This window comes from Pseudomonas sp. lyk4-TYG-107 (genome assembly GCF_030209055.1).
In the GTDB taxonomy this organism is placed as follows: Bacteria; Pseudomonadota; Gammaproteobacteria; order Pseudomonadales; family Pseudomonadaceae; genus Aquipseudomonas; species Aquipseudomonas putida_A.
In genome coordinates this window covers 171,500-226,297 of the sequence record NZ_JARVST010000027.1, presented here as the reverse complement: position 1 = coordinate 226,297, position 54,798 = coordinate 171,500, and the positions used below count along the sequence as shown (strand labels likewise).

General features: G+C 59.8%; 61 protein-coding genes (2 of these 61 only partly in view). 33 read left to right on the top strand and 28 right to left on the bottom strand.

What is annotated here, in order from left to right; genetic code table 11:
* On the top strand, positions 1-747 hold the 3' portion of the coding sequence (gene tldD, locus QRN61_RS22510; RefSeq protein WP_007961588.1) for a metalloprotease TldD. Its footprint begins 696 nt before the window's first position; only the last 747 of its 1,443 coding nucleotides appear in the window; its start codon lies beyond the left edge, outside the window; the stop codon is at positions 745-747.
* Between the two features lie 51 nt (positions 748-798).
* Here tldD and yjgA read toward each other — a convergent pair whose 3' ends face one another.
* Positions 799-1,323, bottom strand: coding sequence for a ribosome biogenesis factor YjgA (gene yjgA / locus QRN61_RS22505; RefSeq protein ID WP_007961589.1), 525 nt, complete (start codon positions 1,321-1,323; stop codon positions 799-801).
* Positions 1,324-1,431: 108 nt separating this feature from the next.
* On the opposite strand from yjgA, the gene pmbA reads away from it, so the two are divergent.
* The 6 genes from pmbA to QRN61_RS22475 all read left to right on the top strand — a co-directional run bounded on the left by pmbA (position 1,432) and on the right by QRN61_RS22475 (position 6,799).
* Positions 1,432-2,778, top strand: coding sequence for a metalloprotease PmbA (pmbA, locus tag QRN61_RS22500; protein ID WP_027610838.1), 1,347 nt, complete (start codon positions 1,432-1,434; stop codon positions 2,776-2,778).
* Between the two features lie 251 nt (positions 2,779-3,029).
* Positions 3,030-3,437, top strand: a complete 408-nt coding sequence (locus QRN61_RS22495) for a hypothetical protein (protein WP_007967195.1) — start codon at positions 3,030-3,032, stop codon at positions 3,435-3,437.
* Positions 3,418-4,794, top strand: a complete 1,377-nt coding sequence (locus QRN61_RS22490) for a class II fumarate hydratase (RefSeq protein ID WP_204896128.1) — start codon at positions 3,418-3,420, stop codon at positions 4,792-4,794. Before QRN61_RS22495 ends, QRN61_RS22490 begins: the two co-directional genes overlap by 20 nt.
* Before the next feature lie 27 nt (positions 4,795-4,821).
* Entirely contained in the window at positions 4,822-5,262 is a 441-nt protein-coding gene (locus QRN61_RS22485) for a DUF2753 family protein (protein WP_096795353.1), read from the top strand.
* Position 5,263: 1 nt separating this feature from the next.
* The gene (locus QRN61_RS22480) at positions 5,264-5,875 is read left to right on the top strand and encodes a superoxide dismutase (protein ID WP_103369140.1); all 612 of its coding nucleotides are present in this window, start codon (positions 5,264-5,266) and stop codon (positions 5,873-5,875) included.
* Between the two features lie 30 nt (positions 5,876-5,905).
* A complete protein-coding gene (locus tag QRN61_RS22475; protein WP_285375546.1) occupies positions 5,906-6,799 on the top strand; it encodes a ZIP family metal transporter in 894 nt (297 codons plus the stop codon).
* A gap of 62 nt (positions 6,800-6,861) precedes the next feature.
* On the opposite strand, the gene QRN61_RS22470 is transcribed toward QRN61_RS22475, so the two are convergent.
* From QRN61_RS22470 to QRN61_RS22425, 10 genes are all read right to left on the bottom strand, one after another.
* On the bottom strand, positions 6,862-7,137 hold the full coding sequence (locus tag QRN61_RS22470; RefSeq protein WP_027610843.1) for an HPr family phosphocarrier protein: 276 nt from the start codon (positions 7,135-7,137) through the stop codon (positions 6,862-6,864).
* A gap of 15 nt (positions 7,138-7,152) precedes the next feature.
* On the bottom strand, positions 7,153-8,010 hold the full coding sequence (gene rapZ, locus QRN61_RS22465) for an RNase adapter RapZ (RefSeq protein WP_285375545.1): 858 nt from the start codon (positions 8,008-8,010) through the stop codon (positions 7,153-7,155).
* A gap of 2 nt (positions 8,011-8,012) precedes the next feature.
* The gene (ptsN, locus tag QRN61_RS22460) at positions 8,013-8,477 is read right to left on the bottom strand and encodes a PTS IIA-like nitrogen regulatory protein PtsN (protein ID WP_027610845.1); all 465 of its coding nucleotides are present in this window, start codon (positions 8,475-8,477) and stop codon (positions 8,013-8,015) included.
* Positions 8,478-8,489: 12 nt separating this feature from the next.
* A complete protein-coding gene (hpf, locus tag QRN61_RS22455; protein WP_025109458.1) occupies positions 8,490-8,798 on the bottom strand; it encodes a ribosome hibernation-promoting factor, HPF/YfiA family in 309 nt (102 codons plus the stop codon).
* A 73-nt stretch (positions 8,799-8,871) separates the two neighbouring features.
* Complete coding sequence (locus tag QRN61_RS22450) at positions 8,872-10,365, bottom strand: RNA polymerase factor sigma-54 (RefSeq protein ID WP_027610846.1); 1,494 nt, start codon at positions 10,363-10,365, stop codon at positions 8,872-8,874.
* A 276-nt stretch (positions 10,366-10,641) separates the two neighbouring features.
* Positions 10,642-11,367 carry an LPS export ABC transporter ATP-binding protein gene (lptB, locus tag QRN61_RS22445; protein WP_007967211.1) on the bottom strand — a complete coding sequence of 242 codons (726 nt, stop codon included), beginning with the start codon at positions 11,365-11,367 and terminating at the stop codon, positions 10,642-10,644.
* On the bottom strand, positions 11,367-11,912 hold the full coding sequence (gene lptA / locus QRN61_RS22440; RefSeq protein WP_096795357.1) for a lipopolysaccharide transport periplasmic protein LptA: 546 nt from the start codon (positions 11,910-11,912) through the stop codon (positions 11,367-11,369). The genes lptB and lptA overlap by 1 nt, the downstream gene beginning before the upstream one ends.
* Positions 11,899-12,471: an LPS export ABC transporter periplasmic protein LptC gene (gene lptC, locus QRN61_RS22435; protein ID WP_027610848.1), complete on the bottom strand. Its 573-nt coding sequence runs from the start codon at positions 12,469-12,471 to the stop codon at positions 11,899-11,901. The genes lptA and lptC overlap by 14 nt, the downstream gene beginning before the upstream one ends.
* Positions 12,472-12,479: 8 nt before the next feature.
* Entirely contained in the window at positions 12,480-13,004 is a 525-nt protein-coding gene (locus QRN61_RS22430; protein WP_007967216.1) for a KdsC family phosphatase, read from the bottom strand.
* Positions 13,004-13,978, bottom strand: a complete 975-nt coding sequence (locus QRN61_RS22425; protein ID WP_027610849.1) for a KpsF/GutQ family sugar-phosphate isomerase — start codon at positions 13,976-13,978, stop codon at positions 13,004-13,006. The genes QRN61_RS22430 and QRN61_RS22425 overlap by 1 nt, the downstream gene beginning before the upstream one ends.
* Positions 13,979-14,252: 274 nt before the next feature.
* Between QRN61_RS22425 and QRN61_RS22420 the strand changes: the two genes are divergently transcribed.
* The 10 genes from QRN61_RS22420 (at position 14,253) to hisC (ending at position 22,206) form a co-directional block, all read left to right on the top strand.
* On the top strand, positions 14,253-15,062 hold the full coding sequence (locus QRN61_RS22420) for an ATP-binding cassette domain-containing protein (RefSeq protein WP_003221703.1): 810 nt from the start codon (positions 14,253-14,255) through the stop codon (positions 15,060-15,062).
* Complete coding sequence (gene mlaE, locus QRN61_RS22415; protein WP_003221704.1) at positions 15,062-15,859, top strand: lipid asymmetry maintenance ABC transporter permease subunit MlaE; 798 nt, start codon at positions 15,062-15,064, stop codon at positions 15,857-15,859. Before QRN61_RS22420 ends, mlaE begins: the two co-directional genes overlap by 1 nt.
* Positions 15,859-16,326, top strand: coding sequence for an outer membrane lipid asymmetry maintenance protein MlaD (gene mlaD / locus QRN61_RS22410; protein ID WP_007967220.1), 468 nt, complete (start codon positions 15,859-15,861; stop codon positions 16,324-16,326). Before mlaE ends, mlaD begins: the two co-directional genes overlap by 1 nt.
* An 11-nt stretch (positions 16,327-16,337) precedes the next feature.
* On the top strand, positions 16,338-16,991 hold the full coding sequence (locus tag QRN61_RS22405) for an MlaC/ttg2D family ABC transporter substrate-binding protein (RefSeq protein ID WP_027610852.1): 654 nt from the start codon (positions 16,338-16,340) through the stop codon (positions 16,989-16,991).
* Entirely contained in the window at positions 16,988-17,293 is a 306-nt protein-coding gene (locus tag QRN61_RS22400; RefSeq protein WP_183784637.1) for an STAS domain-containing protein, read from the top strand. The genes QRN61_RS22405 and QRN61_RS22400 overlap by 4 nt, the downstream gene beginning before the upstream one ends.
* Before the next feature lie 116 nt (positions 17,294-17,409).
* A complete protein-coding gene (locus QRN61_RS22395) occupies positions 17,410-17,649 on the top strand; it encodes a BolA family protein (RefSeq protein WP_007953556.1) in 240 nt (79 codons plus the stop codon).
* 22 nt (positions 17,650-17,671) lie between these two features.
* Entirely contained in the window at positions 17,672-18,937 is a 1,266-nt protein-coding gene (gene murA / locus QRN61_RS22390; protein ID WP_027610854.1) for a UDP-N-acetylglucosamine 1-carboxyvinyltransferase, read from the top strand.
* A 127-nt stretch (positions 18,938-19,064) separates the two neighbouring features.
* Positions 19,065-19,700: an ATP phosphoribosyltransferase gene (hisG, locus tag QRN61_RS22385; RefSeq protein WP_007967226.1), complete on the top strand. Its 636-nt coding sequence runs from the start codon at positions 19,065-19,067 to the stop codon at positions 19,698-19,700.
* A gap of 125 nt (positions 19,701-19,825) precedes the next feature.
* A complete protein-coding gene (gene hisD, locus QRN61_RS22380; RefSeq protein ID WP_027610855.1) occupies positions 19,826-21,151 on the top strand; it encodes a histidinol dehydrogenase in 1,326 nt (441 codons plus the stop codon).
* Positions 21,152-21,153: 2 nt separating this feature from the next.
* Positions 21,154-22,206 carry a histidinol-phosphate transaminase gene (gene hisC / locus QRN61_RS22375; protein WP_285375544.1) on the top strand — a complete coding sequence of 351 codons (1,053 nt, stop codon included), beginning with the start codon at positions 21,154-21,156 and terminating at the stop codon, positions 22,204-22,206.
* 119 nt (positions 22,207-22,325) lie between these two features.
* Here the strand turns inward: hisC and QRN61_RS22370 are convergent, their stop codons facing one another.
* From QRN61_RS22370 to algW, 3 genes are all read right to left on the bottom strand, one after another.
* A complete protein-coding gene (locus tag QRN61_RS22370; RefSeq protein WP_096795363.1) occupies positions 22,326-23,045 on the bottom strand; it encodes a DUF4198 domain-containing protein in 720 nt (239 codons plus the stop codon).
* 12 nt (positions 23,046-23,057) lie between these two features.
* Positions 23,058-25,163, bottom strand: a complete 2,106-nt coding sequence (locus QRN61_RS22365; protein ID WP_150370282.1) for a TonB-dependent siderophore receptor — start codon at positions 25,161-25,163, stop codon at positions 23,058-23,060.
* 87 nt (positions 25,164-25,250) lie between these two features.
* The gene (gene algW, locus QRN61_RS22360; protein ID WP_096795365.1) at positions 25,251-26,405 is read right to left on the bottom strand and encodes a Do family serine endopeptidase AlgW; all 1,155 of its coding nucleotides are present in this window, start codon (positions 26,403-26,405) and stop codon (positions 25,251-25,253) included.
* A gap of 103 nt (positions 26,406-26,508) precedes the next feature.
* On the opposite strand from algW, the gene QRN61_RS22355 reads away from it, so the two are divergent.
* The 3 genes from QRN61_RS22355 to cysN all read left to right on the top strand — a co-directional run bounded on the left by QRN61_RS22355 (position 26,509) and on the right by cysN (position 30,345).
* Complete coding sequence (locus tag QRN61_RS22355; protein ID WP_096795366.1) at positions 26,509-27,267, top strand: Nif3-like dinuclear metal center hexameric protein; 759 nt, start codon at positions 26,509-26,511, stop codon at positions 27,265-27,267.
* Between the two features lie 252 nt (positions 27,268-27,519).
* Entirely contained in the window at positions 27,520-28,437 is a 918-nt protein-coding gene (gene cysD / locus QRN61_RS22350) for a sulfate adenylyltransferase subunit CysD (RefSeq protein WP_003221715.1), read from the top strand.
* A 9-nt stretch (positions 28,438-28,446) separates the two neighbouring features.
* The gene (gene cysN, locus QRN61_RS22345; protein WP_027610861.1) at positions 28,447-30,345 is read left to right on the top strand and encodes a sulfate adenylyltransferase subunit CysN; all 1,899 of its coding nucleotides are present in this window, start codon (positions 28,447-28,449) and stop codon (positions 30,343-30,345) included.
* A 786-nt stretch (positions 30,346-31,131) separates the two neighbouring features.
* Here the strand turns inward: cysN and yihG are convergent.
* The 3 genes from yihG to QRN61_RS22330 are packed head-to-tail and all read right to left on the bottom strand — an operon-like array spanning position 31,132 to position 34,524.
* Positions 31,132-32,037 (bottom strand): 1-acylglycerol-3-phosphate O-acyltransferase, YihG family, encoded by a 906-nt coding sequence (gene yihG, locus QRN61_RS22340; protein ID WP_285375543.1) that lies wholly within the window; start codon positions 32,035-32,037, stop codon positions 31,132-31,134.
* Positions 32,038-34,137 (bottom strand): phosphate acetyltransferase, encoded by a 2,100-nt coding sequence (gene pta, locus QRN61_RS22335; protein ID WP_095139509.1) that lies wholly within the window; start codon positions 34,135-34,137, stop codon positions 32,038-32,040.
* A gap of 60 nt (positions 34,138-34,197) precedes the next feature.
* Positions 34,198-34,524 (bottom strand): DUF3565 domain-containing protein, encoded by a 327-nt coding sequence (locus QRN61_RS22330; protein ID WP_096795392.1) that lies wholly within the window; start codon positions 34,522-34,524, stop codon positions 34,198-34,200.
* On the opposite strand from QRN61_RS22330, the gene QRN61_RS22325 reads away from it, so the two are divergent.
* The 3 genes from QRN61_RS22325 to QRN61_RS22315 all read left to right on the top strand — a co-directional run bounded on the left by QRN61_RS22325 (position 34,493) and on the right by QRN61_RS22315 (position 36,828).
* Positions 34,493-34,978, top strand: a complete 486-nt coding sequence (locus tag QRN61_RS22325; protein WP_007968032.1) for an FKBP-type peptidyl-prolyl cis-trans isomerase — start codon at positions 34,493-34,495, stop codon at positions 34,976-34,978. The two genes, QRN61_RS22330 and QRN61_RS22325, sit on opposite strands and share 32 nt — an antisense overlap.
* A gap of 122 nt (positions 34,979-35,100) precedes the next feature.
* Positions 35,101-35,583, top strand: a complete 483-nt coding sequence (locus QRN61_RS22320) for a glutathione peroxidase (RefSeq protein WP_027610864.1) — start codon at positions 35,101-35,103, stop codon at positions 35,581-35,583.
* Positions 35,584-35,724: 141 nt separating this feature from the next.
* Entirely contained in the window at positions 35,725-36,828 is a 1,104-nt protein-coding gene (locus QRN61_RS22315; protein WP_003221722.1) for an NADH:flavin oxidoreductase, read from the top strand.
* A 135-nt stretch (positions 36,829-36,963) separates the two neighbouring features.
* Here QRN61_RS22315 and QRN61_RS22310 read toward each other — a convergent pair whose 3' ends face one another.
* Positions 36,964-38,163: a glycosyltransferase family 4 protein gene (locus QRN61_RS22310; RefSeq protein WP_285375570.1), complete on the bottom strand. Its 1,200-nt coding sequence runs from the start codon at positions 38,161-38,163 to the stop codon at positions 36,964-36,966.
* Positions 38,164-38,277: 114 nt separating this feature from the next.
* Here QRN61_RS22310 and QRN61_RS22305 point away from each other — a divergent pair, with 114 nt between their 5' ends.
* Positions 38,278-38,853: a hypothetical protein gene (locus QRN61_RS22305; RefSeq protein ID WP_143520542.1), complete on the top strand. Its 576-nt coding sequence runs from the start codon at positions 38,278-38,280 to the stop codon at positions 38,851-38,853.
* A gap of 28 nt (positions 38,854-38,881) precedes the next feature.
* Here the strand turns inward: QRN61_RS22305 and cysZ are convergent, their stop codons facing one another.
* Positions 38,882-39,637: a sulfate transporter CysZ gene (cysZ, locus tag QRN61_RS22300; protein WP_027610866.1), complete on the bottom strand. Its 756-nt coding sequence runs from the start codon at positions 39,635-39,637 to the stop codon at positions 38,882-38,884.
* A gap of 311 nt (positions 39,638-39,948) precedes the next feature.
* Here cysZ and trxB point away from each other — a divergent pair, with 311 nt between their 5' ends.
* Positions 39,949-40,911 (top strand): thioredoxin-disulfide reductase, encoded by a 963-nt coding sequence (gene trxB, locus QRN61_RS22295; protein WP_003221727.1) that lies wholly within the window; start codon positions 39,949-39,951, stop codon positions 40,909-40,911.
* A gap of 182 nt (positions 40,912-41,093) precedes the next feature.
* Here the strand turns inward: trxB and QRN61_RS22290 are convergent, their stop codons facing one another.
* The 6 genes from QRN61_RS22290 to QRN61_RS22265 all read right to left on the bottom strand — a co-directional run bounded on the left by QRN61_RS22290 (position 41,094) and on the right by QRN61_RS22265 (position 44,227).
* Positions 41,094-41,432, bottom strand: a complete 339-nt coding sequence (locus QRN61_RS22290; protein WP_027610867.1) for a HopJ type III effector protein — start codon at positions 41,430-41,432, stop codon at positions 41,094-41,096.
* Complete coding sequence (locus QRN61_RS22285; RefSeq protein WP_007968038.1) at positions 41,425-41,721, bottom strand: DUF1244 domain-containing protein; 297 nt, start codon at positions 41,719-41,721, stop codon at positions 41,425-41,427. The genes QRN61_RS22290 and QRN61_RS22285 overlap by 8 nt, the downstream gene beginning before the upstream one ends.
* A gap of 96 nt (positions 41,722-41,817) precedes the next feature.
* The gene (folX, locus tag QRN61_RS22280; protein WP_007968040.1) at positions 41,818-42,189 is read right to left on the bottom strand and encodes a dihydroneopterin triphosphate 2'-epimerase; all 372 of its coding nucleotides are present in this window, start codon (positions 42,187-42,189) and stop codon (positions 41,818-41,820) included.
* Entirely contained in the window at positions 42,190-42,750 is a 561-nt protein-coding gene (gene folE, locus QRN61_RS22275) for a GTP cyclohydrolase I FolE (protein WP_103369128.1), read from the bottom strand.
* 21 nt (positions 42,751-42,771) lie between these two features.
* Positions 42,772-43,482, bottom strand: coding sequence for a dihydromonapterin reductase (gene folM, locus QRN61_RS22270; protein ID WP_285375536.1), 711 nt, complete (start codon positions 43,480-43,482; stop codon positions 42,772-42,774).
* Between the two features lie 175 nt (positions 43,483-43,657).
* A complete protein-coding gene (locus tag QRN61_RS22265) occupies positions 43,658-44,227 on the bottom strand; it encodes an antibiotic biosynthesis monooxygenase (RefSeq protein WP_096795374.1) in 570 nt (189 codons plus the stop codon).
* A 212-nt stretch (positions 44,228-44,439) separates the two neighbouring features.
* Here QRN61_RS22265 and QRN61_RS22260 point away from each other — a divergent pair, with 212 nt between their 5' ends.
* A complete protein-coding gene (locus tag QRN61_RS22260) occupies positions 44,440-45,399 on the top strand; it encodes a MerR family transcriptional regulator (protein ID WP_096795375.1) in 960 nt (319 codons plus the stop codon).
* A gap of 3 nt (positions 45,400-45,402) precedes the next feature.
* Here QRN61_RS22260 and QRN61_RS22255 read toward each other — a convergent pair whose 3' ends face one another.
* Positions 45,403-46,008, bottom strand: a complete 606-nt coding sequence (locus tag QRN61_RS22255) for a hypothetical protein (protein WP_027610872.1) — start codon at positions 46,006-46,008, stop codon at positions 45,403-45,405.
* 55 nt (positions 46,009-46,063) lie between these two features.
* Complete coding sequence (locus tag QRN61_RS22250; protein WP_027610873.1) at positions 46,064-46,540, bottom strand: PAS domain-containing protein; 477 nt, start codon at positions 46,538-46,540, stop codon at positions 46,064-46,066.
* A gap of 152 nt (positions 46,541-46,692) precedes the next feature.
* Between QRN61_RS22250 and QRN61_RS22245 the strand changes: the two genes are divergently transcribed.
* Positions 46,693-47,148 (top strand): flavodoxin, encoded by a 456-nt coding sequence (locus tag QRN61_RS22245; protein WP_285375531.1) that lies wholly within the window; start codon positions 46,693-46,695, stop codon positions 47,146-47,148.
* Here the strand turns inward: QRN61_RS22245 and QRN61_RS22240 are convergent.
* The gene (locus QRN61_RS22240) at positions 47,138-48,025 is read right to left on the bottom strand and encodes a LysR family transcriptional regulator (protein ID WP_285375529.1); all 888 of its coding nucleotides are present in this window, start codon (positions 48,023-48,025) and stop codon (positions 47,138-47,140) included. The two genes, QRN61_RS22245 and QRN61_RS22240, sit on opposite strands and share 11 nt — an antisense overlap.
* A gap of 94 nt (positions 48,026-48,119) precedes the next feature.
* Here QRN61_RS22240 and QRN61_RS22235 point away from each other — a divergent pair, with 94 nt between their 5' ends.
* The 6 genes from QRN61_RS22235 to QRN61_RS22210 form a co-directional block, all read left to right on the top strand.
* Complete coding sequence (locus QRN61_RS22235; protein WP_027610876.1) at positions 48,120-48,506, top strand: CidA/LrgA family protein; 387 nt, start codon at positions 48,120-48,122, stop codon at positions 48,504-48,506.
* On the top strand, positions 48,496-49,182 hold the full coding sequence (locus QRN61_RS22230; RefSeq protein ID WP_103369127.1) for an LrgB family protein: 687 nt from the start codon (positions 48,496-48,498) through the stop codon (positions 49,180-49,182). Before QRN61_RS22235 ends, QRN61_RS22230 begins: the two co-directional genes overlap by 11 nt.
* Positions 49,183-49,313: 131 nt before the next feature.
* Positions 49,314-50,096 (top strand): class II aldolase/adducin family protein, encoded by a 783-nt coding sequence (locus QRN61_RS22225; RefSeq protein ID WP_097090406.1) that lies wholly within the window; start codon positions 49,314-49,316, stop codon positions 50,094-50,096.
* Positions 50,096-50,998: an alpha/beta fold hydrolase gene (locus tag QRN61_RS22220; protein ID WP_103369126.1), complete on the top strand. Its 903-nt coding sequence runs from the start codon at positions 50,096-50,098 to the stop codon at positions 50,996-50,998. The genes QRN61_RS22225 and QRN61_RS22220 overlap by 1 nt, the downstream gene beginning before the upstream one ends.
* A gap of 201 nt (positions 50,999-51,199) precedes the next feature.
* Entirely contained in the window at positions 51,200-52,111 is a 912-nt protein-coding gene (locus QRN61_RS22215) for an SDR family oxidoreductase (protein WP_007968066.1), read from the top strand.
* A gap of 602 nt (positions 52,112-52,713) precedes the next feature.
* Positions 52,714-54,798, top strand: the 5' portion of a protein-coding gene (locus tag QRN61_RS22210; RefSeq protein ID WP_285375524.1) for a dermonecrotic toxin domain-containing protein. It continues 1,398 nt past the right edge of the window; only the first 2,085 of its 3,483 coding nucleotides appear in the window; it begins with the start codon at positions 52,714-52,716; its stop codon lies off the right edge, out of view.

Sequence of the window (54,798 nt, the reverse complement as noted above, 5' to 3'; positions counted from 1 at the left end):
CTGGTGAATCTGGAAGCGATTCCGGCACCGGCCGGCACCTTGCCTGTCGTCCTCGGTTCGGGCTGGTCCGGTGTGCTCCTGCACGAAGCGGTCGGTCACGGTCTGGAAGGCGACTTCAACCGCAAGGGCAGTTCGGCCTATAGCGGGCGCATGGGCGAAATGGTTGCCTCCAAGCTCTGCACCATTGTCGATGACGGCACGTTGAGCGGTCGTCGCGGCTCGCTGAGCGTCGACGACGAAGGCACTCCGACCGAGTGCACCACGCTGATCGAAAACGGCGTGCTCAAGGGCTACATGCAGGACAAGCTCAATGCGCGTCTGATGGGCGTGGCCCGTACCGGCAACGGTCGTCGCGAGTCCTACGCGCATCTGCCGATGCCGCGCATGACCAACACCTACATGCTCGGAGGCGAGAGCGATCCGGCGGAAATCATCGCGTCGGTGAAGAAGGGCATCTACTGCGCCAACCTTGGCGGCGGTCAGGTCGACATCACCAGCGGCAAGTTCGTGTTCTCCACCAGTGAGGCGTACCTGATCGAGGACGGCAAGATCACCGCGCCGGTCAAGGGCGCGACGTTGATCGGCAACGGCCCCGAGGCGATGAGCCGGGTGTCGATGGTCGGTAACGATCTGGCGCTGGACAGCGGTGTGGGCACGTGCGGCAAGGACGGGCAGTCGGTGCCGGTGGGTGTCGGTCAGCCGACGCTGAAGATCGATGCGATTACCGTGGGTGGCACGGGCGCATAAACAGAGGTGGAGCTGCGGGTGGCGCGCAGGGCGGCCACCCGATGGCGAGTATCAACGCAGGCCGCGTTGGGTATCGTCCAGCTCACGGATGTACTTGAAGATCTTGCGGCTGGAAGCAGGAGGTTTGTTGTGTGCAACCTCGTGCTGAGCCTGACGGATCAGGGAACGCAGTTGCTGGCGATCGGCGTCGGGGTATTCGACGACGAATTTCTCCAGCACGGCATCGTCACCAGCGATCAGGCGGTCACGCCAGCGTTCGAGGTTGTGGAAACGCTCGTTGTACTGACGGGTGGAGGCATCGAGTTGATCGAGCAGGACCAGAATCGCGTCAGTGTCCTGATCGCGCATCAGTTTGCCGATGAACTGCAGGTGCCGTTTACGCGCGATGTTCGCGGTGTGCTTCGGCGCATCAGCCAGGGCCCGGCGCAAGGCGTCGGTCAATGGCAGTTTTGCCTGCAAGTCGGGCTTGAGTGTTGTAAGGCGCTCGCCAAGGTCAACCAGAGCATGCAGCTCGCGTTTGACCTGAGATTTGCTTTTTTCTCCCGTATCGAGGGAGTCGTCGTAAGAATCAACCATGGTGGCAGTCCGCAAAGAAACGCCGCCATGATAACCAGTCGGGGGCCGCTTGTCCGGCCCGGTCGCTCGATGACCCCAGCCGAAAGCAGAATTTGAGTGGAGATGAGCATGAGTGCAGTTCAAAGCGTCGGCCCGCAAGCATTGCCGGCACTGCAGGAACAGGTCGAGCAGATCATCGCCGAAGCCAAGCGTCAGGGAGCCAGTGCCTGCGAAGTCGCGGTGTCGCTGGAGCAGGGTTTATCGACGTCGGTGCGTCAGCGTGAGGTCGAGACGGTCGAATTCAATCGCGACCAGGGCTTTGGCATCACCCTGTACGTCGGCCAGCGCAAAGGCTCGGCCAGCACGTCCGCCACCGGGCCGGACGCGATTCGTGAAACCGTTGCCGCTGCACTGGCGATCGCCAAACATACCTCTGAAGACGAAGCCTCGGGCCTCGCCGATGCCGCGCTGATGGCCAGGGATGTGCAGGATTTCGACCTGTTCCACGAATGGGACATCACCCCGGAGCAGGCCATCGAGAAGGCGTTGCTCTGTGAAGCCGCCGCGTTCGACGCCGATGCGCGAATCAAGAACGCTGACGGCACCACCCTCAGCACCCATCAGGGCTGCCGTGTATATGGCAACAGCCACGGTTTCATCGGTGGTTACGCGTCGACCCGGCACAGCCTGAGCTGCGTGATGATCGCCGAAGCCGACGGCCAGATGCAGCGCGATTACTGGTATGACGTCAATCGTCAGGGCAGCTTGCTGGCGGATCCGGTGAGCATCGGCCAGCGTGCCGCGCAACGTGCCGCGAGCCGTCTGGGCGCGCGTCCGGTACCGACCTGCGAAGTGCCGGTGCTGTTTTCCGCTGAACTGGCGGGCGGCTTGTTCGGCAGCTTCCTGTCGGCGGTGTCTGGCGGCAGTCTGTATCGCAAATCATCGTTCCTCGAAGGCACGCTGGGGCAGAAGCTGTTTCCGGAATGGCTGACCATCGATGAGCGTCCGCATCTGATGCGCGCCATGGGCAGTGCGTCCTACGACGGCGATGGTCTGGCCACCTACGCCAAACCGTTCGTTGAGAAGGGCGAGCTGGTGTCGTACATCCTCGGCACATACTCCGGGCGCAAACTCGGCATGCCGAGCACTGCCAATGCGGGAGGCGTACACAACCTGTTCGTCACTCACGGTGATGAAGATCAGGCGGCGCTGTTGAAGCGCATGGGCCGTGGCTTGTTGGTTACCGAGTTGATGGGCCATGGCTTGAACATGGTCACCGGCGACTATTCGCGTGGGGCGGCGGGGTTCTGGGTCGAGAACGGCGAAATCCAGTTCGCGGTGCAGGAAGTGACCATCGCCGGCAACATGCGCGACATGTTCAAGCAGATCGTCGCAGTCGGTAATGATCTGGAGCTGCGCAGCAATATTCGTACGGGCTCGGTGCTGATCGAGCGGATGACTGTCGCGGGCAGCTAAGCCCCAGCGGTCAGACAAGAAAGGCGCGCCACCTCATCGGGTGGCGCGCCTTTTTTCTTGGCTCCACACAAAACCTTGTGGGAGCGAGCCTGCTCGCGAAAGCGATTTAACAGCCGACCGCAGCGGTGACTGACACGACGCCTTCGCGAGCAGGCTCGCTGCCCCCAATGAAGTCTGTGTAACCAGGCGCTCTTGTTTTGGTTCTCATTATCATCTAATAATAAATCTCATCTCCGAACGAGTCCCGGATCATGAGTTCTGCCTTGCACGAGCAGCCGTACCTCGAAAGCTGGCGCTGGATGAGTCGCCAGATCCGTTGCGCGATGGATCCTGACGAACCACGCCTGATCGAACATTACCTGGCCGAAGGCCGTTATCTGGCCTGCTGTACGGCGACTTCCCCGTGGACCATCGCTGAAACCTCCTTCCGTTTGTTGATCGACACGGCCACCGATATCGCCTTGCCGTGGCACTGGCGCAGCCTGTGTCTCGATCAAGCCTGGCGGCCGTTGCGTGAAATGGAGCGCCTGTCGCTGTGCAACTGCCGGCTCCAGCGCTGGCAGCGCTACACCTGGCAACTGGCGACCTGCGAGTTGCTTCCCTCGATTCCTCTCATTGAATTAGTCCAAGGATTTACCGATGACCAAGACACGTATTGAGCGCGACAGCATGGGCGAATTGCAGGTGCCGGTGGACGCTCTCTACGGCGCGCAGACCCAGCGCGCAGTGGATAACTTCCCGATCAGCGGCAAGCCGATGCCAACGCAATTCATCCGTGCGCTGATCCTCGCCAAAGCCGCCGCCGCGCGGGCCAACGTCGAGCTCAACCAGCTCAGCGCCGGCCAGGGCAAAGCTATCAGCGATGCCGCGCAAGGCCTGCTCGAAGGCGATTTCATGCAGCATTTCCCGGTGGATATCTTCCAGACCGGCTCCGGCACCAGCTCCAACATGAACGCCAACGAAGTGATCGCGACCCTCGCCAGCCGCCTGCTCGGCGAGCCGGTCAACCCGAACGATCACGTCAACTGCGGCCAGAGCAGCAACGACATCATTCCGACCACCATCCACGTCAGCGCCGCCCTGGCGTTGCACGAACAACTGCTGCCGGCGCTGTTGCATTTGGTGCAGGTCATCGAAAACAAAGCCGAACAGGTGCACCACCACGTCAAAACCGGCCGCACGCACTTGATGGACGCGATGCCGGTGCGCATGAGTCAGGTGCTCAATGGCTGGGCGCAGCAGCTCAAGGCCAACATCGGTCATCTGCAGGACTTGCTGCCGAGCCTGCAATCGCTGGCGCAGGGCGGTACGGCGGTCGGCACCGGGATCAATGCGCATCCGGAATTCGCCGCGCGTTTCAGCCGCCAGCTCAGCCAACTGACGAATGTGCAATTCACTCCGGGCAAGGATCTGTTCGCCCTGATCGGCTCGCAGGACACCGCCGTCGCCGTCTCCGGTCAGCTCAAGGCCACCGCCGTATCGCTGATGAAAATCGCCAATGACCTGCGCTGGATGAACTCTGGTCCGCTCGCCGGCCTTGGCGAGATCGAGCTGGAAGCCCTGCAACCGGGTTCGTCGATCATGCCGGGCAAGGTTAATCCGGTGATTCCGGAAGCTACTGCGATGGTCGCTGCGCAAGTGATCGGCAACGACTCGGTGATCACCATCGCCGGCCAGTCGGGCAATTTCGAACTGAACGTGATGCTGCCGATCATCGCCCAGAACCTGCTGAGCAGCATCGAACTGCTGGCCAATGCCAGTCGTCTGCTCGGCGACAAGGCCATCGCCAGCTTCAAGGTCAATGAGTCGCGGCTCAAGGAAGCGCTGTCGCGCAACCCGATTCTGGTCACCGCGCTCAACCCGATCATCGGCTACCAGAAAGCCGCCGAAATCGCCAAGCAGGCCTACAAGCAGGGCCGCCCGGTGATCGACGTCGCGCTGGAGCACACCGACCTGTCGCGCAGCCAACTGGAAGAGTTGCTCAACCCCGAGAAACTCACCGCTGGCGGCGTGTAAATACCGCAACCGCTTTGGAGGTTCACCATGGAGCACTGGAAACGCACGATCGAACGGGCCAATCGCTGCTTCATGCTCGGCGAGCTGATCGACGCCCGCGAGGCTTACCTGCAAGCCCTGGCCCTGGCGCAAGTGCTATTCGAACGCTGGGCCGATGCCGACGAAGCGGTGGCGGCCTGCGTCATCTCCCACCACAACCTGGCGGATCTGCACCTGCGCCTGAATCAGCCGGAGGAGAGCGCCGAGTACCTCTGCGCGATTCATCAACGGCTGTTGCAGACCATGCAGGACGAGCGCCTGCGCCCGGCCCTGCGTGAAGCGGCGTTGCGCCAGAGCAGCAAGACCTACGTCGAACTGCTGAATTTCATCAGCGAACACGGCGAATACCCGCGCACCCAGCGCCTGCTGCACCCGGACACCGGCAATGCACGCCGCGCCTCAGTCTCACATCACCATGGAGTCCACTGAAATGGCTTTTACCTTGCCTGCCTTGCCGTACGCCTACGATGCCCTGGAACCGCACATCGATGCGCAAACCATGGAGATCCACTACACCAAGCACCACCAGACCTACATCAACAACCTCAATGCCGCCGTCGAAGGCACTGAGTACGCCGAATGGCCGGTGGAAAAACTGGTCGCCAGCGTTCAGCAGTTGCCGGAAAAACTCCGCGCGGCCGTGATCAATCAGGGTGGCGGGCATGCCAACCATTCGCTGTTCTGGGAAGTCATGGTGCCCAACGGCGGTGGCAAGCCGGACGGCGCGCTGGCCAAGGCGATTGACGACCAACTGGGCGGTCTCGACAGCTTCAAGGACGCCTTTACCAAAGCCGCGTTGACCCGTTTCGGCAGCGGCTGGGCCTGGCTCAGCGTGACCCCGGAGAAAAAACTGGTCGTGGAAAGTAGCGGCAATCAGGACAGCCCGTTGATGAACGGCAACACGCCGATTCTCGGTCTGGATGTTTGGGAACACGCCTACTACCTGCGTTACCAAAACCGTCGCCCGGAATACATCAACGCGTTCTACAACGTGATCAACTGGCCGGAAGTTGCTGCGCGCTACCAGGCTGCACTGGTTTAAGTCTTCTATAAAAACAATCCCGGGCTGACTATGGGCACTGAAACACTGGCGATTGGCGGTGGGCGCATGTTTCGTTACGCGGTCGGGTCGCTGTTGCTGCTGGCGGGCATGACCCTGCTGGCCGTGCACGGGCTGGAATGGCTGGATCTGCAGCCGCGATTGTCACGCGCATTGCAGGGCGGCGCGATCTGCGCCCTCGGCACGGCGCTCGGCGCGGTGCCGGTGCTGGTGATCCGGCGTATGCCGCAGAGGCTCAGCGATACGCTACTGGGTTTCGGCGCCGGTGTGATGCTGGCGGCGACCGCGTTTTCGCTGATCGTGCCGGGTATCGCTGCTGCCGAAAGTCTGGGCCTGACACCGTGGGCCGCCAGCGGGTTGATCTGCTTCGGCATCATGCTCGGTGCGTTCGCTCTGTATCTGGTGGATCTGAAACTGTCCGGCGCCTCACCGGAAATGCTCGTCGGTACCCCCGAGCACCCGGTGATTCCGCCGCGCATCTGGCTGTTCGTCTTCGCCATCATTGCTCACAACATCCCGGAAGGCATGGCGGTGGGGGTGTCTGCTGGCGGCGGCATGCCGGATGCCGACAGTCTGGCGATGGGCATCGCCTTGCAGGATGTGCCAGAGGGATTGGTGATTGCGCTGGTACTGGCGGGGGCGGGAATGTCGCGGGTCAAGGCATTCTTGATCGGCGCGGCGTCAGGACTGGTCGAGCCGGTGTTTGCACTGCTCTGTGCGTGGCTGGTCAGTCTGGCGGAGCTGTTATTGCCGTTGGGGCTGGCGCTGGCGGCGGGGGCGATGTTGCTGGTGGTGACGCACGAAGTCATTCCGGAATCGCGCCGCAATGGTCATGACATGCTGGCCAGTCTTGGCTTGCTGATCGGGTTTTGTCTGATGATGGTGATGGATACGGCGTTGGGTTGAATACCAAAAGATCGCAGCCTGCGGCAGCTGTTGCCAAGGCTGCGATCTTCGGTGCTGGGCTGTCAGCCCCCTTCATCGAAGTAGTTGTTGATCAGCTCCACCAAAGCAACCATGGCCTCCTCAGCCTGTTCGCCTTCGGTGCTCAAATGGATCTTGGTGCCCTTGCCGGCCGCGAGCATCATCATCGCCATGATGCTTTTGCCGTCTACTGCTGTCTCGGGTGTGCGACCGACTCTTATCGTGGTCTCCGGAAACTTGCCGGCCACGCCGACGAATTTGGCCGATGCCCGGGCATGCAGACCCAATTTGTTGATGATTTCGATTTCACGAGCAGGCATCGCGGTGTGAATCCTTTAAGTGAGGTCGCGGTGGCGAACCTGGACGTTCTTCAGGGTTTTCTGCAGGGCCTGACCCAGACGTTCAGTCAGGTAAACGGAACGGTGATGCCCGCCGGTGCAGCCAATGGCAATGGTGACATAGGCGCGGTTACTCGCAGCAAAGCGTGGCAGCCATTTGTTCAAGTAGCCGAAGATGTCCTGGAACATCTCCTCAACCTCCGGTTGTGCAGCCAGGTACTCGGCGACAGGTGCGTCTAGACCCGATTGTGCACGCAGTTCCGGTTTCCAGTAAGGATTGGGCAGGCAGCGCACATCGAACACCAGATCCGCGTCCACCGGCATGCCGCGCTTGAAGCCGAACGACTCGACCAGAAACGCCGTGCCCGGCTCCGGCTGGTTCAACAGTCGCAGCTTGATGGTGTCACGCAACTGGTACAGATTGAGATTGGTGGTGTTGACCTTGAGGTCGGCCAGATCGGCGATCGGGCCGAGCAGGGCGGTTTCATCTTCGATCGCTTCGGCCAGCGAGCGGTTGGCAGTGCTCAATGGATGGCGCCGGCGGGTTTCCGAGAAGCGCTTGAGCAGGGTTTCTTCGTCGGCATCCAGATACAGCACATCGCACTGGATGTGCCGGGCACGGACTTCTTCAAGCAGTTCGGGGAAACGCGACAGGTGGCTCGGCAGATTGCGTGCATCGATCGACACGGCCACCAGCGGCTGGGCCAGTTCGGTGTGAATCAGGGCGCGTTCGGCGAGTTCCGGCAGCAGACCGGCCGGCAGGTTGTCGATGCAGTAGTAGCCGTTGTCCTCAAGGACATTCAGGGCGGTACTTTTACCCGAGCCGGAGCGGCCGCTGACGATGATCAAGCGCATGATTAATGACCGTTCTGCTCGCTCAGGACGACCTGATACAAGGCTTCGTTGCTCGGTGCGCTGCGCAGTTTTTCGCGCACTTCCTTGCGATCGAGCATGCTGGCGATCTGGCGCAGTAATTCCAGGTGGGCATCGGTGGCCGCTTCCGGGACCAGCAGTACAAACAGCAGGTCGACCGGTGCGCCGTCGATGGCATCGAAATCGATGGGGGCATCAAGGTGCATCAACGCGCTGATAGGCGCTTCGCAGCCTTTGAGGCGACAGTGGGGAATGGCGATGCCGTTGCCGAAACCGGTGGATCCGAGTTTCTCACGGGCTACCAGGCTCTCGAAAACATCCTGCATGGCCAGATCCGGCACTTCTTTATGGATGAGGTTGGCAATCTGTTCGAGGGCTTTCTTTTTACTGCCGCCCGGCACGTTCACCAGGGAACGGCCGGGGGTCAGGATACTTTCAAGTCGGATCATGGGTTGGGAGTGTTAACGACCTGTCGCGCCCTGGAGGAGGCTCTGGGTCTTTTCCTTATGCTTTTTGAGTTGGCGATCCAGCTTGTCGGTCAGTGAGTCGATCGCAGCGTACATGTCGGTATCTTCTGCGTTGGCGACCACTTCGCTGCCGGGTATATGCAAGGTGGCTTCGATTTTCTGCTTGAGCTTTTCGACGCACATCGTGACTTGCACGTTGGTGATCTTGTCGAAATGGCGCTCCAATCGTTCGAGTTTCTCGTTGATGTAGGTGCGCAGAGGTTCGGTCACTTCCAGTTGGTGTCCACTGATGTTGACTTGCATACAGCTTCTCCTTCGTTGCCAGTGCATAAAGCGGCAGGCCGAAGAGCCTGCCACTGGAACGCTGTAACGTGGCTTACATCAACCGCTTGCGTTCGCTCGAAGGCGCGATCCCGAGGGATTCGCGGTACTTGGCGACGGTGCGGCGAGCCACCTGAATGCCTTGTGCCTCCAGTAAACCAGCGATCTTGCTGTCACTCAACGGCTTTTTCTGATTTTCCGCCGCAACCAGTTTTTTGATGATCGCGCGGATCGCCGTGGACGAGCATTCACCGCCTTCGGAGGTGCTGACGTGGCTTGAGAAAAAGTATTTCAGTTCATAAATACCGCGCGGGGTATGCATGAATTTCTGCGTGGTGACCCGGGAAATCGTCGATTCGTGCATGCCGACCGCCTCGGCGATGTCATGCAGGACCAACGGCTTCATGGCTTCATCGCCATACTCCAGGAAGCCGCGCTGATGCTCGACGATCTGGGTGGCCACCTTCATCAGGGTTTCGTTGCGGCTTTGCAGGCTCTTGATGAACCAGCGTGCCTCTTGCAACTGGTTGCGCATGAAGGTGTTGTCGGCGCTGGTGTCGGCGCGACGGACGAAACCGGCGTACTGCGCGTTAACCCGCAGACGGGGCACTGACTCCTGATTCAGCTCGACCAGCCAGCGTTCGTTATCCTTGCGCACAATGACGTCGGGCACCACGTACTCGGCTTCGGTCGATTCGATCTGCGAGCCCGGACGCGGATTGAGGCTTTGCACCAGTTCGATGACCTGACGCAACTCGTCTTCCTTGAGCTTCATACGCCGCATCAACTGGCTGTAGTCGCGACTGCCGAGCAGATCGATGTAATCGCTGACCAGACGTTTGGCTTCGTTGAGCCACGGGGTCTTGGCCGGGAGCTGACGCAGTTGCAGCAGCAGGCATTCGCCGAGGTTGCGCGCCCCGATACCGGCCGGTTCGAACTGCTGAATGCGGTGCAGAACGGCTTCGATCTCGTCCAGCTCGATGTCGAGCTCCGGATCAAAGGCGTCGAGAATTTCTTCGAGGGTTTCGTCGAGGTAGCCCTGATTGTTGATGCAATCGATCAGGGTCACGGCGATCAGGCGGTCGGTGTCGGACATCGGCGCCAGGTTCAATTGCCACAGCAGATGGCTTTGCAGGCTTTCGCCGGCGGACGTGCGGGTGGTGAAGTCCCACTCGTCGTCATCGCTGCTGGGCAGGCTGCTGGCGCTGGTCTGGTAGACGTCTTCCCAGGCGGTATCAACGGGCAGTTCGTTAGGAATGCGCTCGTTCCATTCGCCATCTTCCAGATTGTCCACCGTCGGGGCGGCTTCCTGATAGGACGGTTCCTGAATGTCGGTGTTGGGTTTTTGTTCGGCGTTGTCGGCCAAAGGATCGGTATTGTCGAAGTCGTCGCCTTCTTCCTGGCGTTCGAGCATCGGATTGGATTCCAGGGCCTCCTGGATTTCCTGTTGCAGGTCCAGGGTCGACAATTGGAGCAGGCGGATGGCCTGTTGCAGCTGCGGTGTCATCGTCAGCTGCTGGCCCATTCTCAAGACTAGCGATGGTTTCATGGCAGGGGCTTAACACCTTATTCGCCGGCGCGCATGCGCCATCCACTACAGGGCGCCGGAGCGCCAAACTTAAGCAAATTATATGCCTGAAACTGTCGTGTTTGCCTAGAGCGCTGTAACAATAAAAGCGTATAAAACTTTGTTGACGCATCGCGTCGAGGCGCGGTGAACATCTTTGAGGCGTCGTGTCTGCCCAGAGCGCTGTAACAATAAAAGCGTATAAAAATCAGCTTCAACGTTACAGCGCCCAAACGGCTGGCCGAATGCGATCGCGCTTCAGAGGCGGAATTCGTGGCCCAGGTACACTTCCTTCACCAGATCGTTGGCGAGGATGGTCGCCGCATCGCCTTCCGCGATCAGTTGACCGTCGTTGACGATGTAGGCGGTCTCGCAGATATCCAGGGTCTCACGCACGTTGTGGTCGGTGATCAGTACACCGATGCCCTTGGCCTTGAGGTGGTGGATGATCTGCTTGATGTCGCCGACCGAGATCGGGTCGACACCGGCGAACGGTTCGTCGAGCAGGATGAATTTCGGTGCGGTCGCCAGGGCGCGGGCAATTTCCACCCGGCGGCGTTCACCACCGGACAGGCTCATGCCGAGGTTGTCGCGGATGTGGCTGATGTGGAATTCCTGCAGCAGGCTTTCCAGTTCCTTGCGACGACCGGCCTTGTCGAGTTCCGTGCGGGTTTCGAGGATGGCCATGATGTTATCGGCCACCGACAATTTGCGGAAGATCGACGCTTCTTGCGGCAGATAGCCGATACCGGCCTTGGCACGGCCGTGCATCGGCTGATGGCTGACGTCCAGATCATCGATCAGTACGCGACCCTGATCGGCCTGCACCAGACCGACGATCATGTAGAAGCAGGTGGTCTTGCCGGCGCCGTTCGGGCCGAGCAGGCCAACGATCTGGCCGCTGTCGATCGACAGGCTGACGTCGCGCACAACCTGGCGGCTTTTATAGGCCTTGGCCAGGTGTTGAGCTTTCAGAGTTGCCATTACTGGGTTTTCTCGTCGGTTTTCTTCTTCGGCTGGATCACCATGTCGATACGCGGACGTGCTTCGGTGACTTTGCTGCCGGTAGCGCGACCGGCACTGGCCAGTTTCTTCACCGTGTCATAGACGATTTTCTCGCCCTGAGTGGTGTTGTTGTCCTTGTCGACAACCTTGGCCTTGTCGATCAGCACGACGCGGTTTTGCGCGGCGTGGTACTGAATCGTCACGCCCCAGCCCTGAACAGGCTTGGCGTCACCCTGGGTTTGCAGTTGCTCGAAGTAGGCAAGGTTGCCCACCGAGGTCACCACGTCGATATCGCCGGTCGGAGTACGGGTGATGGTCACCGTATTGCCCTTAACGATCATCGAGCCCTGGGTGATGATCACATCACCTTTATAGGTGGCGATGCCGTTCTTGTCGTCCAGCTGGGCGTCGTCGGCCTGAATGCGGATAGGTTGCTGCTGATCGTTCGGCAGAGCCCAGGCGCTCACGCTTCCCAGTGCTGCGCCCAGACTGAGCAAAATAGGGAGGGTTTTAACGAGCCTCATACTGTCCTCTTACGTTCGATTGCAGGTGTATCCTGCTTTCCTTCAAGTACGCCTTCATTCCCACGCCAGTCGATACACCGCCAGCGCCGTCGATTCTAACGGGTTGCTCGGTCTGCGCATATTGCTGCTGAGGGAACACCGTCATGCGTGTGCTGGTGATCAGGGTGTCGCGTTTCTTTTCATCGGTGCGCTTGATGCGTACCGAGTCGATCAATTCTACCTGCGTTCCGTCTGGATTCACTTCGCCTCGCTCGCTGGTCACGTGCCACGGAAACTCGGTGCCGCGATACATGTTGAGGTCGGGTTTGGTAACCAGAGTCACATCCGTCGCTTTCAGGTGTTCGGCCTTGTCCGACGTCATTTCGTACTGCACTTTGCCGTCCGGCAGATATTGCAGGGTATGCGTATTGGTGGCGTACCAGTCGATGGCAGTGTCTTCGACCTTGGCCACAGGCTTGTCGAGGAAACGTTCCGGACTGATGTTCCAGTAGCCGACCGCCGCAAACATCGCAGCGATGCAGCCGAACAGCAGGAAGTTGCGAAATTTTTTGCTAAACATGATTTGGCTCACAGGTACGCGGCGTTGGCCGCATCGAGGCGGCCCTGGGCGCGCAGGATCAATTCGCAGAATTCACGGGCGGCACCTTCGCCACCGCGGGCCCGAGTGACGCCATGGGCGTGTTCGCGCACGAAGTCGGCAGCATTGGCAACAGCCATGCCCAGGCCTACGCGGCGGATCACCGGAAGGTCAGGCAGGTCGTCACCCAGGTAGGCGACCTGTTCATAGCTTAGGCCCAGTTGCGCCAGCAGGCCGTCCAGAACCACCAATTTGTCTTCGCGGCCCTGAAACAGGTGCGGGATGCCGAGGTTCTTCGCCCGGCGTTCAACCACCGGGGTCTTGCGGCCACTGATGATGGCGGTCTCGACACCGGCATTCATCAGCATCTTGATGCCCTGGCCATCGAGGGTGTTGAAGGTCTTGAATTCGCTGCCGTCTTCGAGGAAGTACAGGCGCCCGTCGGTGAGGACGCCGTCGACGTCGAACACCGCCAGTTTGATCGCTTTGCCGCGTTGCAGCAGATCGGTGGTCATTACATCACTCCTGCACGCAGCAGATCGGAGAGGTTGAAGGCGCCGATCGGGCGATCTTCTTCGTCCACGACAACCAGTGCGTTGATTCGGTGGTCTTCCATGATTTTCAGGGCTTCGGCGGCGAGCATCTCGGGCCGTGCGGTCTTGCCGTGTGCGGTCATGACCTGGTCGATGGTGGCGCTGCGGATGTCGATGCTGCGGTCCAGCGTGCGGCGCAAATCGCCGTCGGTGAAGATTCCGGCCAGTTTGCCATCGGCTTCAACGATCGCGGTCATGCCCAGACCCTTGCGGGTCATTTCCATGAGCGCGTCCTTGAGCAGGGTGCCGCGCTGCACTTGCGGCAGCTCTTGCCCGGCATGCATGACGTTTTCCACTTTCAGCAGCAGGCGTCGACCCAGAGCGCCGCCCGGGTGTGAAAAGGCAAAATCTTCGGCGGTGAAACCCCGCGCTTCCAGCAGCGCCACGGCCAGGGCATCGCCCATTACCAGCGCGGCGGTGGTCGAGGAAGTCGGTGCCAGGTTCAGCGGGCAGGCTTCGTGTTCGACATGAACGTTGAGGTTGACTTCGGCAGCTTTGGCCAGCGGCGACTGCGGATTGCCGGTGAGGCTGATCAACTGGATGCCGAGGCGCTTGATCAATGGCAGCAGGGTGACGATTTCGTTGGTCGAGCCGGAGTTGGAGAGGGCGAGGATCACGTCGTCGCGGGTGATCATGCCCATGTCGCCATGGCTGGCTTCGGCCGGGTGGACGAAAAATGCCGGGGTGCCGGTGCTGGCCAGGGTCGCGGCAATCTTGTTGCCGACGTGCCCGGATTTGCCCATGCCGACCACGACCACACGGCCTTTGCTGGCCAGAATCATCTCGCAAGCGCGTACGAAATCGGCGTCGATATGGGGCAACAAGCCTTGTACGGCTTCCACTTCGAGGCGAATGGTGCGTTGTGCCGATTGAATCAGGTCGCTGGATTGGCTCATGTCAGAAATCGTATAGCCCGATGAAAAGGCGGCGATTATAGCGGTTATGTTGAAAAGCCTCACGCAAGTTCGTCGTGCTTTGTCATTCCGCGTCAGCAAAACCCCGAAAAAGTGCCATCAGGCCTGTCATATCGTTGAACGCGGAGGGGCGGGGCCTTGGGCGCTTGGCGTTTGCAGTGATATAGTTCGCCGCCAGTTCGGCCTGCCCGGGAGGTATGTGCTTTCTGCGGAAAGCCAGGCGTCCGAGTGAGAGGCTGCATCGCAAGGAGTTTAGATGAGTGCCGATAACGCCTACGCGGTCGAGCTGAAGGGAGTCTCCTTCAAGCGCGGTGCGCGCAGCATTTTCAATAACGTCGATATTCGCATCCCGCGTGGCAAGGTTACCGGCATCATGGGACCTTCCGGGTGCGGCAAGACCACTTTGTTGCGCTTGATGGGTGCGCAGTTGCGTCCATCCAGCGGCGAAGTCTGGGTCAACGGCCAGAACCTGCCGACGCTGTCGCGCAGTGATCTGTTCGATGCGCGCAAGCACATGGGCGTGCTGTTTCAAAGCGGCGCGCTGTTCACCGATCTCGATGTCTTCGAGAACGTCGCTTTCCCCCTGCGCGTTCATACCCAATTGCCGGATGAAATGATCCGCGACATCGTCCTGCTCAAATTGCAGGCGGTCGGTTTGCGCGGTGCCATCGAGCTGATGCCCGACGAGCTGTCCGGCGGCATGAAGCGTCGGGTCGCCCTGGCCCGGGCGATTGCGCTCGATCCGCAGATTCTCATGTATGACGAGCCTTTCGTCGGCCAGGATCCGATCGCCATGGGCGTGCTGGTACGCCTGATCCGTCTGCTCAACGATGCGCTGGGGATCACCAGTATCGTGGTCTCCCACGATCTGGCCGAAACCGCGAGCATCGCCGACTACATCTATGTAGTGGGTGATGGTCAGGTGCTGGGGCAGGGCACGCCGGACGAATTGATGAACTCGGATGAACCGCGTATTCGCCAGTTCATGACCGGCAACCCCGATGGCCCGGTGCCGTATCATTTTCCAGCGACGGATTACCGCGCAGATCTTCTGGGGAAGCGCTGATGCGCAGAATTTCATTGATAGAACGCGTACGCCGGTTCGGCGAGGCCGCGATCGACGCCGTCGCGGTGTTTGGCCGCGCGACCCTGTTCCTGTTTCACGCCCTGCTCGGTCGTGGCGGCATCAGCGGCGGTTTCGGCCTGCTGGTCAAGCAACTGCATTCGGTCGGCGTGATGTCGCTGGTGATCATCGTCGTGTCGGGGATTTTCATCGGCATGGTGCTGGCGCTGCAGGGCTTCAGTATTCTGTCGAGCTACGGTTCGGAGCAGGCGGTGGGGCAGATGGTGGCCCTGACGTTGCTGCGTGAACTGGGGCCTGTCGTGACGGCGTTGCTGTTTGCCGGGCGTGCCGGTTCGGCGCTGACCGCAGAAATTGGCAACATGAAGTCCACCGAACAGCTTTCCAGCCTGGAAATGATCGGTGTCGATCCGCTCAAATACATTATTGCCCCGCGTCTGTGGGCCGGTTTCATTTCCCTGCCGGTGCTGGCGATGATTTTCAGCGTGGTGGGAATCTGGGGCGGTTCGTGGGTGGCTGTCGACTGGCTTGGCGTGTATGAAGGCTCCTACTGGGCGAACATGCAGAACAGCGTGAACTTCACCAGCGATGTGCTCAACGGCGTCATCAAAAGTATCGTTTTCGCCTTCGTCGTGACCTGGATCGCCGTTTTCCAAGGCTATGACTGTGAGCCCACTTCCGAGGGCATCAGTCGCGCCACCACCAAGACCGTGGTATTCGCCTCGCTGGCGGTACTGGGCCTGGACTTTATTCTGACCGCTTTGATGTTTGGAGATTTCTGATGCAAAACCGCACCCTGGAAATCGGTGTCGGCCTGTTCCTGCTGGCAGGGATCCTGGCTTTGTTGCTACTGGCTCTGCGGGTCAGTGGCCTGTCTCCGACTTCGACCACCGACACCTATAAACTGTATGCCTACTTCGACAATATCGCCGGTTTGACGGTCAGAGCCAAAGTGACCATGGCTGGCGTAACCATCGGCAAGGTCACGGCCATCGATCTGGATCGCGACAGCTTCACCGGTCGGGTAACCCTGCAAGTGGATAAAAAGGTCGACAACCTGCCGACCGACTCCACAGCGTCTATCCTGACCGCTGGCCTGTTGGGCGAGAAGTACATCGGTATCAGCGTGGGCGGCGAAGACACCCGTCTGAAGGATGGTGGAACCATCCACGACACCCAGTCGTCTCTGGTACTGGAAGACCTGATCGGTAAATTCCTGCTCAATACCGTTAGCAAAGACGCCAAATGAGGAGCTTTTGAATGATCTCTACCTTGCGACGTGGCCTGTTGGTGTTGCTTGCGGCACTGCCGATGCTGGCTAGCGCTGCGCCCGGACAGTCGGCGCACGACCTGATTCAGGACACCACGAACCGGATGCTGGCCGACTTGTCGGCCAATAAAGAGAAGTACAAGAAGGATCCGCAGGACTTCTACACGGCGCTGAACACCATCGTCGGACCTGTGGTGGATGCCGAAGGCATTTCCAAGAGCATCATGACGGTCAAGTATTCGCGCAAGGCCACGCCGGCGCAGATGCAGACCTTCCAGGAGAACTTCAAGCGCGGTCTGTTCCAGTTCTATGGCAACGCTTTGCTCGAATACAACAACCAGGGCATCACGGTTGATCCGGCCAAGGATGAGTCCGGCGATCGCACCAGCGTCGGCATGACCGTCAAGGGCAACAACGGCGCGATCTACCCTGTGCAGTACACGCTGGAGAAGATCAATGGCGAGTGGAAACTGCGCAATGTGATCATCAACGGCATCAACATCGGCAAGCTGTTCCGTGATCAGTTCGCCGACGCGATGCAGCGCAATGGCAACGATCTGGACAAGACCATCAACAATTGGGCTGGCGAAGTGGCCAAGGCCAAGGAAACCACCGAGAAAGCTGCCGAGAAGCCAGCGCAATGAATGAGGCGGCAGTTCGTATAAGTGATGTCGACGAGCTATTGCTCAGCGGAGTGCTGGACTATCGCACAGGTCCCGACCTGCGCAAGGAAGGCCAGGCGCTGATCAAGTCCAGCAAGGCGGCATCGCTGGTCATCGATTGCTCGGCAGTGAAGAAGTCCAGCAGCGTCGGCTTGTCCTTGCTGCTGTGCTTCATGCGCGATGCCCAGGCGGCCGGCAAAGTCGTCAGCATCCGTGCGATGCCGGAAGACATGCGCGAAATCGCTCAGGTCAGTGAACTGACCGAGTTGCTGGCGCACCCCTGAACCCGCATCGATAAACAAGCCCCCCGTCAGAGTCCTGCCAATGCGGGGTTCGCAGGCGCGGGGCTTTTTTGTATGATGTCCGACCCGTGCGCACAGGGCGCCGATTGAGGTTGAGCATGCAGGCCGTAGAAGTGAAGAGCTTCCTTGAAGGAAAGCTGCCAGGAACGCAGGTGGAAGTTGAAGGCGAAGGCTGCAACTTCCAGCTGAACGTGATTAGTGATGAACTGGCGGCGTTGAGCCCGGTCAAGCGTCAGCAAAGCATCTATGCCCATTTGAACCCTTGGATCGCCGATGGCAGCATCCACGCGGTCACTATGAAATTTTTCAGCAGCGCGGCCTGGGCCGAGCGCACCTGAGCCCTAGGGCGTCGAGATTCTTATGGATAAATTGATTATTACCGGTGGCGTTCGTCTTGATGGCGAAATCCGTATCTCCGGGGCGAAGAACTCCGCCCTGCCGATTCTGGCTGCCACCCTGCTGTGCGATGGCCCGGTGACCGTTGGCAACCTGCCGCACCTGCACGACATCACCACCATGATCGAGCTGTTCGGTCGCATGGGCATCGAGCCGGTGATCGACGAGAAACTCAGCGTCGAAATCGACCCACGCACCATCAAGACCCTGATCGCGCCGTACGAACTGGTGAAAACCATGCGTGCCTCGATCCTGGTACTGGGCCCGATGGTTGCGCGTTTCGGTGAAGCCGAAGTCGCCCTGCCTGGCGGTTGCGCGATCGGTTCGCGTCCGGTCGACCTGCACATTCGTGGCCTCGAAGCCATGGGCGCGGTGATCGATGTCGAAGGCGGCTACATCAAGGCCAAGGCGCCTGAAGGCGGTCTGCGCGGTGCGCACTTCTTCTTTGATACCGTCAGCGTGACCGGTACCGAAAACATCATGATGGCAGCTGCCCTGGCCAAGGGCCGCAGCGTCCTGCAGAACGCTGCGCGCGAGCCTGAAGTGGTTGACCTGGCGAACTTCCTCAACGCCATGGGCGCCAAGGTATCTGGCGCCGGTACCGACACCATCACCATCGATGGCGTCGAGCGTCTGGGTTCGTGCTTCTACAAAGTCATGCCTGACCGTATCGAAACCGGCACCTACCTGGTGGCAGCTGCGGTCACCGGTGGCCGCGTGAAGGTCAAGGACACTGATCCGACCATTCTTGAAGCGGTCCTGGAAAAGCTCCGTGAGTCCGGTGCGGAAATCACCTGCGGTGAAGACTGGATCGAGCTGAACATGCACGGCAAGCGCCCGAAAGCGGTCAACGTGCGTACCGCGCCGTACCCGGCGTTCCCGACTGACATGCAGGCACAGTTCATCTCGCTCAACGCCATTGCCGAAGGCACAGGCGCAGTGATCGAGACGATCTTCGAAAACCGTTTCATGCACGTGTACGAACTGCACCGCATGGGCGCCAGGATCCAGGTCGAAGGCAACACCGCGATCGTCACCGGTACTGAAGTTCTGAAGGGCGCGCCAGTGATGGCCACCGACCTGCGTGCTTCGGCCAGCCTGGTGATCTCGGCACTGGTGGCCGAAGGCGACACCCTGATCGACCGCATCTACCACATAGACCGTGGTTACGAGTGCATCGAAGAAAAACTGCAGATGCTGGGCGCCAAGATCCGTCGCGTTCCGGGCTGATTGCTGCATGCGGACACAGGGACGTGTCCACTGAATTTGTTTCGAGTCGAGCCGGTATCCGGCTCGATGTGTGTCCGGCGCCGATTGCGACCGGACATGAGTACCTTGATAAGGACTGACGTTTCCCATGTTGACCATCGCACTGTCCAAGGGCCGCATCCTTGACGACACCCTGCCGCTTCTCGCTGAAGCGGGCATCGTGCCGACCGAGAATCCGGACAAGAGCCGCAAGCTGATCATCCCCACCACTCAGGATGACGTACGTCTGTTGATCGTGCGTGCCACCGACGTGCCGACCTATGTCGAGCATGGCGCGGCCGACCTCGGCGTCGCCGGTAAAGACGTGCTGATGGAATACACCGGTCAGGGCCTTTACGAGCCGCTGGATCTGCAGATTGCCCAGTGCAAGCTGATGACCGCCGGCAAGATCGGCGCGGCCGAGCCCAAGGGCCGTCTGCGCGTGGCGACCAAGTTCGTCAACGTCGCCAAGCGTTACTACGCCGAACAGGGGCGTCAGGTCGACATCATCAAGCTCTACGGTTCGATGGAGCTGGCGCCGCTGATCGGTCTGGCCGACAAGATCATCGACGTGGTCGACACCGGCAACACCCTGCGCGCCAATGGCCTGGAACCTCAGGAACTGATCGCCACGATCAGCTCGCGCCTGGTGGTCAACAAGGCTTCGATGAAGATGCAACACGCCCGAATCCAGGCGTTGATCGATACCCTGCGCAACGCAGTGGAATCGCGACACCGCGGCTGATTCACCTGCGTGACCTTGAGTCGCGCCCGTCTATCCGCCTCATAGCCAGAATCTCAGGTGCCCAAGCGGAAACGACTGCTAAGTTAGGGCGCCTGAGTTTTTGCCATTCCTATGAGGCTCTCGCTATGACCGCACCGACTGCAATTCGCCGACTCAACGCTGCTGACCCGGATTTCGCGCATCATCTGGATCATCTGCTGAGCTGGGAAAGTGTGTCTGACGACTCGGTCAATCAGCGCGTGCTGGACATCATCAAGGCGGTGCGCGAGCGCGGTGACGCGGCGCTGGTCGAATTCACCCAGAAGTTCGACGGCCTCGAAGTGGCGTCGATGGCCGACCTGATCCTGCCGCGCGAGCGTCTGGAACTGGCCCTGACCCGCATCACCGTGGCACAGCGCGAAGCGCTGGAAAAAGCCGCGGCGCGGGTGCGCAGCTATCACGAAAAACAGAAACAGGACTCCTGGAGCTACACCGAGGCCGACGGCACCGTACTCGGGCAGAAGGTCACGCCGCTGGATCGCGCCGGCCTGTACGTACCGGGCGGCAAGGCGTCGTACCCGTCTTCGGTGTTGATGAACGCGATTCCGGCCAAGGTCGCCGGCGTGACCGAAGTGGTCATGGTCGTGCCGACCCCGCGCGGTGAGCTCAATGAACTGGTGCTGGCGGCGGCGTGCATTGCCGGCGTTGACCGAGTGTTCACCATCGGCGGCGCACAAGCGGTTGCCGCGCTGGCTTACGGCACCGAAAGCGTGCCACAGGTGGACAAGGTCGTCGGCCCGGGCAACATCTATGTGGCCACCGCCAAGCGTCACGTGTTCGGTCAGGTCGGCATCGACATGATCGCCGGCCCGTCGGAAATCCTTGTGGTGTGCGACGGCCAGACCGATCCGGACTGGATCGCCATGGATCTGTTCTCCCAGGCCGAGCACGACGAAGACGCGCAGGCAATTCTAGTCAGCCCGGACGCCGAATTCCTCGACAAGGTCGCTGCGAGCATCGACAAACTGCTGCCGACCATGGACCGCGCAACCATTATCGAAACCTCGATCAATGGTCGCGGTGCACTGATTCATGTGCGCGACATGGCGCAAGCCATCGAAGTCGCCAACCGTATCGCCCCGGAACACTTGGAGCTGTCGGTCGCTGATCCACAAGCGTGGTTGCCGCAGATCCGTCACGCCGGTGCGATCTTCATGGGCCGTCACACCTCCGAGGCGCTGGGCGACTACTGCGCTGGCCCGAACCACGTGTTGCCGACCTCCGGCACCGCGCGGTTCTCCTCGCCGCTGGGTGTGTACGACTTCCAGAAACGTTCGTCGATCATCTTCTGCTCCGAGGCCGGTGCTTCCGAGCTGGGCAAGACCGCTTCGGTGCTGGCCCGTGGCGAATCCCTGAGTGCGCACGCACGCAGCGCCGAATACCGCATCAAAGCTGAGCAGAAGGGGAACTGATCATGAGTAAATTCTGGAGCCCGTTCGTCAAGGATCTGGTGCCGTATGTGCCGGGCGAGCAGCCAAAGCTGACCAAACTGGTCAAGCTCAACACCAACGAAAACCCCTACGGCCCGTCGCCAAAAGCCCTGGCGGCGATGCAGACCGAACTCAACGACAACCTGCGCCTGTACCCGGACCCGAACAGCGATCTGCTGAAAAACGCCGTCGCCCACTACTACGGCGTGCAGAGCAATCAGGTGTTCCTCGGCAACGGTTCGGACGAAGTGCTGGCGCACATCTTCCACGGTCTGTTGCAACACGAGCAGCCGCTGCTGTTCCCGGACATCAGCTACAGCTTCTATCCGGTGTATTGCGGTCTGTACGGCATCCAGTTCGATGCCGTGCCGCTGGACGCGCAGTTCCAGATCAACCCGGCGGACTACGCCAAACCGAACGGCGGGATCATTTTCCCCAATCCGAACGCACCGACCGGTTGCCTGTTGGCGCTGGAGGCGGTCGAGCAGATCCTCAAGGCCAGCCCGGATTCGGTAGTGGTCGTGGATGAGGCGTACATCGACTTCGGTGGCGAAACCGCGATCAGCCTGGTGGATCGTTATCCGAACCTGCTGGTGACCCAGACCCTGTCCAAGTCGCGCTCGCTGGCCGGCCTGCGCGTTGGTCTGGCGGTGGGTCATCCGGATCTGATCGAAGCGCTGGAGCGGATCAAGAACAGCTTCAACTCCTATCCGCTGGATCGCCTGGCGATTGTCGGGGCGGCGGCAGCGTTCGAGGATCGCGAGTATTTCGACAAGACCTGCCGTCTGGTGATCGAGAGCCGTGAATGGGTGATCGCGCAATTGCAGGCCAAAGGCTTTGAAGTGCTGCCTTCGGCGGCGAACTTCATCTTCGCCCGTCACCCGCAACACGATGCAGCAGGGCTGGCAGCCAAACTGCGCGAGCAGGGTGTGATCGTGCGTCACTTCAAGCAGGAGCGGATTGCCCAGTTCCTGCGGATTTCGATCGGTACGCCGGAGCAGAATCAGGCGCTGATCGACGGTCTCGGCAACCTCTGACCCGCCGCTGAACCTGTGGGAGCGAGCCTGCTCGCGAAAGCGGTTTTTCATTCAACATCCTTGCTGAATGTTTTGCCCCCTTCGCGAGCAGGCTCGCTCCCACATTGGTTTTGTGTTGGTTATTCGTGATGCGGTTCGCCAAGGAACGTCAGCGAACTGAACAGCCCGCGACTGTTCACATCCGCGCTGTCCTTCACCGGCACTTCCACCTGCGCCGCAATCACATTCAACCCTTCATTACGCACCAGCACTTGCGCACGACCGTCCTTGTCCGTTTCAGTGCTCAGGGTGTTCGGTGCATTGCGATAGTCGCCAATCAGCTTCACGCCCGCTGCCGGTTTGCCATCGAGCAGCACCCGTACCGGCAGTGATTTGCCCGGGCCGACGGTCAGCGGGTCGACCTCCGGCAAAATCAGCAACTTGATCTGCTCAAGCCTGGGCAACTTTGCTCCCGGTTGATAAATCGCCAGGCTGTACTTGAGCGTCTCGGTGGCTTCGACAGCACCCGGCACTTTGCTGCGGCCTTCGTTGATCCATTTTCTGTCGGCGGTTTGCGACCACATGCCGTTGTTCAGTGCGACGGCCATGACCGCCGGTGTTTTTAGCGGCTTCAGGAGCGCGTGATCGGACAGGCGTTCGACGCTGACCGGAATCATTTTGCCGCTTGTGTCATAGGCCCAGGCGCCGCTGATTTTCTGCGCCTTGAAGGCATTGTCTTCGGCGCCGTGGCCGTAGATCACTTCGATATTGCCGCGCCGTTGTTCTGTCCACAGGCCATGGGCCGAGGCTTGAGTGACGAACAAAGCGGCGATGATCAGTAGGGTTTTGCCGTATTGCATAGTGACGTCCTTTTACAGGTTGAGTGTCAGGCTGACGGTGAAATTGCGCGGCTCGCCGGGGTTGACCCAGTAATTGCTGTAGGAGCGCTCGTAGTATTTTTCGTCGAAGAGGTTGTTCAGGTTCAGGCCAACCGTGACGTTGTCGCTGGCCTTGTAATGGGCCAGCAGATCGACGGTGTGATAGGCCGGCATTTCAAAATCACCGCCGGCTTCACCGGAGCGATCGCCGACATAGGTGAACGCCGCGCCGACGTCCGAGCCGCGCAAATGGCCGTCCTGAAACTCGTAGACGCCGAGCAGGCTGCCACTGCGCTTGGCCACGCCAAGGATGCGGCTGCCGGTCGGGATTGCCGCGTCGCCCTTGGTCACTTCAGCGTCGATGTAAGCGAAGGCACCCATCACCCGCACGGCATCGGTCACTTGCCCGGTCACTTGCCAGTCGAAACCGCGACTGCGCGCCTTGCCCATCGCGCGGCTGGTATCGGTGTTCGGATCGAGGGCGAGGACGTTTTCCTTGTCGATGTGGAAGAAGGCGAGGGTGCTGCTCAGGCGCTCGTCGAACAGTTCGTTCTTGATCCCGATTTCGTAGCCGACACCTTCTTCGGGATCGAAGGATTTGCCGGAGGCGTCGAGGCCGTTATTCGGTTTGAACGAGGTCGAGGTGTTGGCGAACAGGCCGGTGTACGGCGTCAACTGATAGAGCAGGCCGGCGCGTTGGGTGAGGGCGTCGTGAGTCTGCTGGCTTTTGGCATCGCGGGTGTGATCGTCGATGCGTTGATCAAAGTGTTCGAAGCGTGCGCCGATCATCCCGCGCAGTTTGTCGGTGAAGATGATTTGATCCTGCAGGTTCAGTGCGTGGCTTTCGACGTGTTCGAAGAAGTCAGTACCCGAGCGTGGGCCGTTGGGTTTCGGTTGGCCGTAGATCGGCTTGTAGATGTCGATGGCGTAGGGACCGCCAGCGATGGTAGTGACGCGTTCGTTCTTGCGGAAGTTCTCGTATTCGGTGCCGATCAGCAGTTCGTGCTGCCATGGGCCGAGGTCGAACAGACCGCGCAGCTCCAATTGGGTGATGCTGTCGTGCCAGTTAGTGTCCCGTTCGCGGTAGCGTCGGTTGACCGTGTGACCATCGGCGTTCAGCGCACGACTTTCAGACGCGTCGCCCCACAGTTTGCCTTCCTTGTAGTGGCTGGCCAGACGCAGTTTCCAGCTGTCGTTGAGGTGATGTTCGAGGGTGGCCTGGAGCAGGTTGTTGTGGTTGTCGATGTTGCCGTCGTTCGGTTCACCGAGGAAGGTCGAGCGCGAAACGCCGCTCCATTTGTTGTTCGGCGCGACGATTCCTCGGTCGAACGTGGAGTTGTGCCGGACGATTTCGCTTTCCACCAACAACGAAGTGTCCGGGCTCAGTTGCCAACTGATCGAAGGTGCGACGAAGACCCGCTGGCTGTCGACGTGATCACGGAAGCTGTGGTTGTCTTCGACCGCGAGGTTGATCCGTGAGAGCACGTCCCCCTGCTCGTCGAGCGGCGTGTTGACGTCCAGTGCCGTGCGATAACGATCCCAGCTGCCAGCGCTGGTCTGCAGGGTGGTGAACGCTTCGGGCTGCGGCTTTTTGGTGACGATGTTCACCGTGCCGCCAGGATCGCCACGGCCATACAGGCTAGCGGCCGGGCCTTTGAGGACTTCGATGCGCTCCACATTGGCCGCGTCCGGCGTGCTCGGGTAGCCGCGATTGGCGCTGAAACCGTCCTTGTAGAACTCCGAGGTGATGAAGCCGCGTACGCTGTATTCGTACAGCGTCAGGCCGCCAAAATTGTTCTGCTTCGACACGCCGCCGGCAAATTCCAGTGCGCGTTCGACATTGTGGCTGCCCAGATCCTTGAGCACGCTGGCCGGCACCACGCTGATCGCTTGGGGAATGTCGCGGATGGCGGTGTCGGTTTTGGTTGCACTGGCGGAGCGCGTCGCGCGGTAGCCGCTGACCGGCCCGCTGGGGGATTCATAATCGGAAGTGACGCTGATGGCGTCGAGTTCGATGGGTTGCGGATCTTCGGCGAAGACCGGATCGCCCAGCAGGCCAAGGGTCAGGCCAAGCAGCGAGGCCTTTTTTCGAGACGACATGTTATGTTGTTCCAATCGTTAAATTGAAACAATATAACATGCCTGTTGAGAGTGTCTTTCATTCGCGCACTCGGCGCGAATAAAGTTTTACTCTTCTTCTTTCACCGGTGCAGGCGGTGGACGCAGGCCGATTTCAGCGGTGAGCTTCAGTTCTTTGCCGTTGCGCATGACCTGAATGGTCACTTTGTCAGTCGGCTTGATCCGCGCCACCTGGTTCATGGACTTGCGGCCATCACCGGCCGGTTCGCCGTCGATACTCAGAATCACGTCACCCAGTTGCAGGCCGGCCTTCTGTGCCGGGCCATCGCGGAAGATCCCCGCCACGACAATCCCCGGGCGCCCGGACAGGCCAAACGACTCGGCCAGTTCCTGGGTCAGCGGCTGCACTTCAATACCGAGCCAGCCACGAATCACCTGACCGTGCTCGATGATCGATTTCATTACTTCCATCGCCAGTTTCACCGGGATCGCAAAACCGATGCCCTGCGAGCCGCCGGACTTGGAGAAGATCGCCGTATTGATGCCGGTGAGGTTGCCGTTGGCATCGACCAGCGCGCCGCCGGAGTTGCCCGGGTTGATCGCCGCGTCGGTCTGGATGAAGTCTTCATAGTTGTTCAGGCCCAACTGGTTACGCCCGGTGGCGCTGATGATGCCCATGGTCACGGTCTGGCCGACCCCGAACGGGTTGCCGATGGCCAGCGCGACATCGCCGATGCGGATGCTGTCGGAGCGGCCGACGGTGATCGCCGGCAGGTTTTTCAGGTCGATCTTCAACACCGCGAGGTCGGTTTCCGGATCGCTGCCGATCACCCGGGCGAGGGTTTCGCGACCGTCCTTGAGCGCCACCACGATCTGGTCGGCGCCGGTGGTCACGTGGTTATTGGTCAGAATGTAGCCTTCCGGGCTCATGATCACCCCGGAACCGAGGCTCGATTCCATGCGTTTCTGCTTCGGCGAGTTGTCACCGAAGAAGCGCCGGAACTGCGGGTCTTCAAACAGCGGGTGCGCCGGTTTGTTGATGACCTTGGTGGTGTAAAGGTTGACCACCGACGGTGCGGCGATGGTCACTGCGTCGGCATAGGACACCGGTCCCTGCTGCACGCTGGTGGTTTGCGGGGCCTGTTGCAGGTTGACATCGAGGCTCGGCAGCCCGACCCACTGCGGGTAACGCTGAATAATCAACAGAGCGATAAGCACACCGGCCAACAGCGGCCAGCCGAAAAAACGCAGCGCCTTGAGCATTAAGCACGTCCTGGAAAAGTTGCAGGCGGGGTCAGACCGCCCATAATGTCGCGCATTATACGAGGCCGCGCGCGCCTCTGAACGGGATTTTCAGGAGTCTTTCATGGCCGTCGCCCTCAGCACCCTCGTCGAAGAAGCCGACCGTTACCTCGGCAGTGCGAAAATCGCCGATTATTGCCCGAACGGCCTGCAGGTCGAAGGCCGACCGCAAGTGATGCGCATCGTCAGTGGCGTCACCGCCAGTCAGGCCTTGCTCGATGCTGCGGTGGAAGCCGAAGCGGATCTGGTGCTGGTGCATCACGGTTATTTCTGGAAAGGCGAGAACCCGTGCATCACCGGCATGAAGCAGCGGCGTTTGAAGACTTTGCTCAAGCACGACATCAGTCTGCTCGCCTATCACTTGCCGCTGGATCTGCATCCGGAGGTTGGCAACAACGTGCAACTGGCGCGTCAGCTGGACATTACCGTTGAAGGGCCACTGGATCCGGACAACCTCAAAATTGTCGGACTGGTCGGGTCGTTGAATGAGCCGATGACTGCGCGTGATTTCGCCCGCAAGGTTAAAGACGTCATGGGCCGCGAGCCGCTGCTGGTCGAGGGCAGTGGGATGATTCGTCGGGTCGGCTGGTGCACCGGTGGCGGGCAGGGCTATATCGATCAGGGCGTGGCGGCGGGTGTCGATCTGTTCCTCAGTGGTGAAGCCTCCGAGCAGACCTTCCACAGCGCGCGGGAAAACGACATCAGCTTCATCGCCGCCGGTCACCACGCCACCGAGCGCTATGGCGTGCAGGCGCTGGGTGACTACCTGGCAAAACGTTTCGCCCTCGAACACATCTTCATCGATTGCCCGAACCCGATCTGAATCCACCACAAATACCTGTGGGAGCGAGCCTGCTCGCGAAGGCGTCAGACTTTCAATACAAAGGTGTCTGGCATACCGCTTTCGCGAGCAAGCCCGCTCCCACAGGAACAGCATTGCCCGGCCGAACCGGCAGGCATATTCATATGCCCTTTCGATCTAGTAGGCGTCCTGATTAGAAGAGGTCGCTGTGCTAGGATTCCCCGCTCGAACACGGCCCGCTGGCCGTTCATAAGAAAGCTTTCGTGAGTAGCCATGGTCGACAAACTGACGCATCTGAAACAGCTGGAGGCGGAAAGCATCCACATCATCCGCGAGGTGGCCGCCGAGTTCGACAACCCGGTGATGCTGTACTCCATCGGTAAAGACTCCGCCGTGATGCTGCATCTGGCACGCAAGGCGTTCTTCCCGGGCAAACTGCCGTTTCCGGTGATGCACGTCGACACTCGCTGGAAATTCCAGGAGATGTACAAGTTCCGCGACAAGATGGTCGAAGAGCTGGGCCTGGACCTGATCACCCACATCAACCCCGATGGCGTGGCGCAGAACATCAACCCGTTCACCCACGGCAGCGCCAAACACACCGACATCATGAAGACCGAGGGCCTCAAGCAGGCGCTCGACAAGCATGGTTTCGACGCCGCGTTCGGCGGTGCCCGTCGCGATGAAGAGAAATCCCGCGCCAAAGAGCGCGTGTACTCGTTCCGCGACAGCAAGCACCGCTGGGACCCGAAAAACCAGCGCCCTGAGCTGTGGAACGTCTACAACGGCAAGGTCAACAAGGGCGAATCCATTCGGGTGTTCCCGTTGTCGAACTGGACCGAACTGGACATCTGGCAGTACATCTACCTCGAAGGCATCCCGATCGTGCCGCTGTACTTCGCCGCCGAGCGCGAAGTGATCGAGAAGAACGGCACGCTGATCATGATCGACGACGACCGTATCCTCGAACACCTGTCTGACGAGGACAAGGCACGCATCGTCAAAAAGAAAGTGCGTTTCCGTACCCTTGGCTGCTACCCGTTGACGGGCGCGGTGGAGTCCGAGGCTGAAACCCTCACGGACATCATTCAGGAAATGCTCCTGACGCGAACTTCCGAGCGCCAGGGCCGGGTCATCGACCACGATGGCGCAGGCTCGATGGAAGACAAGAAACGTCAGGGTTATTTCTAAGGGGTTGTCATGTCGCACGCATCTGATTTGATCAGCGAGGACATCCTCGCCTACCTGGGCCAGCACGAACGTAAAGAGCTGCTGCGCTTTTTGACCTGCGGTAACGTCGATGACGGCAAGAGCACCCTGATCGGGCGCCTGCTGCACGACTCCAAGATGATCTACGAAGATCACCTGGAAGCGATCACTCGCGATTCGAAGAAAGTCGGCACCACCGGTGACGACATCGACCTGGCGTTGCTGGTCGACGGTCTGCAGGCCGAGCGTGAGCAGGGCATCACCATCGATGTCGCCTACCGCTATTTCTCCACCGCCAAACGCAAATTCATCATCGCCGACACCCCTGGCCATGAGCAGTACACCCGCAACATGGCCACCGGTGCGTCCACCTGTGACCTGGCGATCATCCTGGTCGACGCCCGTTACGGCGTGCAGACCCAGACCCGTCGCCACAGCTTCATTGCCTCGTTGCTGGGCATCAAGCACATCGTCGTCGCCATCAACAAGATGGACCTGAAAGACTTCGATGAAGGCGTGTTCGAGTCGATCAAGGCCGACTACCTGAAGTTCGCCGAAGGCTTGAAGATGAAGCCGACCAGCATGCACTTCGTGCCGATGTCTGCCCTCAAGGGCGACAACGTGGTGAACAAGTCCGAGCGCTCGCCTTGGTACAAAGGTCAGTCGCTGATGGAAATTCTCGAGACCGTGGAAGTGGCGGGCGACCGCAACTTCACCGATTTGCGTTTCCCGGTGCAGTACGTCAACCGTCCGAACCTGAACTTCCGCGGTTTCGCTGGCACCCTCGCCAGCGGCATCGTGCACAAGGGCGACGAAGTGGTGGTGCTGCCGTCGGGCAAGAGCAGCCGCGTCAAATCCATCGTCACCTTCGAAGGTGAACTGGAGCAGGCCGGCCCTGGTCAGGCAGTGACGCTGACCATGGAAGACGAAATCGACATCTCCCGTGGCGACCTGCTGGTGCATGCCGACAACGTGCCGCCGGTCACCGACAGCTTCGAAGCGATGCTGGTGTGGATGGCTGAAGAGCCGATGCTGCCGGGCAAGAAATACGACATCAAGCGCGCCACCAGTTACGTGCCGGGCTCCATCGCCAGCATCGTCAACAAGGTCGACGTCAACACCCTTGAAGAAGGTCCGGCGAGCGCGTTGCAGCTCAACGAAATCGGCAAGGTGAAGATCGCGCTCGACGCGCCGATCGCCCTCGACGGTTACGACAGCAACCGCACCACCGGCGCGTTCATCGTCATCGACCGTTTGACCAACGGCACCGTCGGCGCCGGCATGATCGTCGCTCAGCCAGTGGCTCATGGGACTGCCTCGCACCACGGCAAACTGGCTCACGTTGCCACTGAGGAACGTTCCCAGCGTTTCGGCCAGCAGCCAGCGACCGTGCTGTTCAGCGGCCTGTCGGGCGCGGGCAAGAGCACGCTGGCCTACGCGGTCGAGCGCAAGCTGTTCGACATGGGCCGTGCGGTGTTTGTGCTCGATGGTCAGAATCTGCGTCACGACCTGAACAAAGGGCTGCCGCAGGATCGTGCCGGTCGTACCGAGAACTGGCGGCGTGCTGCGCATGTGGCGCGTCAGTTCAACGAGGCGGGTCTGTTGACTCTGGCTGCGTTTGTGGCGCCGAGCGCCGAAGGTCGCGAGCAGGCCAAGGATCTGATCGGCAAGGAGCGTCTGCTCACGGTTTATGTGCAGGCTTCGCCGGCGGTATGTGCCGAGCGTGATCCGCAAGGGCTGTATGCTGCGGGTGGCGATAATATTCCGGGTGAGTCGTTCCCGTATGACGTGCCGCTGAATGCTGATCTGGTGATCGACACGCAGTCGCTGTCGTTGGAAGAGAGCGTCAAGCAGGTGTTGGATCTGCTGCGCAAGCGTGGCGCGATTTAAGCTTTAGCTGGAAATGAAAGGCCCGCGGATGAGTGATCATCGGCGGGCTCTTTTATTGGGGGCGATTTGGTTTTCGGCGATGGCGGCCTTTGGGCCGACCATGCTTTGGGTGGGTTGTGTGAATATCCGTTTCTTCGGGTGTTGCTGATTGCGGTTCCGCCCTTACGGCGGGTCACTTTTTACAAACGCCTAAAAGGTAACCCAAAAGGCTTGCTCCTGCGTTCGGCCCGCTCGCTGGGGCTCGGGGTCCCTTCGCTGCGGGATTGATCCGGGGGGCAGCGCCTACGGTTGGCTTCGCTGCACCTCCTCTCGCTGTGTTTGGCTTCGCCAAACGGTCGCTGCGCTCCCACCCCCGGATCAATCCCTCCACTCAGCCTTCCGACGTCGCCCGTGGATCAAGATCAAAAGCTTTCGGCGAGCTGACACTCGGCCATTTGAGTGGTGAAAAGCGTGCGCCTGGCTTTAGCTTTTCCTGTGGGAGTTGGCTTGCCAGCGATGGCGGCCTGACAGCCGACCAATCTCTACCTGAATACACCGTGTGCAAACTGTGGGAGCGGGCTTGCTCGCGAAGGTGGTCTGACAGCCGACCAAGCTCTACCTGAATACACCGTGTTCAAACTGTGGGAGCGGGCTTGCTCGCGAAGGCGGCCTGACAGCCGACTAATCTCTACCTGAATACACTCCATCCAACTGTGGGAGTGAGCCTGCTCGCGATAGCGGTGTGTCATTCAACATTGGGAGTGGCTGTTCCACCGCTATCGCGAGCAGGCTCGCTCCTACAGGGGATTAGCGTTTGTCTGGGAATTCGCGGTGCATCTGCTCCAGCAGCGCATCCTTGTCCTGCCACAGCTGGTTGATCCAGCCCTGGAATTGCAGGCGGTATTCGCCGTCCTGGTCGTAGTTCTTGCCGATGAAGGCTGGCGGGATTTTCAGTTCTTCAAAGTGCACCACCACGTCGCGCACGTTGCCGCACAGCAGATCCCAGAAACCCGGACGCCCGCCCGGGTAGTGAATGGTCACGTTGACGATCGACTCCAGTTGCTCACCCATCGCGTCCAGCACGAAGGCGATGCCACCCGCCTTGGGTTTGAGCAGGTATTTGAACGGCGACTGCTGCTGCGCGTGCTTGCCTTCGGTGAAGCGCGTGCCTTCGACGAAGTTGAAAATCCCCACCGGGTTGTTGCGGAATTTCGCGCAGGTCTTGCGCGTGGTTTCCAGGTCTTTGCCTTTCTTCTCTGGACGCTTTTCCAGGTACGCCTTGGAGTAGCGCTTCATGAACGGGAAGCCCAGCGCCCACCAGGCCAGACCGATCACCGGAACCCAGATCAGCTCCTGCTTGAGGAAGAATTTCAGCGGCTGGATGCGGCGGTTGAGCACGTATTGCAGCACCAGGATGTCGACCCAGCTCTGGTGGTTGCTGGTGATCAGGTATGAGTGCTGGTAGTCCAGACCTTGCAGGCCGCTGATGTGCCAGCGGGTGCGGCGCACCAGGTTCATCCAGCCTTTGTTGTTGCTGATCCAGGCTTCGTGGGTGTGGCTCATCAGCCACAGTGAGGCGCGGCGAGCGAGGTCGAAGGGCAGCACTTTGATCAGCGCGACGCAGAACAGGAACGAGCACAGCAGAATCGTATTGAGCGCCAACAGCAGCGCGGCGATCACGCCGCGAATCGGGGCGGGCAGGAAGTCCAGCATTTACACATCCATAGGTCGGTTGGCGGCTTGAATCGCGGTCAGGGCGATGGTGTAGACGATGTCGTCGACCTGCGCGCCGCGCGGCAGGTCGTTCACCGGTTTGCGCAGGCCTTGCAGCATCGGGCCGAGGCTGACGCAGTCGGCGCTGCGCTGCACGGCTTTGTGGGTGGTGTTGCCGGTGTTCAGGTCGGGGAACACGAACACCGTGGCGCGACCGGCCACCTGGCTGTTCGGCGCCAGTTGCCGGGCGACGTCTGCGTTGGCGGCGGCGTCGTATTGCAGCGGGCCGTCGATCAGCAGCGAGTGCTGTTGCTCGTGGGCGAGCAGGGTGGCTTCGCGGACTTTCTCGACTTCTTCGCCTGTGGCCGATTCACCGCTGGAGTAACTGATCATCGCCACTCGCGGGGTAATGCCGAATGCTGCTGCGGAATCAGCGCTTTGCAGGGCGATCTCCGCCAGTTCGGCGGCGCTCGGGTGCGGGTTCATCACGCAGTCGCCATAGACCAGCACTTCTTCGGGGAACAGCATGAAGAACACCGACGACACCAGCGTGCAGCCCGGTGCGGTCTTGATCAGTTGCAGGGCCGGGCGAATGGTGTTGGCGGTGGTGTTGATCACACCCGAGACCAGGCCGTCGACCTCATCCAGCGCGAGCATCATGGTGCCGATCACCACGGTGTCTTCCAGTTGCTGTTCAGCCATCGGCGCATTGAGGCTTTTGCTTTTGCGCAGCGCGACCATCGGCTCGATGTAGCGCTCGCGGATCAGGTCCGGATCGAGAATCTCCAGCCCCGGCGGCAACTCGATACCTTGCGCGCGGGCCACCGCTTCGACGTCTTCGGGTTTGGCCAGCAGCACGCAACGGGCGATGCCGCGCTCCTGGCAGATCGCCGCCGCTTGCACGGTGAGCGGCTCGCTGCCTTCGGGCAGGACGATGCGTTTGTTCGCCGACTGCGCCCGTTGAATCAGTTGGTAGCGAAATACCGCTGGCGACAGACGCATTTCCCGTGGTGTGCCGCAGCGTTGATGCAGCCATTTGGCGTCGAGATGGCTGGCGACGAAGTCAGTGATGATCTCCGCGCGCTCGCGGTCATCGATGGGAATTTCCTTGTTCAGGCCATTGAGCAGGTTGGCGGTGTCGTAGGAGCCAGTGCTCACCGACAGCACCGGCAGACCGGCCTGCAGCGCGCCACGGCATAGGTCCATGATGCGTGGATCGGGCAGGGTGTCGCTGGTCAGCAACAGCCCGGCCAGCGGTACGCCATTGAGTGCCGCGAGGCTGACCGCGAGGATGATGTCGTCGCGATCACCCGGGGTCACCACCAGTACGCCGGGCTTGAGCAGCTCCACAGTGTTGCGCATGGTCCGTGCGCAGATGATGATTTTGGTCATGCGCCGGGTTTCGTAATCGCCGGCGTTCAGCACCTGCGCGCCCATCAGGTCGGCGACGTCGCGGGTACGCGGTGCATTGAGTTCGGGCTGAAACGGAATGCAGCCGAGCAGGCGGAAATCACCGCTGCGCAACAACGGTGAATGCTCTTTGAGGCGCGTGGCGAAGGCGTCCATGCTCTCCTCGGTCTTGACCTTGTTGAGGATTACGCCGAGGACTTTTGGATCTTTCGGGCCGCCGAACAATTGCGCCTGCAATTCCACGCGACCGGAGAGTTCGGCAAGCACTTCGTTTTCCGGGGCCGAGACCAGAATCACCTCGGCATCCAGGCTTTTCGCCAAGTGCAAATTGACCCGCGCGGCGTAGCTGGCGCTACGGGTCGGCACCATGCCTTCGACCACCAGCACATCTTTGCCGATAGCAGCTTGCTGATAGAGGGCGATGATTTCTTCGAGCAACTCATCGAGCTGACCGTCGCCGAGCATCCGCTCGACATGGGCCAGGCCCAGTGGCTGCGGCGGTTTCAGGCCGTGGGTGCGCGCCACCAGTTCGGTGGAGCGCTCAGGACCAGTGTCGCCCGGATGCGGCTGGGCAATCGGTTTGAAGAAACCGACTTTCAGTCCGGCCCGCTCCAGGGTACGCACCAGCCCGAGGCTGATGGAGGTCAGACCCACGCCAAAATCGGTGGGCGCGATAAAAAAAGTTTGCATGCGGATTCTCTAAAGGTGCATGGCAATGGTGGCGATCTATACGTGACCGCCTACCGCAATTCAGTCGCCAAGGTTATCGCTAACCGAGCCTTGTGCGCACCAACCGCAGTCAAAGGGTTGGCCTATTTTTTCAATACGTTGCGCCGGGTCCAGGACCCATGGCCGCGATTGCCACGGCGGCTGGTGACGCAGGTGCTGGGTGTGGCCACAGGAAAGCTCGGCCACCCAGTGACCGTCTTCATCCTGATGGAAGCCGGCGATTGTCGAATCCCGTTTGTCCGGGTTGTGTTCGCTTTCGCGCGATTGCTTCGCTAAACTTGGCCTTTCTATATTCTTCTGCAAAAGGTCTCGCCCCATGCTGATCGCCGCCAATAAGGCTGTCTCCATCGACTATACCCTGACCAACGACGCTGGTGAGGTCATCGACAGCTCCGCCGGCGGCGCTCCGCTGGTCTACCTGCAAGGCGCAGGCAACATCATCCCGGGCCTGGAAAAAGCTCTGGAAGGCAAAGCTGTTGGTGACGAGCTGGAAGTGTCCGTTGAGCCGGAAGACGCTTACGGCGAATATGCTGCCGAACTGGTCAGCACCCTGAGCCGCAGCATGTTCGAAGGCGTTGACGAGCTGGAAGTCGGCATGCAGTTCCACGCTTCGGCGCCGGACGGCCAGATGCAGATCGTGACCATCCGTGACCTGGACGGCGACGACGTCACCGTCGACGGCAACCACCCACTGGCCGGTCAGCGCCTGAACTTCAAAGTGAAGGTCGTTGCTATCCGTGACGCCAGCCAGGAAGAAGTCGCTCATGGCCACGTCCATGGCGAAGGTGGCCATCACCACTGATTTTCTGCGCTAAGCTTCGAGTACTGGAGAGGCGCCTGCGGGCGCCTTTTTAGTCCGCGGCTGTCCTTGGTGCTCTCGCCAAGTGGCTGTTTCGAGTAGAACACGGGAATCTGGAGTCCGTCATGAGTGCTTTTCACGACCTTAAGTTGACAGCCCTGGATGGTCAGGAGCTACCGCTGGCGCCTTTCAAAGGCCAAGTCGTGCTGGTGGTCAACGTCGCCTCCAAATGCGGCTTGACCCCACAGTACGCGGCGCTGGAAAACCTCTACCAGCAATTCAAGGGCAAGGGCTTCAGTGTGCTGGGCCTGCCGTGCAATCAGTTTGCCGGTCAGGAGCCAGGTACCGAACAGCAAATCCAGGAGTTCTGCAGCCTGAACTATGGCGTGACGTTCCCGTTGTCGAGCAAGCTTGAAGTCAACGGCCATGATCGTCATCAGCTGTACCGCTTGCTGGCGGGCGAGGGTGCGGAGTTTCCGGGGGATATCACCTGGAACTTCGAGAAATTCCTGCTCGGCAAGGATGGCCGGGTATTGGCGCGATTCTCGCCGCGCACGCCGCCGGATGATCCGACCATTGTCCACGCGATTGAAAAAGCGCTGGGCTGAAACACAAAAATCGCAGCCATCGAGCTGCGATTTTTTTTGTCTGACTTTTGACCCTTAATCATTCAAATCAATAGTGCTGTTAAAAGGCGCTAACTGTTCATATTATCGCCGTCATAAAGTCATTCCCTGTGGAGCCTTCCAATGCCGGTGCAAGCCCTGTTCAAACCGTTCCACCTCGGTGCCCTCGAACTGCCGACCCGCGTGGTGATGGCGCCGATGACCCGCTCGTTTTCCCCGGGTGGTGTACCCAATTCCAAAGTGATCGAGTACTACCGTCGCCGCGCTGCGGCCGGTGTTGGCCTGATCATCACCGAAGGCACCACCGTCGGTCACAAGGCTTCCAACGGTTACCCGAATGTGCCGCAGTTCTTCGGCGAAGCGCCACTGGCCGGCTGGAAAAAAGTCGTCGACGCGGTGCATGCCGAGGGCGGCAAGATTGTTCCGCAACTGTGGCATGTCGGCAGCGTGCGCCGCATCGGCACCGAGCCGGACGCCAGCGTCCCGGCTTACGGCCCGACGGAAAAACTCAAGGATGGCCAGGTCGTGGTGCACGGCATGACCAAACAGGACATTCAGGACGTGATCGGTGCTTTCGCCCAAGCGGCGAAGGATGCGCAAAGCATCGGCATGGACGGCGTGGAAATCCACGGCGCCCACGGCTATCTGATCGACCAGTTCTTCTGGGAAGGCAGCAACCAGCGTACCGACGAATACGGCGGCAGCCTGGCCAACCGTTCGCGGTTCGCCATCGAGTTGATTCAAGCGGTGCGCGCGGCAGTCGGTGAAGGCTTCCCGATCATCTTCCGTTTTTCGCAGTGGAAGCAGCAGGATTACACCGCGCGTCTGGTGCAGACCCCGGAGGCGCTGGGCGAATTCCTCAAGCCGTTGGCCGACGCCGGGGTGGACATTTTCCACTGCTCGACGCGGCGTTTCTGGGAGCCTGAATTTGACGGTTCCGAGCTGAACCTGGCCGGCTGGACGCGCAAACTGACCGGCAAACCGACCATCACCGTAGGCAGCGTCGGCCTGGACGGCGAATTCCTGCAGTTCATGGTCAACACCGACAAGGTCGCGCAACCGGCGAGCCTGGAGAAACTGCTGGAGCGTCTGAACAACGACGAGTTCGATCTGGTGGCAGTGGGCCGTGCGCTGCTGGTGGATCCTGACTGGGCGTTGAAAGTCCGTGAAGGGCGTGAGCAGGACATTCTGCCGTTCAGCCGTGAGGCGTTGATGACGCTGGTTTAAGCGTCGCCATTACCGACCCCTTCGCGAGCAGGCTCGCTCCCACAGGTTTCTCTGGGTTCACAGAATCTGTGTTCACTGAAGATCCCTTGTGGGAGCGAGCCTGCTCGCGAAGGCAGGTTCAAAATCAGCAAAGATCTAAGGCAATGTCTGCGCATTCGGCAATACCCGCTCCCGCACACACGCGCCACGCAAGTGCTTTTCAAATTGCTCGATGATCGCCGCCCACCCCTGACGACTGGCATGCTGGCGCGCATTCAGGCGCACGCAACGCAAGGTCTCATCCTCCTCCAGCAACCACGCCGCCGCATCGCAGAACGCATCCTCATCTCCGGGCATCGCCAACACGCCGTTGTAACCGTGGCGAATGTGCTGCGCTGCCGCAGCCTGATCGTACGCCACCACCCCCAGCCCTGACGCCAGTGCTTCCAGCACCACATTGCCGAAGGTTTCGGTCATGCTCGGGAACAGGAAGATATCGCCGGACGCATAGTGCGCCGCCAGCGCTTCGCCGCGCTGTGAACCACAGAAGATCGCCTCGGGCAGCTCCTTTTCCAGCGCAGGCCGTTGCGGCCCGTCGCCGACCACGATCAGCTTCAGCTTGCGCTGTGGATAAGTGCCGCACAGGGTGTCGAAGCAGCGCTTGAGCAGACCGAGGTTCTTTTCCGGGGCCAGCCGGCCGACGTGAATCACCGCGATGTCCTGCTCGCTCAGGCCCCATTGCTCACGCAAGCCGTTCAGGCGCTTGGCCGGGTGAAACAACTGGCTGTCCACGCCGCGGGAGAGCAGGGCGAGGCGGTCGAAATGCCGACGCTCCAGTTCCAGGCGCTGACTGACGCTCGGCACCAGGGTCATCGCCGAGCGGTTGTGAAACCAGCGCAGATAATGCGTGAGCAAGCGCGTCAGCAAACTCAGTCCGTACTGATTGGTGTACTGCTGAAAATTGGTGTGAAAGCCGCTGACCACCGAGATCCCCAGACGCCGTGCCGCACGCAACGCCGACAAACCGAGCGGGCCTTCGGTGGCGATGTACAAAACGTCCGGGCGATGACGCTTCCAGCGCCGCAGCAGCTTGTGCATCGACGACTGTCCCCATTGCAGACCGGGATAACCCGGCAACGGCCAGCCTCGACACAACAGCAAGGCATCGTCCTCGACGCGCTGCGGATCTCCCGCCTGGCGCGGTCGCACCAGTTCCACCTGATGCCCACGCGCGCGCAAGCCATCGCACAAGCGACCAAGGGTATTGGCCACCCCGTTGATTTCCGGTGGGAAGGTTTCGCTGATCAGGGTGATATGCAGAGCTGTCGTCATGACCTCAGTGTCGATTGAGGCGATGTCGTCATTGTGTCGAGTTGATGATCGATTGATGACAGCTGCTTACCGTGTGCCTAAACCTTTTGCCTGCCCGGTCGTTAGCCTTGACTTGAACTCTTTCCAGGAAATATGGCTGTGTCCGAGAATGCTTATGCACCGCCTGAGGCGGAACTTTTGGTTGCGGATGAACAAACACCAGAGTTTTATGTTGTTGCACGGTGGAAGTTCATTCTGCTGGCGATCCTCAGTTTTGGCCTGTATTTCTACTTCTGGATTTACAAAAACTGGAGTCAGTACAAGCGCAGTACTCGACAGGAACTATGGCCGTGGGCGCGAGCGTTTTTCTATTTGTTTTTCGTGCATCAGCTTTATCGGCAGGCCAAAAAACGAATCCATGACAGAGGTGGAAAGTCCGATTGGGATCTTGAGCAATGGGCAACAGTCTTTGTTGTACTGACCGTAGTCGCGCACATATTCGAAAAGCTTCCCAAGCAGATTCCAGAGCTGAGTTTTCTTGGCCTTGTCGCCTTGATCATGCTGCCGATAAGAGTTTATGTCGCAAGCCAAGGGCAACAACTGATCAATTTGGCCGCCAGCGATCCTCAAGGCCTGAGTAACAATCGCCTCAACGCCTGGAACTTGCTGATTATCTTGCCAGGCGCTGCGGCGTGGGTATTGGTAGGGCTGCTTCTAGGCGGCGTTTACCCCTGAGTTGCCAGAAGGATTGATGCCTGGAGGCTCAGACTTTTTCCTGAGCCAGCATCTCGGCACCGCGCTCACGCACCCAGAACAACGTCGCTCCCGCTACCGCCGCCGGCATCATCAGAATGTTGACCACCGGAATCAGCAGCGCCAGATAGACGATCCCGCCAAAACTCATGCTCTGCCAGCGTTTCTGCCGCAGCCAGGCGAGCATCTCGTTCCAGCCCAGTTTGTGGTTGTCTGCCGGGTAGTCAATGTACTGGATCGCCATCATCCACACGCCGAACAGCAGCCACAGCGGGGCGGCGACGATGTTCACCACCGGGATGAACGAGAGAATGAACAGGCCGATCGCCCGCGGCAGGAAGTAGCCGAGTTTGCGCATTTCCCGGGCGAGGGTGCGCGGGATCATCGCAATCAGTTCGCCCCAGCTGAAGGCCGGGAAATCATCGGTGCCGCGTACCACCACTTCGACTTTTTCCGCGAGGAAACCGTTGAACGGCGCAGCGATCACGTTGGCGAGCATGGTGAAGGTGAAGAACACCATCAACGCCACCAGCACCACGAACAGCGGCCAGAGGATGTAGCTGAGGAAACTCAGCCAGTCGGGCAGCGACGGCATCAGGCTGTCGACCCACAGGCTGAACTGATGGCCGGCCAGATAGATCAATCCGACGAACAGCACCAGGTTGATCGCCAGTGGCAGCAACACGAACAGGCGCAGGCCCGGGCTGAGAACCAGTTTGAGGCCTTCGCGCAGGTATTGCGGGCCGGACAGAACAGGGGCGGGCATAAGGTGCTCCGAGCAAGGGAAAACGCGCCGACCTTACCGACTTTGCAACAGGTGCGAAAGCGCGGCAGAGCGATCGACATTCACTGTAACAAAGACGTCGATCCGGTCGGAGTCTGCGTATAGAGACCACCTATGAGCTGGATTGTTAATCCGTATTTCCTTAATCTTGCCCCCCTCGATACGCTGCACCCAACTTTTTACAGGACTGTCGAGCTCATGCCTTCCCCAAGGTTATCCACAGTCCTTTTTTATTCCCGCCGGCAGTCCGGCGTTCCGCGCCAGTGTTTCGGCCCGGTCAACAGGAGCAGGTCATGTCTGAAGTCCGTCATTCGCGAGTGATTATTCTCGGTTCCGGCCCTGCCGGTTACAGCGCTGCGGTCTACGCCGCCCGTGCCAACCTCAAGCCACTGCTGATTACCGGCATGCAGGCCGGCGGTCAATTGACCACCACCACCGAAGTCGACAACTGGCCGGGCGACGTGCACGGCCTGACCGGTCCGGCCCTGATGGAGCGGATGCGCGAGCACGCCGAGCGTTTTGAAACCGAGATCGTTTTCGATCACATCAACGCCGTGGACTTCGCTGCCAAGCCGTACACCCTGACCGGCGACAGCGCGACTTACACCTGCGACGCCCTGATCATCGCTACCGGTGCCAGCGCTCGCTACCTGGGCCTGCCGTCGGAAGAAGCGTTCATGGGCAAAGGCGTTTCGGCCTGCGCGACCTGCGACGGTTTCTTCTACCGCAACAAGCCAGTGGCGGTGGTCGGCGGCGGCAACACCGCTGTTGAAGAGGCACTGTACCTGGCCAACATCGCCAGCACCGTGACCCTGATCCACCGTCGCGAAACCTTCCGCGCCGAGAAGATCCTGATCGACAAGCTGAACGCCCGCGTGGCCGAAGGCAAGATCATCCTCAAGTTGAACGCCAACCTCGACGAAGTGCTGGGCGACAACATGGGCGTGACCGGTGCGCGTCTGAAGAACAACGACGGCAGCTTCGACGAAATCAAAGTCGACGGCGTGTTCATCGCGATCGGCCACACTCCGAACACTTCGCTGTTCGAAGGCCAGTTGACCCTGAAAGACGGTTATCTGGTAGTGCAGGGCGGCCGTGACGGCAACGCCACTGCCACCAGCGTTGAAGGCATCTTCGCTGCCGGTGACGTGGCTGACCACGTCTACCGTCAGGCCATCACCTCGGCCGGCGCTGGCTGCATGGCGGCACTGGACACCGAGCGTTACCTGGACGGTCTGCAGAACGCTTCGTTCTAAATCGCAGACACAAAAAAACCGGCTTCGGCCGGTTTTTTTATGCCCGCATTTCCGCTACATCGCATAACCCTGTGGGAGCGGGCTTGCTCGCGAAAGCAGTGTGTCAGACAAAGAAAAGTCGCCTGGCACGGCGCCTTCGCGAGCAAGCCCGCTCCCACAGGGGATGGCGTTGGCTATGGAAATCAGCGACGGGTCAGGGGCTGCGTTTTGAACTTCACACCCGCCAGACCGTGCTTGATCAGCGCGCGGATATTGCCGTGGTCGCTGCCCTCAGGCGTCGCCACCACCGAACGGTAATGTTCACCGAACGCCAGCAGCGCTTCTTCATCACTCAAGCCTTCCAGCAGTGCCAGACCCAAAGTCTTGCACGAACCTTCGTTCTGCCCGGCGGCGTTTTCCACGCCACCGTTGTTGAACGCCTGAGGCTGGTAGTCGTAACCGGCGGCGATGAAAGCCAGGGTGTCGGCGAAAGCGTGTTCGCCGCTTTTGAGGCTGGCGCGCAGGGTGTTCAGATCACTCATTGGGTTTTCCTTTGGCGAACGCCGCCTGTTGTTCGGCGCTGGCTTCTTGCTGGTATTGGGCTTTCCACTCGGCGTAAGGCATGCCGTAAACCACTTCACGGGCGTCGTCGAGGCTGACCTCGATCTGACGGTCATCGGCGGCAGCCTTGTACCATTTGGACAGGCAGTTGCGGCAGAATCCGGCGAGGTTCATCAGGTCGATGTTCTGCACGTCCTTACGGCTGTCCAGGTGGGCGACCAGCCGGCGGAAGGCGGCGGCTTCGAGTTCGAGGCGTTGTTGCTCGGTCATGGGAGTCTCTGCGAGACAGCTTCAAGCGACGAGCTTCAAGCTGCAAGATGGGTGGCGTTGATACGAAGTTTACAGCTTGCCGCTTGAAGCTTGAAGCTAGCGGCTCGCTGCAAGCGTTATTGACACCGACTCGGCAAAACGCAGCGCATGCGGCTTGTCGACTTCGACTTCGGCGTACAGCACTGCAGCATGAGTCATCACCAGGTCCAGCAGTTCTTGGGTCAGGCGTTCGAGCAGCGCAAAACGATTGCCCTCGACGTGGGCGATGATCGCCTTGGTGATGGTGCGGTAATTCAGCGCGTGATCGATGTCGTTGTCGCGCACCGCTTCCTGCGCCGCATACAGGATCGTGAGATTGATCAGCACATCCTGCTTGTTGAGGATCTCGTCCTCGTTGATCCCGATAAAGGTGCGCAAGCGCAGATCCTTGACCCGGATGCGCGCCATTCCCGGTTGAAGTTGTGACATTTACTTGCTCCGTCCAATCAATTGCAGGAACTCCTGGCGGGTGTTGCTCGAGTCGCGAAAGGCGCCGAGCATGACCGAGGTGTTCATGGTCGAATTCTGTTTCTCGACACCGCGCATCATCATGCACATGTGCCGGGCCTCGATGACCACCGCGACGCCGGCGGCATCGGTGACCTGTTGCACCGCATCGGCAATCTGCCGGGTGAGGTTTTCCTGAATCTGCAGGCGCCGGGCGAACATGTCCACCAGCCGCGCGATCTTCGACAGCCCCAGCACCTTGCCTGTCGGAATATAAGCCACATGGGCCTTGCCGATGAAGGGCAGCAGGTGATGTTCGCACAACGAGTAGAGCTCGATGTCGGCGACGATGATCATCTCGTCGCTGTCGGAGGCAAACAGCGCGCCGTTGACGATCTGCTCCACACTCTGTTCGTAGCCGTGACACAGGTATTGCATGGCCTTGGCCGCGCGCACCGGGGTATCGAGCAGACCTTCGCGGTCGGGGTCTTCGCCGAGGCCGATGAGAATCTCGCGGTAATTCTCGGGCAGGGAACGGGTCATGGGAGATCCTCGCGCAGCAGCTTATTTGACGTGCCGTCCGCCGTTGACGGTCAGGGTTGTGCCGGTGACATAGGGGTTGTCGAGCAGATAGCGCAGGCTCTGGTAGATCACTTCGCTGCCGGGTTCGATGCCCAGCGCGGATTTGGCCAGCGCCCTGGCGCGGTACGCCGCGTCGTCGTCGGGATTGAACAATAGCAGGGCCGGCGCGATGCCGTTGACTTTGATTGCCGGCGCGTAGCGCGCGGCGAAGGACAGGGTCAGGCTGTCGAGCCCGGCTTTGCTGGCGCAATAACCGATGTGTTTGCTGCTGCCCTTGCGCGTGACGTCGTCGCTGATGTGGATGATGTCGGCCGGGGTCGAGCCTTTGAGCAGGTCGGCGCAGTGCAGGTTGATCAGATACGGCGCGAGCATGTGCACGTTGAGCATGCGCGAGAAGGCCTCGGCTTCACTGCCCGGGGTTTCCGCCAGCCATTCGGAGGCGTTGTGGACGATGGCGCGCAGGCAGTCGGTGTGGGTTTTCAGTTCATCGATGAAGGCGAGGATGGTGGCTTCGCTGGAGAAGTCCGCGAACACCGCGACAGCGCCCAGATCCCGCAGGGCTTGTGCGCCCGGACGTTCGCTGCGGTAGGTGAAGATGACCCGATGGCCGTCTTCAAGCAAACGCTGTGCGCAGTGCAGACCGACACGCTGGCCAGCACCGGTGATGAGGATCGGGGCGGAGGATATGGACATGAACGGCTCGCGTCGCGGTTGGAGCAAAAACTATAACAGCGACATGAGCCATGCACCTATCGTCGGCCTTACCAATACCTGTGGGAGCGAGCCTGCTCGCGAATGCGGTGTCTCAGTCGACATCAATGTTAAATGTCAGTCCGTATTCGCGAGCGGGCTCGCTCCCACACAGAGATCATCGATTCTGCGTAGAGGGTGTTGCAGGCAAAGGTCGCGCAGGCACAGCGTTCAACCAGTTGGCCAGCAACCGCGTCGACAGTGGAATAAAGAAATACACCATCAAGGGCGTCAGGCACGCCGTACTGACCAATACCCGTGGCAGCAGGCTCATCTCGCCGAGCAGCGGCCCGAGGACAAAGTTGAACAGCAGCGACACCGGGAAGAACGCCAGCCAGATCGCCACGGCCTGTTTCCAGCGTGGTGGCCGTTGACCGGCAGCGCCGAACCAGCCTTCGATGCCGCTGACCCGATGCTCCTTGGGATGCTCGAACAGATCGCTGCCCCGCGCCAGCCACGCGGTCCGCGAGACCGAGTGCTCCCAGGCGTGCAGGGTCTGCTCGTCGACGAAGCGGAAAATGATCTGGAATTCGTTGTCACCGGGTGGCGGAGCGAGCACGCCGGAACCCAGGTAACCGGGAAAGTCAGTGGCCAGTTGTTCGCCTTCGCGCAGCCAGGCAATCAGGTCCTGATAGCGGCCGTCGGCGACGCGACGCGCAACCATCAGCGTGACGGGGGAAGTAGACATTGTGTATCTCCATATTTCGAGTGCGGCGCTCCGGGTAGGAGGTTTCGCAATGCGCAAGCCGGGGTGGGGGCCTGCGCTTTTCAACAAGCAAGGATTATTCCCGATTTTGATGACAGTTTCAGAGACTTTCGTCTCTGTTTATTGGGTTGAACCGACAGAGGGCATCGGATGTAGAATGGGATCCAAATTCAACGAGCGGACAAACCTGCACCATGGCTGTTATCACGGACGCTAACCCTGCCTCGCAGGCTTCTGTCGCACTTGAGCGCGAAGAGTTGTTCCCTATTCGGGAGGTGTCGCGGCTGACCGGCGTCAACCCGGTAACGCTGCGTGCATGGGAGCGCCGCTACGGTTTGATCCAGCCGACGCGCACCGAAAGCGGGCACCGGTTGTATTCGATGACCGAAATCGAGCGCGTGCGCAGCATTGTCGACTGGATTGATCGCGGCGTTGCCGTGAGCAAGGTCGGCAAGATCCTGGCGAGGACCGAGCCGCTGAAAGCCTTGGCCCATATCATCCCCGATGATCTGGTCCAGGCCGATTACGCGCAATGGCAGCAGCAGGTGCAATTGGCCGTCAGTTCGTTCGACGACCGCGCGCTGGATCAGGTTTACAACCAGATCTTCTCGTCCTACTCGCTGCCGGTAGTGTTTCAGAACATTCTCATGCCTTTGTGGCTGCAGATGTTGCAGCGCCAGGATGCTTTCGGGCAGACCAGCGAGTGGCTGTTTTTCGACGGGTTCCTGCGGGCGCGGGTGTTGCAGCGGATCGTCGCGCTGCGCGGCACCCAGCCGCGCAAAGTGATTGTCAGTGCGCTCGCCGGTCAGTGTCGTGAACTCGAGCTACTGGTTGCCGCGTTGTTTCTCAGTGGCAATGATGCGGGCGTGCGGGTGCTGACCACCGGCCAGCCATTCGATGAGTTGGCGCTGGTGTGCGAGCGGATCAAGCCGCAGGCGCTGGTGCTGTTTTCCAACCATGCCCCCACCGCGGATTTGCCGCGCCGTCTGAATCGACTGGCCTTGAGTCTCGACTGTCAGGTAATGCTCGCCGGCGACGCTGCCGATCTGGCACAGGACAGTCTGGCCGGATCGTCGATCGGTTGTCTGGGCAATGAAGGAGCGACGATGCGTCAGCGCATGACGCAATTTCTCGCAGGTACGCTGGATACCTGAATATCAGGTGTGCAGGGCGGGGTGGGTCAGACGGTGTTGTTGCAGGATGAACTGGCGCAGCCGTTCGGTTTCATCGGCGTCGGTCTGGCTCAGCTCGTAGGCGTAGAAGCCGTGCTCGGTTTCGCGCTCGAAGTTGCCGCGCAGGGAAATCCGCTCGTAACCTGAAGGGCTGAACCACAGCGCGAAATGCTTGGGCGGTTTGGTCTTGTTGCGCATTTCCAGCAGCACGCCTTTGTGCGACACCTCGTGCACCCACATCATGCCCGGTTGCCCTTTGGCATTTTCCAGCGCGACCGGCTCTTCGAGAGTCAGGCGCCATGGGCGAATCATCGGCCCGTCTTCGTAAATGCTCGGCACGCCCAGGCGCAGGTGCAACGCGTGGAATTCGTCTTCCACCAGGTGCAGCGGAAAGGTCATTTGCTGATTTTCGAAATTGGCCTGAATGGTCACTTGCTCGTGAGCCGCCAGGCGCGTGAGCAGGTCACGGATCTGCGAACCTCCATTGACCAACAGGCTCGACGTCGCATCCCGCACATTGAGCTGCGGGTTGTGCTGCATGGTCTGGATGAAATCCAGCTCATCCTGGGTCAGGAGTGCGTCGCGTTGCATGGCCTGGCTCGAAAGAAATAGTTACAAAGTCATTGGTGATTGTAGTTACTGACACTTAGTTCGCAGTTTTGTTTGCGCCGTTCGTCGCTTTCAGGGCGGCGAGTTCGGCTTGCAAGGCGGCAACTTGTGCTTCCAGTTGTGCAACGCGTTGCTGCGCCTTGACCTGAACCGTGACATCTTTCTGCACACCGACGAAATAAGTCTGGCCGTCATCAGCGTTTTTCACCGTCGAAAGCGACAGTTCGTTCCAGAACGGGGTGCCATCCTTGCGATAGTTGCGCAGGATTTCCCGGCACGCCCCGCCGTTGTGCAAGGTGTCGCGAATCAGCGACAGACCGGCTTGATCGCGGTCTCCTGACTGCAGAAAGCGGCAGTCCTGATAAAGTATCTCTTCGCTGCTGTAACCGGTCAGGCGTTCGAAGGCCGGGTTCACGTAAATCAGGATGTTGTCCTGCTCGCCTTCCTTTTCGGCCACCACGATTCCATCGTTCGACGCGTTGATCACCATTTGCAGCAGACTGGCGTTGATCATCAATGAATCCTTTCAGTGTCGATAATGGCTGGCATTCTAGAAGTTCCAACGCCGCTGTCTACTGGCTATCACGGCGAATCGGGGCTGGATCGCGGCTTTTGCGTCGGACTGCTACTATCGCCGCTCTTTTTTTCAGCTTCAGGATCAGATTGATGAAAGTCGCCATCCTCTCCGGCTCGGTTTACGGCACGGCCGAAGAAGTCGCCCGTCACGCGCAGAACCTGCTGAAAGACGCCGGTTTTGAAACCTTCTACAACCCGCGCGCCAGCCTGGCGGATATCCAGGCGTTCGCACCTGAAGCGTTTCTCGCGGTGACGTCTACCACCGGCATGGGCGAATTGCCGGATAACCTGCAGCCGTTGTATTCGGCGATTCGCGACCAGTTGCCAGCCGCGTGGCGCGGTTTGCCGGGCGCGGTGATCGGTTTGGGCGATGCCAGTTACGGCGATACGTTCTGTGGCGGCGGCGAACTGATGCGTGAGTTGTTCGCCGAACTGGGCGTGCGCGAAGTGCAGGAGATGCTGCGTCTGGACGCCAGCGAAAGCGTGACCCCGGAAACCGACGCCGAGCCATGGCTGGCGCAATTGATCACCACCCTCAAGGGCTGATCGTGCGTTCGCGCAGCAAGGCCAGCCAGGCCTGGGCGGCTTTCGACAGATAGGCGCCTCGGCGCCAGATGAAGGCGATGTCCCAGCGCAAATAATCTGGCGCGCGCAAGGTCAGGCGCACCACGCCCGGACGCTCCAGTGCCCGGGCCACCACGCTGGGCAGCAGCACCACGCCTTGCCCGGCGGCCACCAGTGCCACGAGAAAATCCGCCTGCCCGCTGCGCCCGCCTTCTTTCGGGGTAAAGCCCAGTTGCTGGCAGGCCTGCAGTAAACGGTCATTAAGCACGAAGCTGCGCTGATACAACAGGAACGGCGTGTCGGCCAATTCCTCAAGGCCAATCTCGCCGCGCCCCGCTAACGGATGATCCACCGGCAATAACGCATCGAGTTTCTCATCGCAGAACGGCTGGAAATCGAACTGCGGATCTTTCGGCAGCAGGCTCCCGCCCAACTCCAGTTCGCCGCTGAGCACCGCTTGCTCGACATTGCGGCTGCCGCCTTCAAGCAATTGAATGCTGATGTTCGGATAGCGCCGGCGATACTCGGCGAACAACCCGGCGAACAGTGCATCACTGCCCAGCAGCGGCAGACCGAGGCGCAATTCGCCGCGTGCCAGTTGGCTCAGATCATCCAGTTCGCTGAGCAATTCATTGCGCAAACGCAACATACCCTCGGCGCGTTGCAGCACCACGCTGCCCGCAGCGGTCAGGCGCAGTTGCGAGCCGAGTCGTTCGAGCAGCGGCGTGCCGAGGCTCTGCTCCAGTTGCGCAACTTGCTTGCTCACCGCCGACTGGCTGATGTGCAGGGTTTTCGCCGCTTGGGTGAAGCCGCCCTGATGCATGACTTCGACAAAACTGCGCAGCTGTTTGAAATCCATCATCCGATTCCATTGTGGAATAGGGCTGAGTCTAACAATTCGCTTCTGGGATGACAGGCCGCTTCGTAAAATAAGCCCCTGTAAGGAGCCCATCATGAACGCCGCATCCCTCAAATACCTGTCCCGTCTATTCGCAGAACTGGCCGTGTTGCTCGGTCTCTACCTGCTCGGCTGCCAGATCGCCGCGTGGTTGGCCTGGCCGATTCCCGGCGGCGTGATCGGCATGGCCTTGTTGCTGCTGGCATTCGCGTTCGGCTGGGTCAAACCGGCGGCGCTGCAATTGGGTGCCGGATTGCTGATGGCCGAGATGCTGCTGTTCTTTATTCCGGCGCTGATGAGTCTGCTCGACTACGGCGCGCTGTTGCGCGATGACGGCTGGCGGATTTTGCTGGTGATCGGCGCCAGCACCCTGATGGTGATGCTGGTGACAGCCTTCACCGTGGAGCTGGCCGTGCGCCTGAGGCGGTCCCATGAAGCTTGAATGGATGCCGATGTTCTGGCTCGCCTTTACCCTGTTGGCGTACCTGTTCAGTCGCTGGATTTATCGGCGCACCGGGCGTTACTTGCTGTCGCCGCTGATTCTGGTGCCGGCGCTGCTGCTGGCGCTCGCCGTGCCGCTGCACACCGCCTATGCCGAATACGCCAGCAACACCCATTGGTTGATGCTGGTGCTCGGGCCGGTGACGGTCGCCTTCGCCGTGCCGATCTGGCAGCAGCGGCGTCTGCTGGTGCGGCACTGGTCGGCGCTGCTGTTGGGTATGCTCGCCGGCAGCGCGGCGTCGATCGCTACGTCGTTCGGCCTGGCCAGAGCGCTGGCGCTGGATAGCTCGGTGACGATGTCGCTGGTACCGCGCTCGATCACCACGCCGTTCGCCATGCCGCTGGCGCAGGATCTCGGTGGCGTGCCGGAACTGACAGCCGTGTTCGTGATGTTTACCGGTGTGTTCGGCGCGATGCTCGGCGGCGTATTGCTCAAGTGGCTGCCGTTGCGCAGTGCGTTGGCGCGCGGCGCGTTGTTCGGGGTTGGCGCGCACGGTGCAGGCGTCAGTCGGGCGCATGAAGTGGGCGGTGAGGAAGGCTCGGTGGCGGGGTTGGTGATGGTGCTGACCGGGCTGCTCAATCTGTTCGCCGCACCTTTGTTGGCGTCGTGGCTTTGACATGGATCCAAGGAGTTTGCCTGGCTGACCCGCTCAGTCATCAAGCTGGCTGGCAATGCAACTACGCGATCCTCTGCGCCTGACTAGACTGCTCGTACGTGCAGAACAATAAGAACGCAGAGGTGCATACAGTGAGCGTAGCCCCCGTCCAATTGTCCCTTGATGTCAAAGACCAGGTCAGTGCCGCGGAATGGCAGACCCGGGTCGATCTCGCCGCCTGTTATCGGCTGGTAGCGTTGCATGGCTGGGACGACCTGATCTTCACCCATATTTCCGCCAAGGTGCCGGGCACCGAAGACTTCCTGATCAACCCGTTCGGGTTGATGTTCCATGAGATCACCGCGTCGAGCCTGGTCAAAGTCGATCAGGCCGGCAACAAGCTCATGGACAGTCCCTACGAAATCAATCCCGCCGGTTACACCATCCACAGCGCCGTGCACGAAGTGCGGCACGATGTGGTTTGCGTGCTGCACACCCACACCGCCTCCGGTGTAGCCGTTTCCGCGCAAAGACAGGGTGTGCTGCCGATCAGCCAACAGTCGCTGTTCGTGCTGTCGAGCCTGGCCTATCACGCCTATGAAGGTGTGGCGCTGAATCACGAAGAGAAGGCGCGCTTGCAGGCGGACCTTGGCGAGAACAATTTCCTGATGCTGCACAACCACGGTCTGTTGACCTGTGGCGGCACCATCGCCGACACTTTTCTGATGATGTTCACCTTCCAGCGCGCCTGCGATATTCAGGTCATGGCGCAGACCGGCGCTGCTGAACTGATCGCCATCGAACCGCAGATCCTGGCGGGCGCCAAAGCGATGATCGCCGGCGTCACCAAAAGTGCTCAAGGCATGGGTGGCGCGCTGGCCTGGCCGGCGTTGCTGCGCAAACTCGATAAACAAGACCCCGGATATAAACTCTGATGCCTCTTGCCGAGATCCCTCTGTGTGTCTGGCGCAAACGCAGCCGGACGTTTGTCTTTCGCGGTCAGTCGATCCGTTACTGGACGGCGGGGCAGGGTGAGCCGCTGCTGCTGATCCACGGTTTCCCGACGGCCAGTTGGGACTGGCACTACCTGTGGCAGCCGCTGGCCCAGCGCTACCGGGTGATCGCCTGTGACATGCTCGGTTTCGGGGATTCGGCCAAACCATTGAATCACCGCTACAGCCTGCTGGAACAGGCCGACCTGCAACAGGCGCTGCTGGCGCATCTTCAGGTCGAGCAAGCGGTGCATGTGCTGGCCCACGATTACGGCGACAGCGTTGCCCAGGAGTTGCTCGCCCGGCATTACGAAAACCGGATCGAGGTCGCCAGTTGCGTCTTTCTCAATGGCGGGCTGTTTCCGGAAACCCATCGCCCGGTCTTGATGCAAAAGCTGCTGCTCAGCCCCTTGGGCTGGATGATCGGCCGTGCATTTACCCGTGATGCGCTGGTGAAAAGCTTCCGACAGATTTTCGGCCCGCAGACCGGCCCCAGCGAAAGTGAACTGGATGATTTCTGGAGCCTGATCGAAACCCATCGTGGCCCACGCATCCTGCACAAACTGATCGGCTACATCCCTGAGCGGCGGGTGCAACGTGATCGCTGGGTGACGGCGATGCAACGCGGCGAGGTGTCGCTGCGAGTTATTGACGGTGAGGTCGACCCGATCTCCGGTGCGCACATGGTCGAGCGTTACCGCGAGCTGATTGCCGACGCCGATACGGTGCTGTTGCCGGGCATCGGCCACTATCCGCAGATCGAAGCGCCGGTGCAGGTGCTCAAGCATTACCTGGCGTTTCGTGAGCGCCTGGAGTTACCGCCGCGCAAGGTCGCATGCTCCTGACAGATCAAAAGATCGCAGCCTGCGGCAGCTCCTATACCGATCTTCTGTAGGAGCTGCCGCAGGCTGCGATCTTTTGATCTTTTGACGCCCTCATCATCCCTCACCCTTATCGCGCACCATTCAGCCTCAGCCGTATTCGTTGTGACCCAAAGCCCTGTGCCTGACACTCGGACTCAATACTGGCCTGCTGGAGTTCCTGCGATGAATGAGTCCGTACGTTTCGAAGATAAAGTCGTGATCGTCACCGGCGCCGGTGGTGGCCTGGGGCGAGCGCACGCTTTGCTGTTCGCCCGGCACGGTGCCAAAGTGCTGGTCAACGACCTCGGCGGCTCGACCCAGGGCGAAGGGGCCAACGCCTCCGCCGCCGACCGTGTGGTGGCGGAAATTCGCGAAGCCGGCGGCATCGCCGAGGCCAACCATGACTCGGTCACCGACGGCGACAAACTGGTGCAAAACGCCCTCGACGCCTTTGGCCGTGTCGACGTGGTGGTGAACAACGCCGGGATTCTGCGCGACAAGACCTTTCACAAGATGGACGACGCCGACTGGGATCTGGTTTACCGCGTCCACGTCGAAGGCGCCTACAAAGTGACCCGCGCCGCGTGGCCGCACTTGCGCGAGCAAAACTACGGAAGGGTGATCTTCACCGCCTCGACCTCGGGCATCTACGGCAACTTCGGCCAGTCCAACTACGGCATGGCCAAACTCGGCCTCTACGGCCTGACCCGTACCCTGGCCATCGAAGGTCGCAAGAACAATATTCTGGTCAATGCCATCGCGCCTACCGGCGGCACGCGCATGACCGAAGGCCTGATCCCGCCGCAGGTGTTCGAACAGCTGAAACCGGAACTGGTCAGCCCACTGGTGGTGTACCTGGCCAGTGAACAGTGCCAGGAAACGTCCGGCCTGTTTGAAGTCGGTGGCGGCTGGATGGGCAAGGTGCGCTGGGAACGCAGCCTCGGTGCTGGCTTCGATCCCCGCAGCGGTTTCTCGCCGGAAGATGTCGCGGCGCACTGGCAGCAGATCTGCGACTTCGAAGGCGCGGCGCATCCGAAGGACAACATTGAAGCGCTGAAGGAAATGATGGCGAATTTGCAGAAGTATTCGCTGTAACGTTTGCCACGCCCCGCAAATACCGATCCCGCCGGTAAAGCCTTCGCCCATAAAAAAGGCCGCTGCAAACGCAGCGGCCAAGGTAAGACGTTGGATCAAGGAGCTACAAATCAACGTCAGTGAACACCGGGGCGATCAATCGAAGCATCGACTCATCTGAAATCGGTCAGCGCTGGCGCGAGTTGCTCAGCAGCCAAGGCTTGGTGCTTTGCGGCGTCTGCCTGAAAGCCCGCTCAGAATAAGCACTTGAACCCGAAGGAAAAATAGCGATTCCGGACATGCACTGTTACGGGGCGTGCAACAGTCTTGATCGCGCCACAGGATCCTGCACGGACTGCGCAAAGTGTTCGCGCCCGGAAATATATCGCTTCGCTGTCTATTCTGGATGGTTGAGTTAGTTACTTTGTATGAGGCTTTTGTGCGGATTATTTGTTTGTGAATTTGTCATTTTTCACAGGTGGTTTTTTTGTTTCGGTTAATACCTTGTAATCTATATTTGTTGAAATGAACTGGCGCTTCTTGTTTGTTAAAAATAAAACTATCTTTCGCTATCGCAGTGATGCGGGGTTGCGTTCACTGAACTTGAAAGATAGGACTTGAATATGGATAAGTTATACAAAAGCTTGATGCGAGGTTCTGAAGGTGCAGAAGTAACCTGGAGGGCTGAGTGGGCAAAGGCCGCTGCCGCGCAGAATGATTTGTTCGCTATTGTTGAGGCGATCCCGACAGTTCGGCAGATTGCTCGGCAGGCATTGCAGCAAGAATTGCAGCAGCGGCAGAAGAATATCAATATCGATAATGTTTATATAAATATTACCGATCAGTCCAATGAGATTGAACGTCGTCCTTCGGGGAAACTGTCTGAGGTATTGCTTCATTGTCTTGATAATAATGTGGCGCCGAGCTATCTGGCTGGTGGCGGGGACGGTGTCTTTCACCTGCCCGATACCGTTGGCGAAGAGATGAGAGTCAAGGGCTTCAGTATTATCGAGGCTGAGGAGGCTATTACTTATACGCTGCGAAACATGGAGAGCAGCCTGCGTTCGGAGATAGGCAAATATTGGGCGGCCCCCGTAAAAGTCGCAACAACTGAAAATACCGGACTGACAAATAAACAGGCCTTGCAGCAGGCTTATAACGTTGTGCTGACAGCGGAGCTTTCTTTAAAAGCCATGGCGGGATTTCTGGATCATGGCATGGCGACGCGCTATTGCTATTTGTTGAACCTGGAAAACGGCGCCGGCGCTTATAGCGTTGTGGTGAGTCCTGAATCCGACTCTCGCACTTCGCTTGTTCCGGGGTTTGTCCTCGATAATGCGATGCGGGCGGATCCGCAAATGAAACTGCTCAATGAGTCCACCGGTTATGTCATTCACACGCCAGGCAACGGCTTTGAATACTTCGCCAGGAATATCGACGCGCACGCAACGCTGCTGGCGCGTGTATCGGCGTCCGGTAGCAAAATCGCTTTCCCTAAAGCCACGCAAAGTGTGTCTGCTCATTGTGTCGACGCTTACTTGAAGGGGCAACTTGAGACGCTTGCAAGTCTGATGCGCGATTGCAAGGGCCAGACTCGAGCGTTCAGCCGTGTATTGCAGGACAATCAGATGTTGTCGGTGATGCGTGCTGACATCGGTCGTCGATTCGATCAAGTGCAGGCAGAACTCAAGCGGACCGAATGGCCACTCTGGCTTAAGAACGGTGGTAACGCTCTTCAGCAGCGTTACGTCGAGCTTGAGCACTCGATGGAGAAATATCACTCTGACTACCGGGTGGTTTTCGACAGGTGTTTCTCTTTTAAAGATTATGTCTTGCGTTGTTTTTCCGAGTGGGCGATGAGCGCGTTGGGTGAGCAACTGGAAGCCGAGACGATAAAGGTGCGCAGCGTCCACAAGATGCAACTGGGCGGCCGCACCCTCGAGCAGGTCGACAGTCGGACCCTGACGGAATTCATCATCTTCGGTCTGCATGACGAGGGGTATAAAGCCGAAATCAGCCTCACCGGGTTGCCGTCCGGCAGCAGGCTATCCGCTGCTGCACTTGAGCAATGGTTGAACAACATCAACTTGCGCTCGCAGTTTGTATCCAGTCTTCCAACTGATCCATCGCCGGAGTTTGCACAGGCGTATCGCGACCACTTGCACAGCAACATCGAGTTCGCGCTTTTCGTTGCGCGCCATTCGGGCGCCTTCAGTGAAACCGAAGCGAAGGTCATTGAAAGGGCGTTGGCAGGTGACCTTTCGGTGTCTATCCGCGGATTGAAACTGAGCCTGCAGATTCCAGGGCCCGCCTTGAAAGGTGTGATGGTTTTTCGGGCACCGGAGACTCGGAACTATCTTGTTTATCTGATAACACCTGCAGGCAAATCCGTTTTCATGGCGTTTGCGGATGTACTCGCTCTGAACAAATGGTTTGAATCGGCCATGACCGCTGATCGTGAATACGCGGCGTCATTGATTCATCCGGACTATTTGCACGATGCCGGATCCTTGCGCGGTATCAGCCGTCACGCCACCCATTATCTGTACAAGCTGGATACCCAATACTCGGACCTTTTCCCCAATGGCACAGCGCCGTTGCTCAATGACGTCAATCTCGCTTTTCAGTCTGAACTGGCGTTACACAGGACCATTGCGCCTGCGCCTTACCGCTACCTCGGGATTGAGCCGCGCAAACGTTACGCTCGA

Coding starts and splice junctions, on each gene's coding strand:
- folM (WP_285375536.1), bottom strand. CDS start 43,482: ATGTCCATATCCTCCGCCCCGATCCTCATCACCGGTGCTGGCCAGCGT.
- QRN61_RS22405 (WP_027610852.1), top strand. CDS start 16,338: ATGATCTCTACCTTGCGACGTGGCCTGTTGGTGTTGCTTGCGGCACTG.
- QRN61_RS22315 (WP_003221722.1), top strand. CDS start 35,725: ATGCCGGTGCAAGCCCTGTTCAAACCGTTCCACCTCGGTGCCCTCGAA.
- QRN61_RS22250 (WP_027610873.1), bottom strand. CDS start 46,540: ATGATCAACGCCAGTCTGCTGCAAATGGTGATCAACGCGTCGAACGAT.
- QRN61_RS22475 (WP_285375546.1), top strand. CDS start 5,906: ATGGGCACTGAAACACTGGCGATTGGCGGTGGGCGCATGTTTCGTTAC.
- folX (WP_007968040.1), bottom strand. CDS start 42,189: ATGTCACAACTTCAACCGGGAATGGCGCGCATCCGGGTCAAGGATCTG.
- hisD (WP_027610855.1), top strand. CDS start 19,826: ATGACCGCACCGACTGCAATTCGCCGACTCAACGCTGCTGACCCGGAT.
- QRN61_RS22260 (WP_096795375.1), top strand. CDS start 44,440: ATGGCTGTTATCACGGACGCTAACCCTGCCTCGCAGGCTTCTGTCGCA.
- QRN61_RS22235 (WP_027610876.1), top strand. CDS start 48,120: ATGAACGCCGCATCCCTCAAATACCTGTCCCGTCTATTCGCAGAACTG.
- QRN61_RS22365 (WP_150370282.1), bottom strand. CDS start 25,163: ATGTCGTCTCGAAAAAAGGCCTCGCTGCTTGGCCTGACCCTTGGCCTG.
- QRN61_RS22420 (WP_003221703.1), top strand. CDS start 14,253: ATGAGTGCCGATAACGCCTACGCGGTCGAGCTGAAGGGAGTCTCCTTC.
- lptA (WP_096795357.1), bottom strand. CDS start 11,912: ATGAGGCTCGTTAAAACCCTCCCTATTTTGCTCAGTCTGGGCGCAGCA.
- yihG (WP_285375543.1), bottom strand. CDS start 32,037: ATGCTGGACTTCCTGCCCGCCCCGATTCGCGGCGTGATCGCCGCGCTG.
- QRN61_RS22430 (WP_007967216.1), bottom strand. CDS start 13,004: ATGACCACCGATCTGCTGCAACGCGGCAAAGCGATCAAACTGGCGGTG.
- cysN (WP_027610861.1), top strand. CDS start 28,447: ATGTCGCACGCATCTGATTTGATCAGCGAGGACATCCTCGCCTACCTG.
- murA (WP_027610854.1), top strand. CDS start 17,672: ATGGATAAATTGATTATTACCGGTGGCGTTCGTCTTGATGGCGAAATC.
- mlaE (WP_003221704.1), top strand. CDS start 15,062: ATGCGCAGAATTTCATTGATAGAACGCGTACGCCGGTTCGGCGAGGCC.
- QRN61_RS22470 (WP_027610843.1), bottom strand. CDS start 7,137: ATGCCTGCTCGTGAAATCGAAATCATCAACAAATTGGGTCTGCATGCC.
- QRN61_RS22490 (WP_204896128.1), top strand. CDS start 3,418: ATGACCAAGACACGTATTGAGCGCGACAGCATGGGCGAATTGCAGGTG.
- QRN61_RS22400 (WP_183784637.1), top strand. CDS start 16,988: ATGAATGAGGCGGCAGTTCGTATAAGTGATGTCGACGAGCTATTGCTC.
- algW (WP_096795365.1), bottom strand. CDS start 26,405: ATGCTCAAGGCGCTGCGTTTTTTCGGCTGGCCGCTGTTGGCCGGTGTG.
- lptC (WP_027610848.1), bottom strand. CDS start 12,471: ATGTTTAGCAAAAAATTTCGCAACTTCCTGCTGTTCGGCTGCATCGCT.
- QRN61_RS22265 (WP_096795374.1), bottom strand. CDS start 44,227: ATGTCTACTTCCCCCGTCACGCTGATGGTTGCGCGTCGCGTCGCCGAC.
- QRN61_RS22325 (WP_007968032.1), top strand. CDS start 34,493: ATGCTGATCGCCGCCAATAAGGCTGTCTCCATCGACTATACCCTGACC.
- folE (WP_103369128.1), bottom strand. CDS start 42,750: ATGACCCGTTCCCTGCCCGAGAATTACCGCGAGATTCTCATCGGCCTC.
- ptsN (WP_027610845.1), bottom strand. CDS start 8,477: ATGATCCGACTTGAAAGTATCCTGACCCCCGGCCGTTCCCTGGTGAAC.
- QRN61_RS22485 (WP_096795353.1), top strand. CDS start 4,822: ATGGAGCACTGGAAACGCACGATCGAACGGGCCAATCGCTGCTTCATG.
- pta (WP_095139509.1), bottom strand. CDS start 34,137: ATGCAAACTTTTTTTATCGCGCCCACCGATTTTGGCGTGGGTCTGACC.
- QRN61_RS22230 (WP_103369127.1), top strand. CDS start 48,496: ATGAAGCTTGAATGGATGCCGATGTTCTGGCTCGCCTTTACCCTGTTG.
- pmbA (WP_027610838.1), top strand. CDS start 1,432: ATGAGTGCAGTTCAAAGCGTCGGCCCGCAAGCATTGCCGGCACTGCAG.
- cysZ (WP_027610866.1), bottom strand. CDS start 39,637: ATGCCCGCCCCTGTTCTGTCCGGCCCGCAATACCTGCGCGAAGGCCTC.
- QRN61_RS22245 (WP_285375531.1), top strand. CDS start 46,693: ATGAAAGTCGCCATCCTCTCCGGCTCGGTTTACGGCACGGCCGAAGAA.
- QRN61_RS22320 (WP_027610864.1), top strand. CDS start 35,101: ATGAGTGCTTTTCACGACCTTAAGTTGACAGCCCTGGATGGTCAGGAG.
- QRN61_RS22480 (WP_103369140.1), top strand. CDS start 5,264: ATGGCTTTTACCTTGCCTGCCTTGCCGTACGCCTACGATGCCCTGGAA.
- QRN61_RS22240 (WP_285375529.1), bottom strand. CDS start 48,025: ATGGATTTCAAACAGCTGCGCAGTTTTGTCGAAGTCATGCATCAGGGC.
- hisC (WP_285375544.1), top strand. CDS start 21,154: ATGAGTAAATTCTGGAGCCCGTTCGTCAAGGATCTGGTGCCGTATGTG.
- QRN61_RS22370 (WP_096795363.1), bottom strand. CDS start 23,045: ATGCAATACGGCAAAACCCTACTGATCATCGCCGCTTTGTTCGTCACT.
- QRN61_RS22215 (WP_007968066.1), top strand. CDS start 51,200: ATGAATGAGTCCGTACGTTTCGAAGATAAAGTCGTGATCGTCACCGGC.
- hpf (WP_025109458.1), bottom strand. CDS start 8,798: ATGCAAGTCAACATCAGTGGACACCAACTGGAAGTGACCGAACCTCTG.
- rapZ (WP_285375545.1), bottom strand. CDS start 8,010: ATGCGCTTGATCATCGTCAGCGGCCGCTCCGGCTCGGGTAAAAGTACC.
- mlaD (WP_007967220.1), top strand. CDS start 15,859: ATGCAAAACCGCACCCTGGAAATCGGTGTCGGCCTGTTCCTGCTGGCA.
- hisG (WP_007967226.1), top strand. CDS start 19,065: ATGTTGACCATCGCACTGTCCAAGGGCCGCATCCTTGACGACACCCTG.
- QRN61_RS22255 (WP_027610872.1), bottom strand. CDS start 46,008: ATGCAACGCGACGCACTCCTGACCCAGGATGAGCTGGATTTCATCCAG.
- QRN61_RS22290 (WP_027610867.1), bottom strand. CDS start 41,432: ATGAGTGATCTGAACACCCTGCGCGCCAGCCTCAAAAGCGGCGAACAC.
- QRN61_RS22495 (WP_007967195.1), top strand. CDS start 3,030: ATGAGTTCTGCCTTGCACGAGCAGCCGTACCTCGAAAGCTGGCGCTGG.
- QRN61_RS22220 (WP_103369126.1), top strand. CDS start 50,096: ATGCCTCTTGCCGAGATCCCTCTGTGTGTCTGGCGCAAACGCAGCCGG.
- cysD (WP_003221715.1), top strand. CDS start 27,520: ATGGTCGACAAACTGACGCATCTGAAACAGCTGGAGGCGGAAAGCATC.
- QRN61_RS22285 (WP_007968038.1), bottom strand. CDS start 41,721: ATGACCGAGCAACAACGCCTCGAACTCGAAGCCGCCGCCTTCCGCCGG.
- QRN61_RS22425 (WP_027610849.1), bottom strand. CDS start 13,978: ATGAGCCAATCCAGCGACCTGATTCAATCGGCACAACGCACCATTCGC.
- QRN61_RS22450 (WP_027610846.1), bottom strand. CDS start 10,365: ATGAAACCATCGCTAGTCTTGAGAATGGGCCAGCAGCTGACGATGACA.
- QRN61_RS22330 (WP_096795392.1), bottom strand. CDS start 34,524: ATGGAGACAGCCTTATTGGCGGCGATCAGCATGGGGCGAGACCTTTTG.
- yjgA (WP_007961589.1), bottom strand. CDS start 1,323: ATGGTTGATTCTTACGACGACTCCCTCGATACGGGAGAAAAAAGCAAA.
- trxB (WP_003221727.1), top strand. CDS start 39,949: ATGTCTGAAGTCCGTCATTCGCGAGTGATTATTCTCGGTTCCGGCCCT.
- QRN61_RS22395 (WP_007953556.1), top strand. CDS start 17,410: ATGCAGGCCGTAGAAGTGAAGAGCTTCCTTGAAGGAAAGCTGCCAGGA.
- QRN61_RS22355 (WP_096795366.1), top strand. CDS start 26,509: ATGGCCGTCGCCCTCAGCACCCTCGTCGAAGAAGCCGACCGTTACCTC.
- lptB (WP_007967211.1), bottom strand. CDS start 11,367: ATGGCAACTCTGAAAGCTCAACACCTGGCCAAGGCCTATAAAAGCCGC.